The following is a 55,323-nucleotide window of genomic DNA, read 5'->3' as shown; positions in this document are numbered from 1 at the left end:
CCGCTCGTGGCCGTCACCGATGGCGTCTTTCTTGGCCGCTTTCCGACGGCGCGCGAAGCCAACAGCTTCGGCACAGTCATCGATCTCGCCGCCGAACTCGAAAAACCGGCGGGAGCGAATTGCCGTTGGATCAGCTTGCCGATGATCGATTTGTTGCCGCCGCCAGTGACGATACAGCAGCAGACCGCCAGCGCGCTGGAGAGCGCGCGCCGCGACGGCACCGTGCTGGTGTGCTGCGCGCTCGGCTTCCAACGCAGCGCCGGCGTTGTCGCCGAATGGCTGGTGGCGACAGGCAGGGCCAGGACGCCGGTGCTTGCCCGCGAAATGCTCATCGCCGCCGGCCGGCCGATTCATCTTGCCAAGGAGCGGGCGGCGTCATGACGGACAATGGCTGCCGGGAACGCGCCAATCGCTTCGCCCGCATGCTGATGCAGCAGGCCGCGTGGCCGGCTGCGGTTGTCGTGGCCGCAAATATCCTCACGCCCTTGGCTGCTTCGGCGCGTGGCGCCTTCGAGACCTGGCCCGCAGCCGTCGCCCTTTCGGTCGCCGCCGCGAGCGCTGTCGCCGTGCTGGCGCTTTCGACGCTGCTGGCATTCGATGCGCTGCTGTTCCGGTTGATGGCCAGCCACGACGACGACGAGGCTTCCAGCGGTGCCGCGGTGGATGACATGCTGGCGCGCATGCGCCTGAAGCCCATCCCGTCGGCCACACGCCAGTTCGATGACCGCGTTGCCGGCACGCGCCGGTTGCTCACCCGGCAACGCCTCGCCCTCGGTCTGTTTGTGGCGATGCTTTTCGCGGCGGGATTTTGGGCGCCGCGATGAGCAAGATTTCGCTCAAGACCTTCACCATGCTGCAGACGGCGACCTCCGTTGGCCTCTCGGCGCTGGCCTGGGTGGTGACCGGCGTGCGTCCGATCTGGAATGGCAGCTTGCCGTCGGACCGGCAGCGAATCTATTTCGCCAATCATACCAGCCATGGTGACTTCATCCTGCTGTCGGCCTGCCTGAGCGAAAAGGAGCGCGCTATCACCCATGCCGTGGCTGCCGGCGAATATTGGGGGAAGTCGCGGCTGCGCCGCTTCATCGCCGAAGACATGCTGTCGTCCGTGCTCATCAACCGTCAATGGACCAAGCCGGAGGAAAACCCGATCGAGATCATGCTGTCGGTTCTCGACCAGGGCCACTCGCTGATCCTGTTTCCCGAAGGCACCCGCAACATGACCGACCAGCCGCTGCTGGCCTTCCGCTCCGGACTGTACAATCTGTCGATGGCGCGGCCGCAGGTCGAACTGATCCCGTGCTGGATCGAGAACATGTCGCGTGTGCTGCCCAAGGGCCAGTTCCTCCCGGTGCCGCTGCTTTGCCGTGTCGTCTTCGGCGCACCGGTGACGGTGGCCCCCGGCGAAGAACGCCGCGCCTTTCTCGACCGCGCCCACGCCACGCTTCTGGCGCTCAACCCGCGCCCCGAGCGAGACGATTGATGCGCCACGACATCTCCATTCTGATCATCGGCCTGCTCGCGGTGCTGACGACCGCCAGCATCGTCGCCGCCATACTTTGCGCGCGGGCGCCGAAGCCGCTCAGTTCGACGCTGGTCAATCTCACCCAGCGCATCAACGCGTGGTGGGTGATGGTGGCGCTGATGACGGTCGCCTTCTTCTTCGGTCGCTACGGCATGACCATCCTGTTCGCGCTGATTTCCTTCGCCGCCCTCCGCGAATTCGTGACGCTGACGCATACAAGCCGCAGCGACCATTGGGTGCTTCTTGGCATGTTCGGCATCATCATACCGTTTCAATACTGGCTGGTATGGACCGCCTGGTACGGACTCTTCGTCATCTTCATCCCGGTCTACTGCTTCCTGTTGATGCCGGCCATCACCGCGCTGCATGGCGACACTGAACGCTTTCTCGAGCGGATCGCCGCGCAGCAATGGGCGGTGATGATCTCGGTCTATTGCGTCAGCCATGTGCCCGCCCTGTTGACGCTCGATGTGCCAGGCTTCGAAGGCCGCAACCTGTTGCTGATCGCGTTCCTGATCATCGTGGTACAAGGCAGCGACGTGCTGCAGTACATCTTCGGAAAGCTTTTCGGAAAGCATCGTTTTTCGCCAACCGTGTCGCCGTCTAAAACCTGGGAGGGCTTGGTCGGCGGACTGGTGTCGGCGAGCCTGCTCGGCGCCCTATTGTCATTCGTGACGCCCTTCTCGCCACTGCAGGCGGCATGTGTGGCCTTCGTCGCCTGCTCGATGGGATTTTTGGGCGGGCTGGTCGCCTCCGCCATCAAGCGCGACCAGGGGGTCAAGGATTGGGGCCATCTCATCGAAGGCCATGGCGGCATGATGGACCGTACCGACAGCCTGGTCTTCGCTGCCCCGATCTTCTTTCACATCGTGCGCTATTTCTGGACGGTCTGAGCCGGCGAACTCTTGCCCACCGCGCAACTGGGGGGAAAATACCGTATGTCGGCATGGTTGACCTGCCGACTTTCATGGGAACACATAGCGGGTTGTTCGAGACTATCAGAAGCACTGGGGTCGAGCTTCATGGCGAAAGGCTCGCGCGAAATGACTGATATTTGCAGGTTCCGGAGCTCGTCGGGTCGTTGAAACGGCAAGCGAGCGAGGGGCTGGTTTTCCGCATCGGGCGTTGGATTGACGCCAGATCGTCCTCGTCGGTCGCGCCGGCAGCCAGAGCCGTGTTTACCGCAACGGACATGTCCACGGCGGGTCTCGCGTTCGACCGTCCGACAGCGCCCTGCGTTTCAATCATCATCAGTGCCTTCGGTGGCCTCGCCCAGACGCTGCACTGCCTGCGGTCGATCGCGGCAAATCCTCCTTCGGTTCCAATCGAGATCATTGTCGTCGAGGATGCTTCTGGCGATCCCGAGATGGCAGTGATGGCCGGAATTCCCGGCTTGAGATTTCATGACACCGGAGAAAATGTCGGTTATCTCCGCGCCTGCAATCTCGGTGCGACGCTGGCGAGCGGAGAATTCCTGCATTTTCTCAACAATGATACAGCCGTTTCGTCAGGCTGGCTGGACGCAATGCTGGAGTTGTTCAACCGCTATCCGCAATGCGGTGCTGTCGGATCGAAGCTGCTCAATGCCGACGGCAGCCTGCAGGAAGCCGGGGGCGTCATCTGGCGCGACGGATCCGCCTGGAATTACGGCCGCTCGGACCATGCCATGCTCAGCGACTACAACTATGTTCGCGAGGTCGATTACTGCTCGGCCGCATCGTTGCTGATCCGACGCGGCACATTTGCCGAGCTTCATGGTTTCGACGAAGCCTTTGCACCTGCCTACTACGAGGACACCGACCTTGCCTTCCGCCTGCGGGAGAAAGGACTGCGAACTTTCTACCAACCACGGTCGGTCGTCTATCATCTGGAAGGCTTTTCGCATGGCAAGGATCCCAAGGTCGGCATCAAGTCCTTCCTGCGGGTCAACCAGCGAAAGTTCGTTGAGCGATGGGCGCATGTTCTGTCGCGTGAACATTTCATCACAGGCGAATTCAGGCTGCTGGCGAGCCAGCACGCGGCGCTACGCAAAATCGTTCTTGTCGTCGCCCGGCCAGGGGCCCGCCTGAATGGGGGCTCTGGTTCAGACCGGATCCTGCGGATCATCGAGGCTCTCGTCGATCATGGGCTGGTGGTGAAATTCTGGCCTCAGGGCGCCGGGCTCGAGCAGCATCATGTCGAGGCGCTTGAGCAACAAGGCGTTGAGATCTTCCAGGGCTGGCGCTATCGGAGCCACCTTGCGAAGTGGTTACGCGTGAACGGGCGCTGTGTCGATTTCGCCCTGCTCTTCGGCGCGGCAGCGTCGCCATCGCTGGTGGCGACAATCAGGTCGACGAGCCCTGCCCGGATTCTTAGCCTCGGTGAGCAGAGGGACCAGAAGTTGCCTAGCGAGGGCAGCGGCGCCGAGGTCCTGGCGGCCGCCGACTGCTCGCCGGCGCAGCTTTGGCAGGTGCTGTCGCGCAGCATCAACGACCGACCGCACCGTTCTCTGGCCGAGCGTTTCGGCCCGGAACGGATGGGCAATCTTGGTGCGCAGCCGAATACGGATCTGGTGCATGCACCTCCAGAGGTGCCGGCTGCCATGCGTGGCGATCCGGCCGAATGAGCGAGCCGACGGCGGCAATTTGTATGCTTGCGGTGGGCAAGCCTGGCTATGCGCTGGCGGCACGCGAAGCGCTGACGTCCTTTCTCAGACACACCGACTTCGAGATCTATGTGACCGCCGATTCGGCGGTGGCGCCCTTCTTGCCCCAGTCGCCGCGCATCCATCTCAACCTCATCAGTCTGTCGTCCCCGGAACATCGATCCAGCTATTTCCGCGCCAAGTTCGATGCACTGGCGTGGTGCCTGGATCAGGCCCGCGCAGCGATCATTCTCCAGGTCGATGTCGATGCGGTCCTGTTGCGTCCGCTTGCAGCGGCAGAGATGATGGCGGCGCTGGGTGATCGTCGGATGGGCATGGTCGAGCAAACCGGCATTTCCGGATCTGAAATGAACGGCGACGATTTTTTCGAGCACTATCGCGGCCAGTCGCTGGCCTTTATCGATGCCTCGGCGGAGCCGCCACCCCGACACGCCTTCCACTACTTCAACAGTGGCGTCGTGCTTGCCTACGGGGACGAACTGCGACGGTTCCTCGACTGGGCGGACGAGAGACAGCGCGTCTTGCCCGCGGACCATATGGCCGGGGGCTACATGCTCGGCGACCAGGCCTATTTCCAGATCTGGGCGAACACCGTCGCGCCCGACAGATGCCGCGCTTTGCCCTGGCAGTGGAACCATTGCAGCCACTGGGATGAGGGTTTCCCGCGCAAGGACGCGCTGATCGCCCATTTCAGCAATTTCCGCAACGGTCCAGAATTCGAGACCGTCATGGCCATGCACGCACTTGTCGGCGACGGCCCAACCGATCCCGAGCTGGAGCAAACGTCGACGGGACGGGCTGCCGAACTGGCTTTCATCATCATCACCTACAACTCCTCCAGGGTCATCGGTTACTGCCTCGACGCCCTGGCGGACCGAAAGCATGAGATCATCGTCATCGACAATGCCTCGACCGATGGGACGCTCGATCACGTGACGCGCGAGGGCGTGACAATCATCAGGAACACGCGCAATGAAGGTTTCGCCGCCGCAGCCAATCGGGCCGCGGCAGCCACCAGCGCCATGCATCTGTGCTTTCTCAATCCGGACTGTCTTATGACACCGGCGGCGGTCGAGGCTGCTCTCACCACACTTCGCCAAAGACCCGATGCGATGGTCGTGCCTGACTATGTCGACTGGCACGGCAATCCGACAGCCGGCCGCCAGCCCGGTTACTCCAGGCTCAAGCTGATGGCCGACATTCTTGACAACAACGGCATGGCCAAACTTGCCAGGCGGCTGAAGCGCTTACCCGGCTATGACCTCGAAAGCTGGAGCTGGCCACTCGCCGCTGCTCTGTTCGTCAGACGCGGTACGTTCCACGCCGTTGGCGGTTTCGATGAGCGCTACTTCTGCTACATGGAAGACGTTGCCATCGGCTATGAAATGGCGCGACGCGGGTTCGAGATCATAAGGCTTGATCAGGTCTTGCCGCATTTTGGCCAGCACGGCGCGGATATCCCCTCCTCCGGCAGGATCCGCTTGATCGACGCCGCGCGGCTCAAATTTGCTCGACTGCACTACGGTCGAGCTGTTGCCGCGGCACTCGCGGTCATGCACTGGGTCCTGCTCCGTCGCCTCGCAATCAAGGGCGCCTGGCGTCGCCAGCGGCGCCGCGGGATGGGAAGCAGATGAACTATTACGTTCTGCCCGGCATCGGCATCCATGGCGACATCAAGGTCGGCTTCCAGTTCGCGCAACTGTTGTCGGAGGCCGGCGTGCCGATCGCGGCTGCTACCCCTGGGGGTGTTGCACCGTCGTGGTTCCGGTGCGCCCAGCCGGTGGTAGACAGGCAATACGTTCTTGCCAATGCAGGCCCGAGCGACACGCTCGTTTTTTCGCTGCCGCACGACTATCCGGTGGTGAAGGCAACCGGTGCGCGGCTGATCTTCCACTGCCAGGGCGCCGGCCCTCTGATAGACCCGGTACTACACGACCGGGATGTGACCATTCTATCTTGCTGGGAACAGGCTGCACGCTATGCGAGGACCGTGGCCGGCCGCGAAGCCATCGACGTCGGCATCTCGATCGCCGATATCTTTTTCTACGACGGCGCGGCCAAGGACCCATACCTGGTGGCCTTCATGCCACGCCAGGGCGCCATGATCGCCGAAAGGGCGATGAAACAGGCACACCATCTGCGCTACGTGCCAATCGACAACGAGACCGAAGAGGTCTGCGCTGCAACTCTGAAGCGCAGTGGGTTCTTCCTGGCGATGGCGGCGGGAGAATGGTCCGGACTGCCGGCACTGGAGGCAATGGCTGCCGGTTGCGTCGTGGTGTCGGTCCCGGTGGTCGCCATGGAACACCTCAGGGATGGCGACACCGCATGCGTTGTGGAGCCTGCACGCTTGCCGATGGTGCTTGACGACATCAGCGGGGAAGGCGCCGGTTTGCGGCGCGCCGCACTGCGTGATCGCGGCGCTGCGATGGCATCCCGCTATCGCACTGCCTTGCATAGGAGGAAATTGGAAGGCGCCATGCAGGCTGGTTTGAAAGACGCCTTGTCATGGAACTGAGCGGCGTTGAGCTGAGCGTCGTCATACCGTCCTACGGGCTGACCGCGCTGCTGCGGACCTGCGTCCTGCACGTCCAGTCAGGTCTGACCCGAGCATTGCCCGGACGCACGGCGATCGTCGTCGTCGACAACGGTTCCGCCATGCCCTACCAGGCTGACGATCTGGCAACGCCGGATGTCCGCATCCTACGGCTCGACCGCCGGCATTCCTTCTCCGCGGCGTGCAATCGCGGCGCCAGTGCCGTGCCGGCGGCGCGCTACCTGTTCCTCAACAACGACGTCTTCCTGCATCCAAACGCAATGGCCGAGATGCTCGAGATAGCAAGGCATGAAACGGTCGGCATCCTGGGCACCAGGCTGGTCCTGCCGGATAACACGATTCAGCACTGCGGCGTGCGTTTCGACGCCGGTGAGCGCGGCCCCTATCACCATGCCCATGGCAGGCCAAGCTCATCGGTCAGCCGCGCCACGACGTTTCCGCAGGCTGTAACGGGTGCGGCATTGATGATCGATCATGGAACCTTTACCGCCCTGCGCGGGTTCGACGAGACCTTTCCCTTTGGTTATGAGGATGTGGATCTGTGCCTGCGCGCGCGGCAGATGGGAGTGCGCATCGGCTGCGGCCAGAAATGGGATTCCCTACACCTGGAATCGACCACCGATCGACGGCCTGATCGCCACAGGGCATCGCGCAGGCTGTTCTTTGAACGCTGGCGCGGGCGCTATTCCATCGATGGAGACGAAGGCGCATGAGGCAAGACATCGCCATCTCGCTGATCGTTCATACGCGCAATTCAGCCGCGACTTTGCCACGGCTACTCGAAACCACAGGCTGGGCGGCCGAGCGCATCGTCATCGACATGCAAAGCAGCGATGCAACGGCCGAGATCGCGCGCACCGCCGGCTGCCGGGTGCTGTCTTGCGCCATCGTCGATGCCGTCGACAATATCCGCAACCAGTATCTTGCGGAAGCGCGGCATGACTGGGTCCTCGTTCTGGATTCCGACGAATACCTTGCCGTCGATGCCTACGAAGCCATGCAGCGGCTCGTCGACGACCATGGCGACAAGATCGATGCCTTTGCCTTGCCAAGGTGGAATTCGGTAGCCGGCCAGATCATGCGTGGCTCGGGCCTTTACCCGGACCAGCAGATCAGGTTCTTTCGAAAGGGAACAGTGGCATGGCAGCCTGGCAATCACCGTGTGCCGCAAGTGCTGACTGGCGCCAGGCGCCTGTGCGTCCTCCAGCCACCGAATTGCATTCACATCCACCACGAAAATTACACCGACATCGTATCGTTCATCACGCGACAACTGCGTTATGCACTGACCGATTCTTACGACCCTGATCCTGTCCATTTCGACTTCAGTGTCTACATTGCCGAGGCCTATGCCGAGTTCGCGCGGCGCCACGAGCCGAGTGAAGACGGCGACTTGTCGACCGCCGTGGCAACAGTGCTGGCATGGGACCGTATCATGCGAGGCCTGATCCATTGGGAGCGGCTGGGGCGGCAACAGCCGCTCAACGCCGCCTTCTCCTTGCCGATCGTTCCCATCCTGCCTGCGCCCGGCAAACCCGCGCGTGTTCGGGATTCGGACGGCTGGCAAAAAACCTCGTTTCGCCATCTGCCGCGTGAGATCGGTCGCTGGCTTCGCCGGCTCTTCCAGCCCGGGCGGCGCTAAGCGGTGCCATTTTTGCGCTATGCGCAATTTCGATCAGGCCGGGGTAGAGATGGTTTGCCCGGCTCGTCAAGGAGCTGGATCCTGGGCTCCCGTGCGATGGCGCGTCAGTTGGGCGCGCTGGTGCTCGCCGCCGAACATCGAACCGATGGGGGGCGGTCAAGCAGCGGCAGCACGGCGGTCAACAAATGGTCAGCCAGCCCCAAGCCTGTCGATGCAGCCGACGACTGGGAACCGCTCGCGAAAGGACCCACAGCGGGTTCGTGTGAACTCCGCCATGGGTCCAAGATGCCGGCAGCCAGGGTCTACTTGCCCATCAGCTGCTTTGCGTTCTCGGCGGTGATTGCCGTGGTCTCGACGGTGACGACGGGCTCGACCGAAGAGGCACAATCGAGCAGGATCTTCTTCGACATCTCGATCGCTTCCTTGGCGCCGGTCGGATAGGTGAAGGTCGCCGCCCAGTCGCCCTTGGCTACCGCCTCGATGCCGCCGGCCGGTCCGGGCAAGCCATCGGTGCCGATGATCTTGACGTCCTTGCCGGCGCCCTTGGCGGCGAGCAGTGCGCCAGCCGCCATCATGTCATTTGAGGCATAGAGCACCTTGATGTCGGGATGCGCCTGCAGCATCGCCGAGAACGCGGTCTGGGCTTTGTCCGGCACCCAGTCCGCCGCCTGCTCGGCGACGACCTGGATCTTGGCATTCTCCTTGACCCCGTCCTTGAAGCCGTTCAGCCGCTCCACTGCCGGCGTCGAGCTCGGCAGACCTTCCAGCACCGCGGCCTCGCCGCCTTCAGGCAGCAAGGTCTTGGCGGTGTATTTGCCGGCCTCGAGCGCGATCTTGTAATTGTCGCCACCGATGAAGGCGGTGTAGTCCTTGCCGGGATCGCCGACCGTCTTGCGGTCGAGTTCGATGACCGGAATGCCGGCATCCATGGCGCGCTTCACCGCCGGCGTCAGCGGTGCCGCCTCGAAGGGCGAGATCAAGAGCAGATCGACCTTCTGGGTGATGAAGTTGTCGACCTGCGACGTCTGCGTGTTGACGTTGCCGGCGCCATCGGCGATCTGCAGCGTGAAGCCCGGCACTTCCTTGGCCGCCGCCGTCAGCTCGTCATTGACGTGCTGGCGATAGGGTTCGGCATTGTTGGCTTGCGAAAAGCCGATGATGAACTGGCCGTCCTTCGCACAGGCCTTGACCATCGGGTCGGCGGCTTGCGCAACGCCTGCCATGCACATACACGTCCCGGCGAGCAGGCCAGCCTGCCAGCTCAGACGCCACGATCCTCTTCGAATGGTTTTCATAACTCACTCTCCTCCTCGTCGGGCCTCAGCAGCCAGACCTTGGTTTCACAGTCTTCCACTTGCGTGCCGCCGACCTCCCTAACGACCCAAACCCTCGCGGCGGCGAACGAGGGATTGGAGTACTGCCGCCAGCACGATGATCGCGGCGGTCGCGAGCAGTTGCAGGGCTGGCGTGATGTTGTTGAGCTGCAGAATGTTGGCCAGCGCTCCCAGCATGATCGTGCCGGCGACGGTGCCGACCATCGAGCCGGCGCCGCCGAACAGGCTGGTGCCGCCGATGACCACGGCGGCGATCGCGGTCAGTTCGTATCCCATGCCGTCATTGGCGCTGCCGAAATTGAACTGCCCGGCATGCACGATGCCGGCGAGCGCGGCGGCAAAGCCGGTGATCGCGTAGACGCTGATCTTGACCATCGACACCGGCACGCCCGAAATGCGTGCCGCCCGCTCGTTGCCGCCGACGGCAAAGACATAGCGGCCGAAGCGCGTGGTGTTGAGCACGATCGTTGCAATCGCGGCAAAGACGATGAAGACGATGGTGGCGACCGGTACGGTGTTGTTGAACAGCCGCTCGCCGAGGATCGCAAACACCGGCGGTGCCAGACCCGGTCCGTCTCCATAGGAAATGTTGATGTACTGGTTGCCCGAGACGACCAGCGCCAGGCCGCGCGCCGCCTGCAGGCCGGCCAGCGTGACGATGAACGGTTCCAGCCGGAAACGGCTGGAGATGGTGCCCTGGATCGTGCCGAAGACGATGCCCATGACGAGCACGGCAAGGATGGTAGGGATAAGCCCGAAGCCGCCGGAGATCATCATCGTCGCGGTGACGACGCTGGACAGCCCCAGCACCGCGCCAACGGAAAGGTCGATGCCGGCGGTGATGATGACGAAGGTCATGCCGATGGCGATGATGCCGGTCTCCGACACCGCGCGCACGATGTTGGCAATGTTGTCGGGGTCGAGGAACAGGATCTCTCCGTGACGGCGCGGAGAGAAGATGACACCGCCGATCGCCACCAGCACCAGGCCGATCAGGCTCTGGAAGCGCACGATCAGCGCCAGCGGATCGCGATGCACCGGTGCGGCGGCCACCGGGCCGCTTGCCTCCGAAATCTTCTGTTCAGACATCAGGCCTCCCTGCCATTTGCCGCGTCAAGCACCGTGTGCTCGTCGACGCCGCCGATGAATTCCGCAACATTGCGCCCCTGGCGCAGCACCACGATCCGGTCGCACAGGCCGATCAGCTCCGGCATCTCGCTGGAGGCGACCAGTATGCCGAGCCCCTGCGCCGCCAGCGCCCGCAGGCGTGCGTAGATCTCGCCCTTGGCGCCGACATCGACGCCGCGCGTCGGCTCGTCGAGCAGCAGCAGCCGGGGATTGCCGAGGATCTCCTTGGCCAGCACCACCTTCTGCTGGTTGCCGCCCGAAAGCGCGCCGACGGCGATGTCTGGATTCTTCGGCCTGATGTCGAACTGGCCGAAGGACTGCTTGACCGCTTCCGCTTGCCGCCACGCCGACATCAGCCCGAAAGGTGAGATGCGAGAGATGACCGACATGACCAGGTTGAGGCCGAGCGCCATGCGCAGCATCAGGCCGCTGCCGCGGCGGTCATCCGTGACGAAGGCAATGCCGGCGGCTCGCGCCGCCTTGATCGAATCCAGCTTGACCGGGCGGCCATCGATGGCGACCTCGCCTTGCCAGCGGCCGGACAGGCCGGTGCCGTAGAGCGCGCTGAGCAGCTCGGTGCGCCCTGCCCCCATGATGCCTGCGAGGCCGACGATCTCGCCCTCATGCACATCGAGCGACACGCCTGTCGGGGCCTGCCATCCGGCGCTTTCGCGCGACAGGTGGAAGGTGGCGTCACGCAAATGCAGCAGCGCCCGGCCGGTTGCTTTGGCGCGCGCTGGAAAGAGCTCGTTGAGCGGACGCCCGACCAGCAGCCTGACCAGTTCGGCCTGCGGCGCGTGCGGCTCGGTGATACCCGCCACCCGCCCATCGCGCATGACCGTCACCCGGTCGGCGATCTGCGGCACCTCCTCCAGGCGATGCGAGATATAGACAATGCCGACGCCGCTGGCGGCGAGCTTGCGCATGACATCGAACAGCCTTTCGACTTCGGCCACCGTCAGCGCTGCCGTCGGCTCGTCCATGATCAGCACACGCGATGCGTAGGACAGCGCCTTGACTATCGCCACCACCTGGCGCTGGCCGATCGACAGGTCGGCTACCAGCCTGGCGGGATCGATGGCGAGTTCGATGGCTTCGAGCCGCTTGCGCGCCTCGCTGCGCATGGCCGGCACATCGAGGAAGCCGCCCGGCCGCATCAGCTCCCGGCCAAGGAAGAGGTTGGCCGCCACGTCGAGCGTCGGCACCAGGTCGAGCTCCTGGAAGATGGTCGCGATGCCGGCAGCTTGCGCCTCACGCGGATTGTTGAAGGCTACCTGTTTGCCGTCGATCTGGATGGTGCCTTCGTCGGGCGTGTAGACGCCCGACAAAAGGTTCATCAACGTCGACTTGCCGGCGCCGTTCTCGCCAAGCAGCGCGTGGATCTCGCCCGCCCTGAGGTCGAAATCGACGCCACGCAGCGCCTGCACGCCGCCGAAGCGCTTGACGGCGCCGGTAACCGAAAGCAGCGGCGCGCTCATGCCGGTCTCCCGCAGGATTCACGGGCATGCAGCGTCGCCTGCAGCCGCACCGCTTGCGGCTTCAGACCACTGGAGGCAATGCGGGCAGACAGCAGTGCCGCGGCCTGCCGGCCGATCTCGGTGCAAGGTTGTGCGACAAGGGTCAGCCGCGGCTCGAAACAATCGGCCCATTCGAAGTCGTCGAAGCCGGCGAGCGAGATGTCCCCCGGTATCGAGAGGCCCCTTTCGCGGATCGCCCGCACCGCTCCGATCGTCGTCATGTTGTTGCCGGTAACCAATGCCGTGGGCGGCGAAGGCAATGACAGAATGGCATGGGTCGATGCCGTTGCGCTCGCCGTGTCGACGTTCTCGGGCGACACATAGTGCGGCAATAAAGCAAGTCCATTGGCCGCCAGCGACGACTGGAACGCCTCGATGCGTTCGCGCGTCGTCGCCAGCCCCGGCTGGCCGACGATGTAGCCGATGCGTTTGTGGCCGAAGGAGGCGACGTGATCGATGAGGGCCCGCATCGACGACTGGTTCTCGACGCCGATCTGGTCGAAGCGATCGTCGGCGAAGCGGTCGATCAGCACGCAGGGCAGCTTCTTCTCGGCCAGATAGTCGATGGCTCGCTGCGGCGCGCCCGATGGCGCCAGAATGACGCCGTCGACCCGCCGCTGATGGAAGGCGCGCACCACCGAAAGCTCGCGGTCTGGATCCTCCTGCGTGTCAGAGAGGAACACCATGAGGCCGAGGCGCGCGCATTCCGCTTCCACCGCGCAGATGATGTCGGTGAAATAGGGATTGGAAATCGCCGAGATCGCCAGGCCAACGCTGTTGGTCGACGCCACTTTCAGCGACCGCGCCAGCTCGTTGGGCTGATAGCCCATCGCTGCAATCGCGTCGTTGACGACCCTGGCCTTGGCAGGCGAGACAAAACGCGTTCGGTTGATGACGTGAGAAACAGTCGACACCGACACTCCAGCGCGGCGTGCGACTTCAGCCATGGTCGGCATTACAACCCGATCGGAGCCCAACGCGCACGCGCTTCTCCCTGTCTTGAGTGTTTCCATTGCGCTCTGTTGATGGCGCATTGGAAGCCACCCTATGGCCATCGAAACGTTTGCGCAATCGCTTCGATGGCTATTTTCGACTGATTTCTTGTCTCAGGCGCCGTTGAGGAGATTCGGATGCGAGGCCCATCGGCGGCGCGAACCGTGATCGCGCGGCCATGCAGCGAGATCGGCTGGCGACAGCTTCGTTTCGATTTGCGAGAGGCGCAATTTCGATCAAACTGACCTCGCAGAAAGGCGGCACCATGGTCTTGCCAACGCGAAGAGCTGCCGGTTCGAAAATTGGGCCAATCAAGAGGAGGCACATGAACCCGACAGAGAAAGCTTTGTGGTTCGTCGAGAGCCATCTGCCGGAGGCGATCTCGCTCGACGACGTCGCCCAAAGCAGCGGCGTGTCGCGGTTTCATGTGACGCGGGCTTTCGGTGCCGCCACCGGTCGTTCGGTGATGGGCTACATGCGCGCGCGCCGGCTGACCGAAGCGGCCCGCAAGCTGGCCGCCGGGGCGCCCGACATCCTGCGCGTCGCGCTCGATGCCGGCTACAACTCGCATGAGGCTTTCACCCGCGCCTTCCGCGATCAGTTCGGCACCACGCCGGAGCTGGTGCGCGCGCAAGGCACGCTCAACAATCTCGACCTCGTGGAGCCGATCCTGATGGACCAGTCCTTTCTTGCCAAGCTCGAACCGCCGCGCTTCGAGACCAGCCGGCCGTTCCTGATCGCCGGCCTCGGCGAACGCTACAGTTGCGAAACCAGCGCCGCCATTCCGATGCAATGGCAGCGCTTTGGCCCCTATATCGGCAACATACCGGGTGAGACCGGCGACGTCGCTTACGGCGTCTGCGTCAACGGCGACGATACCGGCAATTTCGATTACATCGCCGGTGTCGAGGTGATCGACTTTTCCGATCTTCCCAAGGAATTCAGCCGCGTGCGGGTACCGGCGCAGAAATATGCCGTGTTCGCCCATCGCGAGCACATCTCGACCATCCGCCGCACGGTCAACACCATCTGGAACAAATGGCTGCCGGCCTCCGGGCACGAGATAACAGACGCCCCTGAATTCGAACGCTACGGACCCGAATTCGATCCGCGCAGCGGCGATGGCGGGCTGGAGATCTGGATACCGGTCAAGTCATAGATACCGGAACGGATCATGGATACCGAAGCGGATCATGGATACCGGAACGGACCGTGCTTTGGCGTGAGAGCCAAGACACGGTCCGTCACATTACCTACTCCACGGTGAGAGCGACTTCGTACAGGCCAGGATGGGCTTGCCCCAACACCTTGTTGCGATCGAGAAAACCGTTCGCCTGCAGATGCTCTAAGACGCGCCGCATGGCAGCCTGATCCCGCGCCTGCGCGTAGTTGACGACACGCGTCCCGTCGAGACTTCGGTGCAGGCTGGCGGACATCCACCCGGGAATGCCACGGCAACTCGTCGCTGCTTCCCCCAGCAGATCAATCAACGCCTGATGACCGCCCTCGGGCACGGTGAAGACATTGATCTGGGTGATGACGCCGGTATTGGCGCGATGATGGGCATTTTTCTTCTCCTTCGTTGGCGCCTGGCGAACGAAGGGATGCCGAATGGCGAAGACCCCGCACGCCAAGCCGGGCGTGAAGCACGCCCTGGGCTTGCCGTGGGTTCCCATATTGGATGAGAACGGAGCTTCCATCCGGCGGAAGGGAGCGGGCTTACCGTTTGCCGCTCCAAGGTCCTTTTCGACCTTTGTTTCATAACATTGCTCGGGGTGGCCAACAATCACCGCTCATCACGCGCCGCGGCCGATCTGTCGATCACGCCATCGGCAGTGCCGGCCAACGATCGGCGATCCTGCCGCCGGAGAACACGGCGATCGACCCGAACTGCTGCAGCACGGCCTCGCTCTGTGTCGGCCGCAGGAATGCGTAGTCGCCCGGCCTTGCGGTCGCATCCGCCGGCAGGCCCATGAATTGCTGGTTGGAAGACAGGCCGAGCAGGCTGTTCGTCTTCATGCCTGCGGGAAACACCGGCTCGGCCATCCATTTACCGCCGTAGAGGTAGCAGCCCTTGCGCGGAAACCGGCCGAGCGCCTGCAGCAGGCGGGAGACGGCGGGCGGGCCAGGCAGCGTCGGCTCGACCACTTTCAGGATCGGCGTTGCGACGAAGGCCGCCGGCACGAAGCCTTCGAGGCCGGGCGTATCGAAATCGCCGGGCAGCACGAAGGCCGAGCCCATCGACACCTCGTTGGCAACGTCACCGTGGTGAAGCAGCGCGGTCTTGCTGCCGCCGATGTTCAAGATGCGGCGCTGATCGGCGCCAAGGCAGGCAACGAAGGCGGCGGCACGTTTGGACGCTTCAGCCAACGCCTTGGCCGGCCCGCCGAACAGGCCGGGAATGTGCGGCGCATGCGCTTCATAGGCCATGACGCCGTCGCAATGCACCCGTTTGTGGGCCGACAGCGTGCTCAACGCCTTCGACAAGGCCTCCGGTTGCGCGAACCCGCCGCGATGCAGCCCGACATCGATCTCGAAAGCGATGCGCAACTCGATGTCGAGTTCGGCTGCCAGAGCGCCATATTCCGCCAGCCTCTCCTCGCTGTCGATCAGCCAGCAGACGCGCGACCAGTCGGCCGCGCTGTTTGAAAGCACGGCCCTCGCCGCGCCGACAGGCATCGGCTTGCCGTACAGAATGTCCGCGTCGGGAAACGCCTTCAACACGGCTTGCGTGACGGGTGGATGGAAAGTCATGAAGCGGACGGTGCCTAGAGCTTCGCCGATATGCGAAAGCAGGGGCAGGCAGGCGAGCGACTTGTCGACCAGCCGCACGGCAAGATCTGGGTCAAGCCTTGCTTTCACCAGGGTGATGTTGCTGTCCAGCCGGTCGAGATCGAGCAGCAGGCAAGGTTGGAAGATGCCGGCATCCTTCAGCGCATGCGAAAGAGTGGCGAAATACGCGCTCATTGTTCGATGCCGAACAGGCCGGCCATGTAGGGCGATACGAAGCGGTTTCGTGGATCGATGTCGCGGCGCACCGCCATGGCGTCATCCCAGCGCGGATAGAGCTTTTTCAGATCCGCCGCCTTGAGGCTGTGCATCTTGCCCCAGTGCGGCCTGCCGCCATACTTGCGGAAGATCGGCTCGGCCGCGCGCATGAACGGCTGCGGGTCGCTCGCCGCATCGTGGTGGATGGCGATCGAACAGGTGAGTCTTTTGTAGAACGGCGAGAGCCAGAATTCGTCGGGCGCGACGGTGCGCACCTCCATCGGGAAATAGACCTCGGGAAAGTGCCTCTCGGTCAATGCGATGATTTCGGCCAACACCTTCGGCCCTTCCTCGTAGGGCAAGTGATATTCCATCTCGTTGAATTTTGTCTGCCGGTCGCTGGCATAGACGTTGAGCCAGTCCTGCACATAATCCTCGGCCGGCAATTTGGCGATGGCGCCCAGGATCAGCCGGCGGCGCAGCGCCGGCAGCCAGGCAAGCACGGTGCGCAGCCGGCGCAGCGTCCTCAGGCCCGCCTCGTCTTCCTCCGGCGGCCGCGCGGTGGGTGCGGCGTCGCTCAAATCGCTGGCGATGAACTGCGCATAACCGGAGAACGGAATGTAGTAGAATTCGGCCGAGCGATGCGCGGCCATCATCGTTTCGAATTCGCGCAGCATGTCGGCGATCGGCAGCACCCATTTGCGGCGGCGCAGCCGGTAGGTAGCAATGTTGTTCAGAGCCACTTCGCCGAGAATGCCGAAGGCCCCGAGGGCGACGCCGGTGGCGTGGATCATGTCCTGATCCCCTGCCTTGGTGAATTCGCGCAATTTGCCAAGCCCATCGACGATCTGCACCGTCTCCAGTTGCGTGTGATAAGCGCCGAGCGTCGGTCCCGAGCCGTGCGTGGCGGTGCCCAGCGCGCCACCGATCGCCTGGCGGTCGATATCACCCATATTGGGCAGACCCTGGCCAAGGCCTTGCAGGATGTGCATGAGCGGGCCGAGCCGCGTCCCTGCCCGCACGCGCGCTTGATGCTGCCCGGTATCGTGCGACACCAACCCCTCGAATTTCTCCAGCGACAGGATCGTGCCTTCGGATTTGACCAGCGGCGTGAAGGAATGGCCGGCACCGACGACGCGCACGGGGCCGGGTGCATTGCGAATGAGATCACCGAGTTCGCCGGCGTCAGTGGGGCTGGCGATCAGCCGGGGCTTGGCAGTGACATAGCCGGACCAGTTGCTCCAGTTGTTCGGCATGGTGCTCCCCGATCAGGCAACGACGCGGCGACGCCGCGACATGAGAATGAACAGGCCGAGCAGCGCCACGCTGGCGACCGCGCTGGCGGCGGCGAATTCCGGCACCGGCCGGAAATCCTTGCCGTCGATGAGCAGCGACGCGGCGATCGGCCCGATCGCCAGGCCAAAAAGCTGCGCGGCCGGCACCAAAAGCACGGCGGTGCGAGTCTCATCGGCGGTGATCGCCAGTCGGATCTGGTAGGGCACGATGAACAAGAGAATGAAGCCCATGACCAAGGCGGCGACCCAGAATGTCGTGAGACTAGGTCCGCTGGCGAGAATCACGGAGCAGACAAGCGCCACGGCACCGATCGCGGCGATGGCCAGACGATAATCGATGCGCGCCTCGAACACGGTCGCCGTCATCGCGCCCAGAACCTGTGCCGCGAGGCTGGCCGAGACGATCAGGCCGACGGTGCGGCCATCAATACCGAATTGCGCGCCAAGCGGCTCCAGAAACGCCCAGACCGCGCCAAAGAACATGAAGTAGCAGAAGACCGACAGCAAAGCGGTGATCGAAGGAACCGTCACCACATTGGCGAGATTCTCGTCCTTCGGCAGGTCGGCATAGTCAGCGGGAACGATGAAGGCGACCGCCAGCGACGCGACGCAGACAATGGCGAGAACGATGAAACCACCCGCCGATCCGGCGGCGGGGATAACATAGAGTGCCAGCAACAGGGCGAGAGCGCATTGCGCAAGGGTCTGCATGGTGACGAAATAACCGCCGATGCGTTCGGCGCGCCGCGAACGAGCAATCAGCTCGGTGGCGACCGCGACAAGGCCACCCTCGGCAAGGCCGGCCAAGGCGCGTGCCGCCATCAGCGTATTGGCGCCGGCAGCATAGGCCGTCCAGACGTTCGCCAGTGCCAGCAGAAGCAGCAGGGCCGCACTTTTCCAGCGCATCTTGTGGGCCGAGAGCAGCATCGCAACAATCGCCGAGCCGATCGCGATGGCGATCATTTCGGCGGTGGCGACCAACGCCAACTCATCGCCGCTGACATGGCCCTCGGTGTAAAGGGCGCCGAGCAAGACGGGTTGCAGACCGAGAATGAGCAGGCCGACCGACCCGATCCACAGCGCCGAGGCAAGCTGCCCGCTGGTCGGGCTGCCGACCAGCCAATCGCCATCGCCGGTGGATCCGGCATTTGTCGAAGTCAAAGGCGCCTCCCAACGTCCTTGCCGCGCGGCAAAAAAACTGACAATCTGTCAGCATTCTAGAAACTGATACTTGATCATATTTATTGTCAATCAGAATTTGCAATCTCGCGAGAGAACGGGCGCATGGAAGAAGCAAGGCGAACGGCCACCGAACCCCGACGCAGACCCAAGCAGGAGCGCAGCCGCGAGCGCATCGACGCCATCCTGTCGATGACGATGCGGCTGATCGGCGAGAAGGGTATCGACGCCGTCACCATGAAGGAGGTGGGCATGCTGGCGGGCGGGCCGATCGCCACCGTCTATCACTACTTCCCCAACAAGTCGGCGATCCTGGCAATGCTCTATGAGCGGTTTTCAGAGGTCAGCCGCGCGCGATTGACAGCGATCATCGCCGACGTTCGCGAAGCGAAGGACGTGATCGCCGCCGCCGACCGGCTGCTTGACGACTACCACAGCCGGGTCGCCGGCGATCCGGCCATCCAGGATCTGCAGAACGCCATTCAGGCCGACAAGGCGCTCAAGAATCTCGACATCGCCGAAACGCGGCATCAAGCCAAGATGTTCTGCGACCATGTCATCGCCTTGCTGGAACCGGAGAAGCACGAGCAGTTCGAACGCATGGTTCTGCTGATCTTCCAGCTCGCCGGTGCAGTGGTGCGCCTGGCGCTTGCGGAGGGCGAAGCGGCAAGCCGCCGGACCATCGAGGATTACCGGTCGATCATCCACACCCAGTTGCGGCTGTTTCTTTAGAGTATCAGAGTATCCGGCTATCCGGCCCGCCTGATCAGGCCCTCGAAACCGTCCGCCAGATTGGCGGTGCCGGCTGCGACGATCTTCGACAGGTTCCTGGCGCGGCCGGGCGTCTTGTTGGCATCGAGCAACACCGCCCTGCCCCCATGCATGACAAAGTCGAACTTGCCGTAGTCGAAGCCAAGCCGATGGCGCAAGGCGCGCAATTCTTCGGGTACGGGAACAGCCTCTCGGCGGATCGTGTCGTCGCCTTTTACGAGGCGCTGCGGCGAGACATAACGAGTGCAGCGCTCACGATCGCCACAGAATATCCAGAACCGCGCCGCAAAACCGTCAGGCGCCGGTTCGGGAATGAACTTCTCCACGACCAGGTCGGTACGCATAAGCATCTCCGGCGGAACTTCGGCCAAGGAAGCGTGGACTTGGTATTGATCGAATATCCGCACGCCCGGAAAAGGCGCGGCCTTGCCGGCGCGCTCGGCTTGCCGATTGAGCTGCTGCTCGGGTGTCCCCCAATGGTTGAGATTGCTCTTGACGATGACGGGGCCGTCCCAATGGTCACCGTCGTTGAGAACCGCGCCGCTGATCCGACGCTTGGAAATGTCGGCCGCACCAAGATTGAGGCAGAACGGAAACCCGCGCGCATACTCCACATAGTCGGCCGGTGTCACCGTCGCATCGACATGCAGCACCGCGATATCGGCATCATGCCTTGACGAAGGCCCGCGCAGAATCTGTGTCGAGTGGCCACGTCTCTTCAACTCGGCCAGAAGGTCGAACAGCATGTAGGGGCTGTCCTGGCGCAATAGAACGCCTCGCCGGCTCTGGAACCGGTCATACTCATGCGTTATCACGGCAATGCGAGCCATGGCCTCTCCATGCCCATCAGGCAACCAACAGTTTCGAAGGAACCATGCCCCCACATCCCCCAAGCCGTTTTGCATGACAAATCATTGGGATGCAATTCGCCGCCATTGGCAGCTTCTCGGACCACCGCTCTGCCCGCCGCCGGAAGCGGTCGCTACCTATGAGCGCGAGCTCGGTCTGCGATCGCTCGACGTGGTGCTGCTCGGGGTCACGCCGGAACTTGCCGGTCTCGGCAGGACGATGCTGGCGGTCGATGAATCCCCCGCCATGATCTCCGGCATCTGGCCAGGCGACACCGCCACACGCAAGGCTGTGGCCGGCAACTGGCTGGACATGCCGGTTGCAGGAGCAAGCATGGATGCGGTGATCGGCGATGGCTGCCTGTCGGCACTCGGCCTTTCGGTCGCGCGGCGGGCGTTGTTCGCGGAGATCGCGCGCGTGCTCAGGCCTGACGGCCGCGCAGGTCTCCGGCTCTATGCCAGCCCGGAAACGCCGGATGATCCGCGGGCGGTGCGGACGCTTGCCCTTTCAGGCGGCGTCTCGACCTTCCACGCACTCAAATGGCTTGTCGCAATGACAGCCACGGGTGGCGCGCCCGACCACGGCATTCCGGTGCAGGCAATCCTCGGGAGGTTCGACGAATTGTTTCCCGACCGCGACGAGCTTTGCGCGCACACGGGCTGGAACATGCCGACCATCGGCACCATTGACGTCTACAGGAATTCGCCGGCCATCTACAGCTTCGCTCCGGTTGCGACGCTGGTGCATGAAGCAGAGACCTTCTTCGGCGACGTTCGCATCGTGGCGACCGGCACCTATGGACTCGCCGAGCGATGCCCTCTGCTGGTGCTGCGGTCACCCCGGCGCCGATAGAATCCGAATGATGGACAAAATTCCTCGTCGCTCCCAAGCGGCAACCGACGCATTTTGCAACCCGTCACCTGCGCGAACAAAATTTCGCGCGATCGCGCCCTCTCGCGCGCCTTGACTCTCGCAGGCCAGCGGCCTATCTCAGCGCCACGTTAGCACTCGCCCTCGGTGAGTGCTAACCATGTGTCCGGCGCCGCCGGACGGAGGAACTGTTCTCACCGTTCTCATCGAGGAAGAAAAAATGGCAAAGTCGAAGTTCCGCCCGCTTCATGACCGCGTGGTCGTTCGCCGGGTCGAATCCGAATCCAAGACCGCCGGCGGGATCATCATCCCGGATACGGCAAAGGAAAAGCCGCAGGAAGGCGAGATCATCGCTGTCGGTTCCGGCGCTCGTGACGAAGCTGGCAAGCTCGTCCCGCTGGACGTCAAGGCTGGCGACCGCATCCTGTTCGGCAAGTGGTCGGGCACCGAAGTCAAGCTCAATGGCGAAGACCTTCTGATCATGAAGGAATCCGACATCATGGGCATCATCGGCTGATAATCGGCCTCACCGTCAACTGAATTCCGGGCTTACCCCAAGCCCCTGCCAGGAGCTAAAAATGGCTGCTAAAGACGTAAAATTCTCCCGCGACGCCCGTGAGCGCATGCTGCGCGGTGTCAACATCCTCGCCGACGCGGTGAAGGTCACGCTCGGCCCCAAGGGCCGCAACGTCGTCATCGACAAGTCGTTCGGCGCCCCGCGCATCACCAAGGACGGCGTCACCGTCGCCAAGGAAATCGAGCTTGAGGACAAGTTCGAGAACATGGGCGCGCAGATGGTCCGCGAAGTTGCTTCGAAGACCAACGACATCGCCGGCGACGGCACCACGACCGCGACCGTTCTGGCGCAGTCGATCGTCCAGGAAGGCCACAAGGCGGTTGCCGCCGGCATGAACCCGATGGACCTGAAGCGCGGCATCGATCTGGCCGTGACCGAAGTCGTCGCGGCGCTCGGCAAGGCTGCCAAGAAGATCAAGACCTCCGAGGAAGTTGCCCAGGTCGGCACGATCTCGGCCAATGGCGACGAGTCGGTCGGCAAGATGATCGCGGAAGCGATGCAGAAGGTCGGCAACGAAGGCGTCATCACGGTTGAGGAAGCCAAGACCGCCGAGACCGAACTCGAAGTCGTCGAAGGCATGCAGTTCGACCGTGGCTACCTCTCGCCCTACTTCGTCACCAACGCCGACAAGATGGTTGCCGAGCTCGAGGACGTCTACATCCTCCTGCACGAGAAGAAGCTCTCAAACCTGCAGGCCATGTTGCCGGTCCTCGAAGCCGTCGTGCAGACCTCGAAGCCGCTGCTCATCATCTCGGAAGACGTCGAAGGCGAGGCCCTGGCCACGCTGGTCGTCAACAAGCTGCGTGGCGGCCTGAAGATCGCCGCCGTCAAGGCGCCGGGCTTCGGTGATCGCCGCAAGGCCATGCTGGAAGACATCGCCATCCTCACCGGTGGCCAGGTCATCTCGGAAGACCTCGGCATCAAGCTCGAGAACGTCGGCCTCAACATGCTCGGCCGTGCCAAGAAGGTGTCGATCTCCAAGGAGAACACCACCATCGTCGACGGCGCCGGCAAGAAGGCCGAGATCCAGGGCCGCGTTGCCCAGATCAAGCAGCAGATCGAAGAGACCACCTCGGACTACGACAAGGAGAAGCTGCAGGAACGTCTCGCCAAGCTGGCGGGCGGCGTTGCGGTGATCCGCGTCGGCGGTGCGACGGAAGTCGAAGTCAAGGAAAAGAAGGACCGCGTCGATGACGCCCTCAACGCGACCCGCGCGGCCGTGGAAGAAGGCATCGTTGCTGGCGGCGGCGTCGCGCTGCTGCGCGCTTCGGCCAACATCAAGGCCACCGGCGCCAATGCCGACCAGGCTGCTGGCATCAACATCGTGCGCCGCGCGCTGCAGGCTCCGGCCCGCCAGATCGCGTCGAACGCCGGTGCGGAAGCATCGATCGTTGCCGGCAAGATCCTTGAGAACAAGGGCGCGACCTTCGGCTACAACGCCCAGACCGGCGACTATGGTGACATGATCGCCATGGGTATCGTCGATCCGGTCAAGGTTGTCCGCACAGCTCTCCAGGACGCGGCCTCGGTCGCCGGCCTGCTGGTCACCACCGAAGCCATGATCGCGGAGGCTCCGAAGAAGGAGTCGGCTGGCGGCGGCATGCCTGGCGGCATGGGCGGCGGCGGCATGGGCGGCATGGGCGGCATGGACTTCTAAGAAGTCCATAAAGCACGCCCATGAATCCAGGTTGCTCAAGCCCGCAAGCGGGCTTGAGTGGCGGTATGGATTTCTAATCCAGCCTATCTGGCTTATGCATATGAAAGGGCGGCAGAAATGCCGCCCTTTTTCATTGATCAGATGCCGAACGACTCAACGATCAGATCACGCACCTGCATCACCGTTGGCGTGCGGACGGTGTCGAAACGCCAGCTGACGCCGAAGGCGTAGCGTGGAAACTGCAAGGGACAGGCTGCCATCTCAAAAGGGCCCTGGCCGCACAGTGCGCGCGCGGCATGGCTCGGGATCGTCGCCAGTGCATCGCTATTCCACAAGAGAAAAGACAGGGCGGAGAAATGCGTGGTCGCCGCAAGGACCCTGCGCCGCAGCCCATGTTCGGCAAGCACGTCGTCGGTGACGCCGCTCAGGCCGGAATAGGAAACCAGGATATGATCTCGTGAAAGGTATTCTTCCACGGTGAACGGTTCTCGCCCGGGTCTGGAGCGAGGATCATAGACGATCATGTAGTCCGAGCTCCCAACCGAGATGTGTTTCAGCCGGCTGTCGGTGATGCCACCCGAGGTGATGGCGAGGTCGATTTCCTTGTCGTTCAGCGCTTGCGCCGCCACGAAGCTGTTGGTCTGGCGCAGGATAATCCTGACATTGGGCATTCTCTGCTTGGTCAGTTTGATGATGCCGGCGCCGAACGCCATTTCGAAATCGTCGGAAAGGCCAACCCTGACAACAACGACCTTCGCCCGATCTTCCGCCTGCGGGCTCGTGCTATCCAGCGTTCCACTGATGATCCCCAGCGCCTCCTCGATCAGTGGTCGCAGGATCACAGCGCGCGGCGTCGGCAGCAGGCCGCGCTGTGTGCGCGTGAACAGCGGATCGCCATAGAGCGCCCGCAGCCGCCTCAACGATGCGCTGACCGCGGCCTGACTAAGCCCGAGCCGTGCGGCGGCTCTCGTTGCGCTCAACTCGCTCATGAGCATCTGGAACACCACGAGCAGATTGAGATCGACAGGCCTATTTTCCATTCTGTTTATATCTGCATTCCAGTTGCATTGTTTCAGTTATGTCATGTAGCGCGATATTCTCCCGGGATGGAAGACGAATAATCGTCACCGGCATCCTCTGCATGGGACCGCGAAATCATGAGACCTCGGCATATGCTTCTGGCACTGTTGGTGGCGGCGATATGGGGGATAAACTTCACCGTCATCAGCATTGGTCTCGGCAGCTTCCCGCCGCTGCTGCTTGCAGCGCTGCGATTTGTCGTCGCCTCGCTGCCGGCGCTGTTCCTGCCTCGCCCACATGTGCCGTGGCCCCGCTTGCTCTGGATTGGCGCAACCTTGTTCCTCGGCCAGTTCGCCCTGCTTTTCACGGGAATGGCACTTGGGCTGCCCGCAGGGCTCGCATCGGTGACGCTGCAGTCGCAGGCTTTTCTGACCATCCTGATCGCCTCCGTGGTGCTGCGGGAAAAGCCGACGGCCCGTCAGGTCTCCGGATGCCTGGTTGCATCTGTCGGTCTGGGCGTAATCGGGCTCACTGTCGGAGGCGACTTCTCCACGGCCGGTCTTGGTCTGTGCCTCGCTTCGGCGCTGTGCTGGGCAGCCGGCAACGTGTTGCTGCGTGGCGCCGGTGAGGTCGACATGCTTGCAATGGTGGTCTGGCTGAGCCTGATCCCGCCCGTTCCACTTTTCGCGCTGTCAATGCTGCTCGACGGACCGACGACGATCGCCCACGCCCTATCGGCGATGGGCTGGAGCGGCGCGGGCGCGGTCATCTACATATCGGTGCTCTCGACCATTCTATGCTATGCTATCTGGGGTCACTTGCTGAAGCTATATCCGGCCGGAACCGTCGCGCCATTTTCGCTTCTGGTACCGATCTTCGGAGCACTGTCTGCCAGGATGGTGCTGGGCGAGCAGTTTGAAGCGACCCGCATCCTAGGAATGATGCTGATCCTTGCCGGCTTGGTGGTCGTTGTGGCGCCGCTGAGGCGGACAATGCTGGTGCAGAGGCACGCCTGATCCAGTCGCACGCATCGCTATCTCAGGATCCTTGCGACGGTATTTCGGCCGTGAGAATCGCCGCGTCGCGGTTGCGGCCTCCTCCGGCCAGCACGGCACCTTCGATCAATGCCGCTACTTCATCGGCCACCGCCCACAGCGGGGCGCGGTCGCGGGTGGCGCGGGCGATCACCATCAATCCTTCCAGTGACGATTCGACCAGCAGCGCCAAAGCGTGGGCGCGGCGCTCGGGCACCCCTGCCCTGACGAAGGCCTCCCGCAGCAAGCCGATCCACTGCTCGAAGGCCGAGCGGCACAAATCCGCCAGTTCCGGTACGTCTGTCGGCGAGTCCAGCACGACAGGCGCGATCGGACATCCGAGCGAAAACTGGTTGTCCTCCAGCATGCGCGCCACCGACTGGTAGATATGATGGACGGCCACGGCCGGATCCTTTTCGGTGGCCAGCGCCTCGCCCAGCCTCTCCGTCACCCTGGCGACGCTGTCACGCGTCACCTCGATGACCAGTTGGTCCTTGCCGCCGGGAAAATGGAAATAGAGCGAGCCACGCGGCGCGCCGCTGGCGCTCAATATGTCGTTGAGCGAGGTGCCATGGTAGCCGCGCTGCCTGAGCAGCAGTCCAGTCGTCTCGAGTATGCGGGTGCGGGTGTCGTTCGCCATGTCAACCTCTGTCAGCAGCCATCACTATAGGCCTTGTGCTGAATATGACAATCGGTCTACATAATATGTAGATCAGTCTACATATTCGAGGAAGCTGACATGTACGCCTATCGTCTTGAAGGGTCCGGTAGGACCGAATGCCTGGTGATGCGCGAGGAGGCGCGGCCGCAGCCGAAACCGCACGAGATCGTGGTCCGCATTCGCGCCACCTCGCTCAACCGGCGCGACACGATGATCCTCAACGGCACCTATCCACTAACGCCGCGCCTCGGCGTCGTTCCACTGAGCGATGGGGCGGGCGAAATTGTCGCCATCGGCAATGCCGTCACGCGCTTCGCGGTCGGCGATCGCGTGACCGGCAGCTATTTCGCGCGCTGGATCGACGGGCGCATCAATGCCGGGCTCATCGATCAGCTCGGCTGCACGCTGGACGGCATGCTGGCCGAATACGCCGTTCTCGATGAGCAATGGGCGGTACGCTTGCCCGATCATCTCGACTGGCATGAAGCGGCAACGCTGACCTGCGCCGGCCTGACCGCCTGGAATGCGGTGACGGGGGCCGGAATTCCCAAGCCCGGCCAATGGGTTCTGGTCATCGGCTCGGGCGGCGTCGCGCTCTTTGCACTGCAGTTCGCAAAGCTGCTCGGCTGCCGCGTCGTCGCCGTCACCTCACGTGGCGGGAAGGCCGACAGGCTGCGAATGATTGGCGCCGACCTCGTGATCTCGACATCGGACATGCCCGAATGGGGTGCGACCGTCCGCGACCAGACCGGCGGTGTCGATCTCGTCGTCGAGACCGGTGGCCCGGCGACCTTCGCGCAGTCGCTGATCGCCAGCACGCTTTACGGGCACATCGTGCTGCTCACGCTGCAGGATGCGAAAGGCGGATCGATCCAGATGCCGGCAGCGCTCTACCAGCGCAGCCTCGCCACCATCAGCCGCCTCTTCGTCGGCAACCGGACCAATCTCGAAGCCATGCTGCGCGCTGTCTCGCAGCACCGCCTGCGGCCCGTCATCGACAAGGTCTTTGCCTTCACCGAGGCGGGCGATGCCTACCGCTATTTCCAGCAGGGCGATGTCTTCGGGAAAGTGGTCGTCGACGGCGCCTGACCCATCGATTTCCCCAAGATCAAAGGAGAACGGACAATGACAATTCGTGAAGCCTCGGCTGAGTGGCAAGGCACGCTGCGGGAAGGTTCAGGTCGACTACGGCTCGGCAGCGGCGTTTTCGAAGGCGCCTATTCCTTCCCGTCGCGTTTCGAGAATGGCCCCAGCACCAATCCGGAGGAACTGATCGCGGCAGCGCATGCCGGCTGCTTCTCGATGGCTCTGAGCGCGATCCTCGGCGGCGAAGGCCACACACCCGGCAGCATCCATACGATCGCCAAGGTCCATCTCGGCGCCACTGCGGCCGGACCGACCATAACCCGCATCGAACTGGAGACGGAAGCAAGCGTCGCCGGGCTCGCCGTCGACGATTTCGAGCGACTGGCGCAGACGGCCAAGGCAGGCTGCCTTGTCTCACGGGCGCTATCGGGTGTCGCCACCATCACGCTGAAGGCGAGCCTCGTCGGCGCCGCCATCGATCGCTGAATGAAGGAGCCCATCCAATGACCCGAGAACTCATCATCGACATCGCCGCAACAAATCGCTCCCGTGAAACAGCTGAAATCATGCGGCGCTACAATGACGTGTTCCAGCGCCACGATCCCTCCGCTCTGAACGGCCTGGTGGCGGAGGACTGCGTGATCGAGAACACCACGCCGGCACCGGATGGCGCCCGTCATGCCGGCCGGGAGGCCTGCGTCCAGCTGTGGTCGGCGATCGCCACCCAGCCGGGCACGCGTTTCGACCTCGAAGAAACATATGTGGCCGACGACCGGGCGACGATCCGCTGGCGCTTCTGGATGGCCGATGGCAGTTCGCTGCGCGGCGTCAACCTAATGCGCGTCGAGGACGGACACATTGTTGAAGCGATGGGTTATGTGAAGGGATAGCACCAAAGGCACTAGCGATCCGCCAGCGCCAGCTTGGCACCGAGCTTGATGAGGGCGGTGGGAAGGATGGCCGGAAGGCATTTAAACAGAACGCCATGAAAATTGAAGGAAAACCAAAAGATTCTTATACTACAAAAAGAATATTTATGCTACACTTCTGATAGGTTTTATATTCCAAACGAGATTTTGAATCATTCGCTCCTGTGGGGGATCGAAATGTCAGGTCGAAAAATCATTGCAGCTGCCCAAAAATTTGGTAGCTCGGCACTTGCGGTTAGTTGGTTTGTTCTGCTCTTCCTCGCCACGATCTTTATTGCCTCAGTGACTCTTTCAGCGAGCCAGCTACAAAGCAGGCTGCTTTCGTTGTCGCGCGCCGACATTCCCTATTCAGTGTGGCAGATCGAGCGCATTCGTAAACAGATGAATGCGCAGCAGGCTATAATCAGCCAACAAGCTGACAAAGTCGCAAAACTTGGCGATTTATTGAGCGCGAAAGAGATAGAAACACAGAACGCGAAAGACAAATACCTAATATTGTATAACATATACTATAAATATAGGGACGACATTATACACAAACTCACGCTTTATATGCCACTTTCATTTGAGTCCGCAAACATAGACGCAATGAGAAAGGATGACATCAGATCCCTAATTGAAAAGACAATAAACGATCTCGGAAATCTTCTTCCGCCAACCAAGGCGACAGTCGATGATCTGTACAAGCGATATATCGACGCGATGCGCAACGAAGAGGATGGAGAGCAGGCCGGTATTATCGCCAGCCACGCCGCCGAGAATGCAAAGGCCTCGCTTCAACAGGAGCAGTCCACTCTCAGCGCTGACGAAGCCCAGCTAAATCGCATCTTGGATCCTGATGGGAGTATGAAACCTGCTGATTTGTCACGCCTATACGATATGATGTCGGAATTCGCCTTTATCGAGCAATTCGCGCTTGGCGCTTTGTATAAATTTGCGATCCTACCAAATGACTTCCTAATAATCGTTCTTGTCGTGGCGATGGGCGTTCTCGGCAGTACCCTGCAGCTCACCTATGATTATTATCGTTCTGGTGGGATCCAGCAGCCGAGCTTGTTCTTCTTGCGACCAATGTTAGGTGCGATCACCGCGCTGGTCGTCTTCATCCTTCTAAAGGCTGGCGTGCTGGTCGTGACAGATTCAGCAAAACTTGGAGAGCCAGCTCCGCTTAGTCCATTTTTCATCGCCTTTGTGGGTATCGTGTCCGGGCTGTTGTCAGATAATGCCCTTGAAACGGTACGCAGCGTCGGCACCTCATGGCTTCGCGGGTCAAATGCCGATCCCACATCGCGATGGGCTAGCGGAGTAAAGGCGCTTCTCACCAAACAAAAAACATTGACCGATCTGGCGGCGAAAACCGGGCTTGCGTTGGACCAGTTGACCAGTTGGGTCGACGAGGAAGAACCTGTTCCCGCCGACATGCAGAAGCTCTTGGCGGCTTGGCTTGACAGGGATGTCCGCACTTTGTTCACGGATATGCCGCCAGCCGAAGCTTAGTATTGTTACCGGGTCTCGTATCGATGCCTTCATTGGCGGCAGACTCGATCCCGTCCGGCAGATCAAGCTACCGGTCCGCCAGCGCCAGCTTGGCGCCAAGCATGACAAAGGCGCCGGCGAAGGTACGGCGCATCCAGGTCAGCACCATTGGCCGCGACACGACATGGGTGCGGATCGAGGCAGCGAAGATGCCATAGCCGACAAAAACGACGAAGGTCAAAAGCATGAAGACGCCGCTCAGCTCCAGCATCTTTGACAGTGCATGCGGCTCGGTGGTGCTGACGAACTGCGGCAGGAAGGCAAAGAAGAAGATCGACAGTTTCGGATTGAGCACGTTGACGAGGATGCCGGTGGCAATCACCTTGCCAGCCGAACGCGGCGCGACATTGTCCTCGACGCTCAGGCCGCCCTTCTCCTTCAGCGTGTTCCAGGCCATGTAGAGCAGATAGGCGACGCCGATGTACTTCAACGTTTCGAAGGCGACCGCGCTGGTGTGCAGCAGCGCCGCCAGGCCGGTGATGGCGGCCGCCATATGGGGGATGATGCCGAGCGTGCAGCCGAAGGCGGCAATGATGCTGGCGCGGGCGCCGCGCGACAGGCCGGCGCTCAGCGTATAGAGAACGCCGGTGCCGGGCGAGGCCACGACGATCAGCGACGTCAACAGGAATTCGATGCTCAAGGGATGATCCTCCACAGCCCTGCCCTCTTGCAGCGTAGCCAGCAAGGGCTGCGGACACAACCACCGGCAGTCGTTACTGATGCATGTCACCCAAAAGTGCGCAGCGTTCTTGGGGACAGCGACATGCACAAAACAAGGGGTCGAACCGCGTCGACTGATAAACGCGATGCGCCTTAAGCCGTCGGCAATCCATGCGCGCGGCGCGCCATCAGGCAATCATCGTCGCCGGGCATGCAGGCGCGGCAGACATCCGGGCGGACCTCGTAAATGCCGCAAGCGGTCGACTTGCCGACTTCGCCGGACAACGCCGAGCAGCGCACGCCCTCGCAACGCATGCCGGATTCGTTGGCTGCTACGTATTTCGCCGGGATGCGGTCGAGCTGCGCGTCATCCTCGGTGGAAAAACGCGGCCACTCCGCCGAATAGGAACAGCAGGCACCGCAGCTCTGGCAGTCGAAGAGAGGAGCGGTACTCAGTTGCGACGACGAAAAGCCTGCGGCGGCCACCAGGGCGGGCAACGCCGGCACGGCGGGATCAGCGTCTTGCGGCAAGGTGCTATTTCTTCTTGCCCGTCTTGCCCTTGGGCGAATCCACTGGCGACTTGAACAGATCGGTCGCGGCCTCGGCGGCATCAGCGGTTTTCGGTGCGGCAACCGGCTTGGCCGGCTTTGCGGCGACAGCGGGAGCTGCCGGCTGGTGCTTGGCGGAGAATTTTATGGCCATGTCAGTCCTCGTCGACGAAACGCGATGATGGCGCGCGCGGATTGCGCAAGCGGCCGATCAGCGCCGAAACCGCGGTGATGTTCATTTCCTCGGGCGACCAGTTCTTTACCGCCTCGATGTGGTGAGGCGCCAGTTCGCGATGCGTGCTGCCGCTGTAGGCGGCGTCCTGGTGGGTCACCCGCTCATGGGTCTTGGCGTCTTCGCGGACATATTCGATCAGATAGTTCGGGCATTCGGCGCGACCGCGTACACCGAGCCGTACCTGTGCATCGCCATGGGCGCGTTTGCAGCGCTCCAGCTTTTCCAGCACCCGGCGTACATATTCGACCGGCTTGTTGAGGCCTTCGACCACGTCGGCGATCGTCGAGTCGGCGGCGATCATCTTTGGAGGCACGCGCTTGGTGGCCATCAGCGTCTTCCGGCTCGCTTTGGCAAGGCCGCAAGCGCCGCGGCCGCTGCCATCTCGTCAGCCTCCTTCTCCAGGCGCTGTTCGCGCAGGCGCGCGGTCTTGGCTTCCCGTGCCTCGCTGACGGCATCGCGTTCGGAAATGATGCGGTTGAGCGACATCGACTGGGTTCGCGTCTTGCTGAACAGGGACACGGGCTGATCGACGGCTGTCTTTGAACTGGTGGTCAAATTCTTTCTCCTGTCAGGAGTCTGGTGCCGATGGGACGAGACCGGGTTGTCGGTGAGGACCACGCACAAAGAAATACGGCACCGGATTCAGATTGCTGGAGCGTCCCTTAGCACGTTCCGGCCGAGTGCGGCGCACTTTCGGCGACAAGAAACACAAAATGAAAAAGGCCAGGCACCGCCTGACCTTCCGTGGGAGCGCTCGCACCCAGATGGATGCAGAAGGCACGCTCCTCTCATGCGCATGACATGCCGTGGAAACTCAGGTCTCCGCGGCCATGCGCCCGAATTCGCCATTCACCAGTGCCAGTACATCCGTGGTCACCGGGAAGGCTGAATTCTTTTTTCAGGCCGCCTTCAACTGGTCGGCGGACATCTTGCCCGACTTGTTGTCGCGGACCATCTCGTAGCCGAGCTTCTGGCCCTCGACGATGTCGCGCATGCCGGCGCGCTCTACGGCCGAGATGTGGACGAAAACGTCGGCGGAGCCGTCGTCAGGCTGAATAAAACCAAAACCTTTGGTGGCGTTGAACCATTTAACTGTGCCGGTGCTCATGACGAACCCTTTCCATGGCAAATATTCGTTCGCCGTCATGCGGATGCACAACGTCGTTTGTCTCGATTTTTGATGTGGGAAGTTCGTCAAAGGCGCGCTGCAAAGCGCGGATAACAAAAGTCAGTCAAACAAATATCGACAGAGGTCTTTTATGCTCCTAATGCCGCCTTGTCAATTCTTAGTTTGATCCGCCCTTTGCACTCGCATCATCGAAGGCGCCGCATGAAGCGCAGGCTTCAAAAAAATTCGACATGCCGTGGAACCATTTCGAACCACGCACATTTTATGATTGTCGTCGGCAGTTCATGCGAGCAATCGAAGGAAAGGCTAACGGCAAAGACGCCCCCGCACTACAATAGGTGCGAGGGCGTTTTCTTTTGGCGCTCCGAACCTCACATCACAGCCGTCATCATCGGCAGGATTTCGTAGCGAAAGCCCAACCCTGAACGAACCGTCGGGTCGGCGTCGGTGAGCGCCCGGACGGCGGCTTCATCGTTGGCGCGCACGATGCCGAGCCCCCAGGGGCCGGCAGGATCGGCGACCGGCCCGAACAGGATGACGCCTCCCTCGCCCAACTTGCCGCGCAAATAGTCCGAATGCTGTTTCATCAGCGCCTTTTCCGCATCGGTCAAGGTGAAAGCAAAGTCTGGCCGCGGCGGGATCAGCCGGCAGTGGAACACGCTTTGCGGCTTGCCGCCTACCCCATCGGACAGGAAGGTGGCCAGCCAACCGAGCACACGTTCCCAGCCGAAGCCGTGATCGCGGCAGGCGCCTTCGCGAGCGCCGAAGCCCTCGTGGCGTAGTGTCAGCCGCGTTCCGGCATCGACCGCTTCGAGCGTATAGGTGACGGTGGTGACGTTGTCGCCGTCCCATAGCGCTTTCCATGTCAGCACCAGAAGGTGCGGCGGCTCGACCTTGAGGTACTCCCCCTGGACATGAAACTCTCGGCCGTCGACGCCCTTGCCTTCCGATCGCCACGCCCCGCCCGGCCGCACGTCGGCAGTGTGTTTCGTCGTCCGGTAAAGTTCGTCCGAGCCCCACCAGAGCGGTATCTGGTCATCCGCCGTCAACGCGCGAAACACCCGCTCGGGCGGCACCGCGATCGTCACCGTGGCGAGAATCGTACCCGCCGACACGTCGGCGATAGCGCGAGGTCCATCATTGATCGCCATCATTCGTTCTCCAGGTAGGATTTCAGATTGCCGAGGCTCGCTTGCCAGAAATCGCGATAGGGCAAGATCCAGTCGGCCACGTCCTTCAATTCCGCCGGCTCCAGCCGATAGAGCCGCTCGCGGCCATGCCTCTGCTCGGACACGACCCGCAACTCACGCAGAATCCTGAGATGCTTGGAGATAGCGGGCCGGCTCTGCGAAAAGGCCGAGGCCAGTTCGTTGACCGGCGCCGGTCCCTGCCGCAAGCGGTCGAGAATGGCGCGGCGCGTCGGATCGGCAATGGCGCGGAAGACGGAATGGTCGGATTCAGCTTGCGGCATAATACGTATCCATTTGGTTACGTATTATGCCTGTCCCTGGCTTTCGTCAACTCCGAGACAAGCCGGAGCTAGCGCTCCTGGTCGGTCGGCCTGATGACGATCTCGTTGACGTTGACGCGAGCCGGCTGACTGACCGCGTACAGGATGGAGGCGGCAATATCCTCGGCGGTCAGCGCTTCCATGGTGGCGAGGCGCTGATCGAGCCCCGCTTTCGAGTTGGCGTTGGTGATGTGATCGCCAAGCTCGGTGCGCACCAGTCCGGGTTCGATGACGGTGACGCGGACCTTGTCGGCATAGACTTCCCGGCGAAGCGACTCGGAAAAGCCGACGACGCCGAACTTGGTCGCCGCATAACCACTGGCGCCGGGATTGGCGACGCGGCCGGCAACCGACGAGACGTTGACGATATGACCCTTCGCGGCCCTGAGATGCGGCAGCGCCGTCTTGGTGACGCTCATCAGCGCCAGCAGGTTGAGTTCCACCATCTGGCGCCAGTCGTCGAGCGTCGCCTCGGCGGCCGGCGACAGAAGCATCACCCCGGCATTGTTGACGAGAATGTCGAGCCGCTCCCATTCGGCCACCACCTTGCCGATCATGGCGGTGACATCGTCATTGCTGGTGACGTCGGCCTCGATGCGCAGCGCCATGCCGCCGGCCGTTTCAATGCGCGCCGCCAGCGCCTCGAGCCGATCGGCACGGCGAGCGGCGATCGCCACCTTTGCCCCGGCAGCGGCCAGTGCCGCAGCCGTGGCCTCGCCGATACCAGACGAAGCGCCCGTGACGAGGGCGACCTTGCCGGCGAGTGCAGAAGAAACCGTCATTGCGACATCTCCAAAGACGCTGCCCCTATGCCCTCAGATAGGCCGCCCGAGGCCTCCTGGAAGCCCGCTCCGCAGTCAGACCCTATTCGTCGGGGCCAGGCTCGGGCCAGGTTTCCCTGGCAGCCTCGGCGTACCAAAGGCGCATCGCGGGTGTTGAAAGCACGGCATCGACATAGGCACGGGTATCGGGCGCCAGCGCGCCGCCATAGGTGTCGAAGCGAGTGACGACCGGCGCATACATGGCGTCGGCCGCGGTGAAATGACCGAACAGGAACGGGCCGCCCTTGCCGTATTTTTCGCGACATTCGCGCCACAGCGCCTCGATGCGCGCCCGCTGCGCCTCGCCTTCGGCGTCGAGCAGCTTGTGGCCCTTCGGTCGCCGCAAATTCATCGGCCAGCCATAACGCACCTCGCGGAAACCGGAATGCATCTCGGTCGCCGCCGAGCGCGCCAGCGCGCGGGCGCCGATATCGGCCGGCCAGAGATTTTTTTCGGGAAACAGATCGGCTAGATATTCAAGGATGGCAAGGGTTTCCCAGACGATCCTTCCATTGTGATTCAACACAGGCACCTGGCCGGTCGGCGACACCTTTGCCAGGTTGGCGGCCGTCTCAGGCGTACGCAGCCGTACAAGACTTTCCTCGAACGGGATTTCCAGATGTCTCATCGCCACCCATGGCCGGAGCGACCATGACGAAAAGCATTTGTTGCCGATGTAGAGCTTGAATTCTGCCAAGATGGTCTCCCCCAAATTTCGTTACATCAATCATTTGCGGCCTGTGTCCAGGCATTCCTTCGTGATCGCTCAGTTTGCCTGTGCTGTCGTCATTTGTGCCCCCGGCGAAACACCCGCACGGGCGCGGATGGCGGCGATCGCCCTGGTGAGTTCCGCATTGACCAGGAACGCCTCGCGGCCGGCGGCGATTGTGAGGTCGACCTGTTCGACCGGCAGCTTCAGACGGGTCGGGATCCGGTTCAGTTCGACCTGTGCCGGCTGATCGAGGTCGGCGAATGACAGGTGTTGAACCACGATCTGGACGTCGCGGCAGTTCCAGCCGCCAGCCGAGCCGCGATAGGCAGCCACGGTCGAGGCCGGGAGACTGCAGCGATAGCGCACCAGTTCGCCTTGCCATTGCGAGACGGCGAGCGTCAGCGCATCGAATTCATCGCGCACCGAGGCCGACAGCGTCGTGCCCGTCACCGCGTCTAACAGCTCGGTAAGCTTCGGCCCGTGGATGGACTTGGCCCAGTCCACGTCATTGTCGCTGCCGGCGTCGGCGACAATGAAGAGCAATGTTTTCAAGCGAACGGCGGCGGCCGGTGACAGGGGGCCATAGGGCGTGCCAGCAGCGGAACGTTCGAGCGTGAAGCCGGTGACGCCAATATTGTCGGTCAGGCCACCGTCGAGCAGTTTCACATAGTCGAGCGGATCGGCGTTCTGATAGGAATCGAGCGCGCTGGCGTAGGCTCGGAGCCTGATCGAGGCGTTCCGATCGGCCAATGCGCGTCCCAGCCATTGCGGTCTCCGGTAGCCGCAATGCGGGCTGGTGGCGGAGACGACGATCGGCGCAAAGACGACGGGAACCGCTGCGGAGGCCGCGACGGCATCGGCGAGCCGTACCTTGTCGAGGTCGCTGCACAGCGCCGCGAAGGTGTCGTAGCTGAACAGGAACGGCGTGCGGTTGTAGATGTCGGACGCATTGATCCAGACGATGGGCCGGTCCGGCTTGCGGAAAGCCTGGAATGTCGCGCCATCGAAGAGATGGTCGTTCAGCCATTTGGCAAAGCCGCTGCGGTCATTGACGCCGCCATTATAAGCGCGCACGAGATTGAGCGGCGACAGCGATGTCCTGAGATCGGCTTCCGCATCCTGGATCAGGAAGCGCTCGCGAAAATCCCGGTAGTCATCCTTGCCCCTGTAGCCGAAATAGGCGGCGGTGACGGCGCCGCCGGAGGCGCCGGAAATCATCCTCACGTCGTCAACCAGCGTGCGCCGACGTGGCTGCTCGTCGATGACGATGTCGTCCAGCGCTCGCAGCACGCCATAGGAAAAGGCAGCGGCCCTTGTGCCGCCGCCGGAGAAGGCGAGGCCGACGACGGTCGAGCCATCGTCGCCTGGATCGGGAATGAAGGTCGGCGAAGGGTGCCCTGCCTCTGATGTCAAAACATTGATCGGCCCGACATCGTCGGCGACACAACCGGCCGCCAGCAGAGAGACCGCGATCGCAAAGGCAAGATGAAAACGCATCGAATACCCCGGGCAGCCCGCACATCCGGCCCGCGCGGAACCTAGCCGGATCGCTCTGCCTTAGGCAACCAGTCGCGCGGCGGCAAATTACAAGTGTTCGGAACCTAACAGGGTCAGGCCCGTTCTTGTCGGCGAATGAAAATCCCGGGAGATGCGCAAAATGGTGAATAAGGATCAGGTCGCGGGCGTGGCCAAGCAGGTCAAGGGCTCGGTCAAGCAGGCCGCGGGCAAGGCGACCGGCAACAGGCAGACCCAGGCCGAAGGTGCGGCCGACAAGATCGCCGGCAAGGTGCAGAAGGCCTATGGCGACGTGAAGGAAAAGGGCAAGAAGGCGCTCTGAGCCCCAGCGAGGACTGCTTTCTTCCAAAGGGAAAGGCGGCCGCCAAGGTCGCCTTTTTCACGTGCTCCAGCCCTTGCTGAAAGCATTGGTGAAGACGATCTCGCCGTGGTCACCAGTCGCCTCGCCCAGCGCCACGTCCATGCCGTCGCTGGTCACCCTGGCCACCGCGAACCCACCCATATAGGCAGCCTTCGGCTTGAACAGGTCGAGCCCGTCACTGCGGTAGATCAGCGGCGTGTCGTGCTGGTGGCCGTGGAAGATGCCGGCGATGTTGTAACCCTTCAGAACCGCCAGCAGCGCCTGCCGGTCGGCCTCGCTCCACCAGTGCGGCACACCGGCGCCGTCATCGTCGTAGACCCTTTTGGCGGCATCCCACCGTTCTATCGAGAACTTGTCCCAGCCATAGTGCTGGAACAGGATCACCGGGCGCCCATCCGCCGCATAGGTCGCCAGATCCTGCTTCAGCCACGGCAGGCTCGAGTCGGCGCCATGGCCGGTATCCCCGGCGAAACGATGCATCTGGACGAGATGCAGGCCGCCCCAGTCCCATGAATAGCAATCGGTGTCGACGTCGTAGTCTGTGGCAGGCACCGGCGGCTTGAAGAACACACCGGCGCGATGATTGACCTCGACATAGTCGCGCAGTTCACGCCGGTACCAGTCGACATGATGGGGCGGTCCGTTCTGGTCGAGATCATGATTGCCAAGCCCGATATAGACCGGCATGTGCACGCGATCGGGGCCGACGCCTTGCTGATAGCGCTGGCTGAACTGGAGAAGCTGCGTGCCCTCACTCGGCAGGGTGATCTGGCCGCCACCGTCGTCGGTCATGTCGCCGCCGACGACAAGGCCGAGCGGCGCGCCGATCCGGCTGCCAGCCGAACGCAGGCCGGTGGCGACGCCGCCAATCTCGACCGGCCAATCCTTGTCGCCGAGGCCGTTGAGCGCCGCAACATTGCGCAGCAATGCGGCGTCGGTCTTGCCTTCCTGCTGGCAATTGGGGCTCAGGCCGCTTGCCATGCGGCAGGCATGGACATCGGCGATGAACAGGAAGGTGGCGTCGATGGGCTGAACGCGCTGCCCGGTCTGGCCGAGCGCCGGGCGCGAAAGCGCACCAGTGACGGCCAAACCCGCAGCCTGCGCCAGAAAGCTGCGTCGGGAAATCAATCCGGTAGGACGGCGATTCATCATCGGTGAATTTCAGCATGGAGAGCGGCCGGCCGTCCAGCGCGTCTCATCGCCGCCGTCCATCGACATAGTGCCTCGGGTTTGGCTATGTCTAGCCAAAGCGGCTTGGACGGAAGTTCGCAAGCAGCGGATGTTCACTACCGCTGGCGATCTCGCCGGCAAGCAGTTCACCCGCGATCAGGCCAAGCGTTGCGCCGCTGTGGCTGAAGGCGACGTAGTATCCCTTGATGTCCTTCAACTGGCCGAATACCGGCTCGCCGTCTCCGGGAATCGGCTTGGGGCCTACACCGTAACTTTCCAATTCCAGCTTCGGATGGCCCTCGAGAACCTTCGAGGCTTCGTCGAGAAGCCCCTGAACGGTCGAATCCTTCACGCCATAGGTACCGTCCGGATTGACGACCACCTCTTCTTCCGACCAGGCGGAATCGAGCGCGAGGGCGCCGTCCGGCGTCGGGCGGATGGCAACGCGCGGCGTGTTGAGCACGGCCCGAAGAGGCAAGCTCACCGGCTTGGTCCTGACCAGCAGCGCGATCGGCGTCCCATCAGCGATATGCTGGCCGGAGTCCGCAACCATTCGCGGCACATCACCGCCGGTCGCCACGAGTACCGCGTCGGCAGCAAAGCTGATGCCGCTTGTCGTGGTGACGCCGGTGGCACGACCGTCGACGACCGTGACCGCGGCGCTTCCGGCATCGGTGACCAGTTGTCCGCCACGCTCCGCGAATTCCGCAATCAATATCTCGATCAGCCGCGGCAGGTCGACCCAGCCTTCGCCCGGATTGAAGATCGCGCCCTGATGCGTGACGGCGCTTGCAGCGATACCCGGCGTGGCTGAAGCTATCGCGCCTGCGGGCAGATAGCGCGCATCATAGCCGAGGGCTTTTTCATGGGCGAAGACGTCCGCGATCTCGTTCGAGGCGTCGTCCGCATCCCATGTCAGGCCGCCGTCGAAACGCAACCAGTCGGCATCCGGATATCTCGCCGACAGCGTCCGGTAGCGGTCGATGCCGATCATGCGCAGGCGATGATACTCAGCCGACCGCCTGCGCGCGGAATTGAGCCAGGCGAGCGAGCGCCCTGAAGCTCCCTTGGCGAGCGGTCCATCATTGACCAGCACGGTTTCGATACCGAGCCTTGCAAGATGAACGGCCGAGGAGACACCGAAAATGCCGCCTCCGACAACAACGACCTTTGAGACCGAAGGTAATGTAGCCATGGGATATTCTTTCACTGTGTGGAGGTTGATTGGGCGGCCGGGCGTCTTGGTTTCCATGCGTCTCGGGGGGCCATGCGATGCTGCGATCAGAGCACTTCGGCAAGGAAGTGCTTCAGACGCGGGCTTTTCGGAGTGTCGAAGATCGCTGCAGGCGTGCCGGCCTCGATGACGCGGCCTTCGTCCATGAAGACGACCTGATCGGCGACCTTGCGGGCAAAGCCCATTTCATGGGTCACGACGACCATTGTCATGCCGCGCCGGCCGAGATCCGCCATCAGGTTGAGAACGCCCTTCACCAATTCTGGATCGAGAGCGCTCGTCACCTCGTCGAAAAGGATGACCTCCGGGTCCATTGCCAGTGCACGAGCGATCGCCACACGCTGCTGCTGGCCACCGGATAGGCTTCCTGGACGATGGTTCTTGCGGGCAGCCAAGCCGACATCGGCAAGGCGCGCCTCGGCGATGCGCTCGGCCTCCTGCATCGGCATGCCCTTGACCTTGGTCAGCGACAGCATGACGTTTTCCAGAGCCGTGTGATCGGGAAACAGGTTGAATTGCTGGAAAACCATGCCGACACGGCGGCGCAGTTTTTCAGGCTTCATCGCCAGGATGCTCGCGCCATCGAGCAACACGTCACCGCCCTTGGGCTCGACCAGGCGGTTGAGGCAGCGCAACAGGGTCGACTTGCCCGAACCTGATGGACCAATGACGCAAGTGACCGTGCCAGGCTTGACCGCCAGGCTGACGCCTTTGAGAACATCGAGATCGCCGTAGGCCATGTCGAGATCGGTGACGGCAAGACTGCCGCCCTTGAACCGCTGAAGCGCCGAGCTGCCTTCAGGGCTGGTCTCCGAAGGTGGACTGCCGGTGGCGCTTTCCAGTTCGCTTACCTCGGCAAGGCCGCTGGTGACGAGGCCGGCCTTTTGCTTGCCGACCCGCAGCGAGTTATCGATGTAATTGACCACATGGGTCAACGGCACGGTGATGATGAGATAGAACACGCCGGCCAGAAGCAAGGGCGAGAGGTTTCCGGTGACCACCGCCTGGTCCTGACCGACGCGGAAAATCTCGCGCTCCGACGCGAGCAGACCAAGGAAATAGACAAGGCTCGAATCCTTGACGTTGCCGATGAACTGGTTGACCAGGGCCGGCAAGACGCGGCGGATGCCTTGCGGTATCACGATCAGGCGCATGCCCTGCCCGTAGCTCATGCTGAGCGCCCTGCAGGCCTCCATCTGCCCACGCTCGACGCTCTGAATTCCCGAACGGAAGATTTCGCCGATGTAGGCGCCGGCGATCAGGCTGAGGGCGAGAATGCCGAGCGGATAGGGCGAAGGCCCGAAGATTTCACGGCCGATGCGGGCGAAGCCCTGGCCAATCAGCAGAATCGTGACAATCGCCGGAAGGCCACGGAAAATATCGGTGTAGACCCGAGCCGGAATGCGCAGCCAGCGCGATTGCGAGATGCCCATGACCGCAAGGATCATGCCGAGAACAACGCCAAGCACCGTGGACGTGGCGGCGAGGATCAAGGTGTTCTTCAATCCGACGGTGATCATGCTCGGCAGCACGTCGGCCATGGCCTGCCAGTCGAGGAAACTGCGGCGCAGGTTTTCAAGCCAGTTCATTCGGTCCCCTTTTCCATCGCGCTATTCGTGCCCTCCGAAAATCAGGCGCAACAGCGTGTCGTCCTGCCGCCGGCCATCAAGGCCGGCGGCAGGCGCGGTTACTTCTTGGGGAGATATTGGTCAGGCATCGGCGAGCCGGGGAACCACTTCTCGTAGAGCGTCTTCCAGGTGCCGTCCTGCATCGCCGCATGCAGGGCAGTGTTCAGCGCGTCGCGAAGCTTGTCGTTGCCCTTGCGCACGACGAAGCCTGCTGGCGCGTCGAAGGAAGGGATGTTAACTGCGATCTTCAGGTCCGGATAACGAACCCCATAGTCCTTGGCTGCCTCATAGTCGAGGAAATGTGCGTCCACCGTGCCATTGTTGAGCGCCGAGACGGCCGAATTGTTGTCAGGAAATTTGACGAGATCCGTCCCGACAAAATTCTTCGCTGCATAGATTTCCTGCAGCGTACCCTGCACGACGCCAAGGCGCTTGCCCTTGAGCCCGTCCGCCGAAGTTATCGCCTTGTCGGCTGTAAGCACCGACAGGTAGCCTGCGAGATAGCCGTCGGAAAAGTCGACCGTCTTCTTGCGCGCATCTGTCGTGCCGATCGCCGCGACCGCCACGTCGAAGCGCTCATTGGCAACCGAAGGCATCAGGGCCGAGAACTCCTGACCGGTGAAGATCACCTGATCCGGTTTGAATCCAAGGCGGCTGGCGACGTTCCGAAAGAGTTCAATATCGAACCCCGTGAAGGTGCCATCCGCCTGCGTGAAAGCGTAGGGTTTCGCGTCTCCCATGGTCCCGACGCTGATAATTTTCGCATCGATAAGGCCATAGGGATTGTCATCCGCCGCGGCAGCCCGTGAAACCAAACCTGCTCCTATGCACACAACCATAAGAGCCATTGCGCCGGCCTGGACCGGCGACATCAACGACTTGAGAATTCCAATCCTGCTCATGTCTTCTCTCCACTCTGAAGGTTGTTCTTCTTGGCATTTGCGTTGAGCCCGCAATTTCACGCCTCACATCGTTGGTCGCCGCGACAGCGGCTCGCACGGCAGGCTCCCATCACGCCTCTTGGCTCACGCACTTTTTTGAAAGAGACCGGTCTCTTGTTGTGTGAGACCGGTCTCTTTGATAATCGTTATCGCCAGATTGACCTTCCGTCAACAACTCTTGTAGTCGTTCGTCCGATGAAAAAAAACGCGCCCAAAACCCGGTCGATAACGGTCAGCGACGTCGCCCGCGCGGCGAACGTGTCGAAAGCGACGGCCGCGCGCGTGCTCGGCGGATACGGCGTCGTCAGCGATATGATCCGCGCGGACGTCATGGCCGCGGCCAAGGCACTGGACTACCGTCCGAACGAGTTGGCCCGCAGCATGACGACCGGCCGGTCCGGCATCATCGGGGTGGTTGTCGGCGACATCGAGAACCCGTTCTTCAGTCTCGCGGTACGCGGCATCAGCGATGCGGCAAGGGCAGCCGGTTTCAACGTCATTCTGGCCAATTCCGGCGAGAGGATCGAGGTTGAAAAGGCAGCCGTGCGGCTGTTGATCGGCAAGCGCGTCGACGGACTGATCGTCACGCCATCGGAATCGCGTGACATCTCGCACCTGCGCGACATCCATCGTTCGGGCCGGCCGCTTGCCCTGCTTGACCGGGCGCTGCCCGATCTGGACGTCGATACGGTCACGGTCGACGATCGCGGCATCGCCATGCGGGCGACCCGCATTCTTGCGGATGCCGGCCACCGCAACATCGCCTATGTGACCGCGGTCGACGCCGAAGGGCATGAATACCGCGATCTCGGGCAAATCTACACCTCGTCGGTTCGCGAGCGTATCGACGGTTTCCTCACCGTGTGCCGAGATGCCGGAATTGATAGGCCGGAAAAATATGTTCGCCTTGGTGCAACAAGCCCCGCAGAAACACGCAGGGTTGCCGACAAATTGCTGTCCGGGCCGGATCGGCCGACGGCGATCCTCGCCTCCGACAGCGTCATCGCGCTGGAGATCTTCAGGGTGATCCGCCAGCGCGGCCTGCGGATTCCCGAGGACATTTCGCTGATCACCTTCCATGATGCTGACTGGACGAGCGTGACAACCCCGCCCATTACCGTCATCGACCAGCCCGTCTATGCGCTTGGCAAGAGTGTCGCGGAATTGCTCATCCGCCGGTTGAAGGGAGATCCGCGCCCGGCAGAAAGGCTCATTCTGCCAACATCGATCGTCGAGCGCGGGTCTGTCGGCCCACCCTCGAACAGGGAGTTGTAGATGCCATCGTCAAGCGCGAGCAGCGCGGCCGCGATCTAGGTTTCACCCAGCGCCGCCAGGCAGTCGCGCAGGACTGTGGCGTCCTGCGCCGTCTTGGCCATCGACATGGCGCCGGAATAAGTGGCCACAACGAGCGCTGCGAAGCGCTGCGGGTCGGTGCCTTGCTCCCGGCCCGCCCGCTGGTCGGCGCTGATCTTGTCGGCGATGGCCTGGCGCCACGCCGAAAAGATACCGGCAAGGGCAGCACGAAAATCCGGATCGGCCAGCGACAGTTCATGCGCCAGGTTGTTGAGTGGGCAGCCGTGCACGAAGCCCTGCTGCTCCAGTTGCGCCGCCACGGCCTCGAACACCGCTCGCACGCCCTCGCGCGCCGAAGCTGCCGCCAGCACCGGCGCGATCCATGTCTCCTCGACCGCCGCCGCCACGCGCTCGTCGATCACCGCCAGCGCCAGCGCCTTCTTGGCCGGGAAATGATGATGCAGCGCGCCCCCGCTGACACCTGCCGCCGCCATCAGATCGCCGAGGCTGGAGGCATGATAGCCGCGTGCCTGAAACGACTCCTCGGCAACATCGAGCACTTTCTTGCGCATGCCTTCGGGGTCGTTGACGCGTTTGCGTGCTCGAAGTCTTGGTTGAGCGGCAATCTCTGCTGACATTGCCGAACAATAGCATGTTGACAAAACAGGACAACCGGTCTGTTTATAAACAGGATGATCATCCTGTTTTGGAGACTGCCGATGGACCTACCTCGGAAAGCCACGCTGGAACTCGCAATGCTCGCCTCGCCCGTGGTCGAGCTGAGGCAGTACACGTTGAAGCCCGGCATGCGCGAGACACTCATCGACATCTTCGACGGCAAGCTGATCTACGGCCAGGAAGAGGCCGGGATGACCATCATCGGCCAGTTCCGGGATCTCGATCGCCCGGACATGTTCGTCTGGCTGCGAGGCTTCGAAGGCATGGATGCGCGCAGGGATGCGCTCGCCGCCTTTTATGGCGGGCCGGTCTGGGCGGCACACAGCAATGCGGCCAACGCAACGATGATCGATTCCGACGATGTGCTGCTGCTGAAGCCCGCGTGGTTGGGCCGCGGCTTCGACCTCTCTGGTGCATCGCGGGCCGGCTTTTCTGCCCGCGAAAAACCAAGCCCGAACAAAGCTGTGGCTGGCATCGTTGTGATCCAGATTCATCACTTGCGGCGCGGCACCGAAATCGGTTTCGCCAGTCGCTTCGAGGTCGAGATGGCGCCGCTGATGACGGCACCCGCTATACGCCACCTCGCCACTTTCATTACGGAGCATGCCGATAACAGCTTTCCGCGCCTGCCGATACGGGCGGGCGAGAACGTCTTCATTTCCGTCACCGGCTTCGACAGCGCCGAGGGGCATGCCAGCCATGAAGCCGCCCTCGCCGCCTCGCCGGAATGGCAGGCCTTTTGGCAGGCTGCGCGGCCTGACCTGACCAAACCAACGGAGACCTTGCGGCTATCGCCCACTTCGCAATCGTTGGTCGGGTGGAACTCTTAGCCTTCAAAGGCTTCGATGACGGCCTTGGCGACAAGGGCCGGATCTTCCCAATGCGGGTTGTGGCCACAGTTCTCGGCTTGGACGAGGATGGCTTCGGGAAGAGCGCCCAGTAATACCTGCTGATGCGCATTGCCGAACAGCGGATCGCGCGCGCCGGCGATGATCAGCGTTCGGGCCTCCACCGCTTGTGCCGCACCGGTCAGGTCGGCCTGACGGATTTCCTCCAGGATCGCGCGCCAGCGCGCCGCGGGCATTGCCGAGGCGTCTTTCGCCAGACCAGCGAGAAAGGCCTGGGGCACGACAGGCAGGCAGGCATGCCACCAGGCGTAGAACGGATCGGCCGGAGATATCGGATCGCGCAGGGCCTGAACGCCCGCGACCAGCGGATGATCCCGCGCGAAATCGGGCTTCAACGTGCCGGCCATCACCACCAGGCCACCGATGAGCTCCTTGTGCCGCGCGGCCAACGCGATGGCCACCATGGCGCCCAGCGAATGCCCGACGACGACCGGCCGGTCGAGCTGCAGATGCCGGATCAGCTCGGCAAGATCGCCGGCGAAGTGGGCGACGCCACAGCCCCTGCCCGCTTGCGAGGCGCCGTGGCCACGCAGATCCGGCATGATCAGCCGGCGGCCCGCCAGATGCGTCGCCAAGAGCGAAAAGCTGCGGCTGGTGTCGGTGAAACCATGCACCAACAGCAGTGCCGGCTCGGCGCCTGCGACCTCGACATAGGCGATGTCGAGATCGCCAATGTTGACGAATTGCTTGCGGCCGGCCCAGGCGTCCTGTTCCGCCCAGGCATTCGGCAAGGCATCCAGCACGGCTGGTCTCACAGGCCGAGCTTTTCCTTGACCGCGGCAAGGCCGGGCTTGCCGTCGAATGTGGTGACGCCGGCGAGCCAGGCATCGAGGCGGCTCTTGTTCAGCGTGATTGCTTTCAGCGCCCCGTCCTCCGGCTTCATGCCGTCATTGATCAGATAGCCCATGCCGACATTCTCGAAATCGATGTCGAAGGCGAGGTTCTGCAAGAATTTCCCGACGTTCGGACATTGCTGCAGATAACCCTTGCGCACTTGCGTCGTCACCGTCGCGGCACCGAAGTTCGGACCGAAGAACTTGTCGCCGCCGGTCAGGTACTTGAAGTCGTACATGGTGTTCATCGGATGCGGCGCCCAGCCCTGGAAGACGATGAACTGCTTTTCCTTGATCTCATAGCCGACCTCCGACAGCATGCCGGCTTCGCTCGACTCGACCACATGCCAGCCGTCTAGGCCGAAGGCGGGATCGGCGATGGCGTCCATCATCAGCTGGTTGGAGCCGGGCTCGATGCCGTACATCTTCTTGCCGAATTTGTCGGCGAACTTGTGCAGGTCGGAGACGTCCTTGACGCCCGCCTCCCAGACATAGGTCGGCACGGCGAAGGTGTATTTGGCACCTTCGAGATTGAGGCGCACATTCTCGACCGAGCCGTCCTTCTTGTAGGGCTCGTAATAGGTGACCATTGCCGGGTCCCAGTAGCCCAGGAACAGGTCGAGATCCCGGTTCTTCATGCCCTCGTAGATGACGTTGATGCCAAGCACCTCGCTTTGCGGCTGATAGCCGAGCGCTTGCAACACGACATTGGCCACCCCGGTGGTGAAGGCAAGGTCGTTCCAGCCAGGCTCGGCCATGCGGACTGTCTTGCATTGCTCGGCCTCGGCCGCTTGAGCCGCGTGAGAGGCCAGTGCCAGGGCAGCGAGACAAACGCCATTTGCAAGGAAGCGGAACATTTCGGTTCTCCTCATAATCGTTAAATTGACCGTCTGGTCTTTTTATTGTCCCATTGGTCAATTGTTGATCTGGGCGGACAGAAATGTCAACGTGGATTCGCATGCATGGATCGATCCCGTGAAACTCAAGCGTCTCGGTGACATACGCCGCAAGGAGCTGCGCCAGGCGGCCTTCGCGGTGCTGGAGCGCGAAGGCATTGCCGGCGCAACTCTGGAAAAGGTGGCCGCCCAGGCTGGCGCCTCCAAGGGCATCGTGCTGCACTATTTCCGCAACAAGCAGGAATTGTTCGAGCACGCGATGCGGGAGGCCAATGCCGTCCTGTGTAACGCGGTGGTGGCTCGGCTTCGTCAGGCGCGGACGCCGATGGAGCGCCTGGATGCGGTGATCGAGGGCAATTTCGAGGAGCATCTGTTCCAGCCTCCTCTCTGCCATGCCTGGCTATCGCTGTGCGCCGAGGTGCCGCGCGACGAGAAACTGGCCCGTATCCAGAAGGTGATCCACGCGCGCATGCGCTCGAACCTGTTGTCCGGCCTGCACGGCCTTGCCTCGCCGAGGGATGCCGACGACATCGCACTTGGCGTCACCGCGCTGATCGACGGGCTTTGGCTGCGGCTCGGCCTGCAGCCGGGCAGCGTCTCGCGCGAACAGGCGATCCTCCAGGTCAAGAACTATGTCGCAGGGCGGCTGGCCACGAGGGAGCCCGTGACCGTCGGCGCGTAATCAGCCTCGGCTGACCGGCCGGCCGAATTTGATACCGTGTAACAGGCGCCCCATCACGCCGGCCAACCAGTCGCAGGCTTGCGCCGCTGAAGACCGGACTTCAGATTGCCGCCGGCAGCCATATGGCTTTCGAGCAGACGGGCCCATGCCGCCACCGCCGCCGAGCGCGTCAGGTGGGTTTGCGCGAAGCGCTGCGCTTCTCCCGCTATTTCGGCCTCCATCTTCGGGTTGGCACGCAACCATTCGATGCGCTCGACCAGATCGGACATGTCGCGCGCCACGGGGACATAGTGACGAAACGGCTCGATACTGTCGAAGAACCATTCCCGCCAGGGCCGGTCCTGCAACAGCACGACCCGTTTCGTGTGCAGCAGCATCTTGAAGCGGCCGCTGTAGCCGGCACCCTCGACATCGATCATGTATCGGTAGGCGGCAACCTGGTCTTCCATCGTCCTGAACGTTGCCGAATACCGATTGATGGCAACGTCGTAGTTTGGCTCGGTGTTGTACGCCTCCAAGAGATCGGGTCGGGCCGATGCGATCTCGACGATCCTTCTGCGGGCGCCGTTCATGCAGCGCCCTGCCCAGAACAGCCTGTTATCGCGCGGCGGCCCGTCCGACGCAGCCGCCATCGCTCGCGTCTTTTGATCGTAGTCGTCGAACTTTGCGTCCGGCCAACCATCGAAAATGAAATCCGGCGCGGCCACTTCGCCATAGCCGTCCGCCTGTGAGAATGCGAAGCGAGTGCGGAAATAGCGATGCCTTCTACGGGACGGCGTATCGCCGAGGAGCATGTGGAACGGCGGTACGCTGCGGACGCCAAGGGACGCCAAGGCCTCGGCAATGAGGGTCAATACCTGCCTGTGCCTTTCAAGCCAGGCGGCGCGAGAGCGCACCGAGAGCTTTCCGTTGTCGAATCGGCAGTAGATCTCGCCTCGATTAAGCCCGGGCAGCAGGCGCCTCTCAACTTCGACAACATCGACCGGCAAGGGAAGCTTCCGGGTTCCCGTCTCAAGAGGTACCATTTTCAACAATGCTCTTGCAGAAAGTATTTCGATCGGAAGCCCGCGTTGCCTGACTTAAACTTGCGCGGCCCCTCGATCAAGGCGGCTATCCTGTTCGCGCCCCAGATGCAAGCTGCTTCATCTGGCAATTCAACACACCAGAAGGTGGCAAGGGCCGAAGTTCATACCGTGGGATAGGTCAATGGCTTGACCGCGACCGTGAGTCTGCGGTGCTCTCGAGGTGACCAAAGCGGTCCCGGAGCGTCCAATGAGACTCAACAACAAACGCGCGCTGATTACCGGCGGGTCGGACGGCATTGGCCTTGCAATCGCCGAAGCTTTCTCGCGTGAAGGCGCCGACGTCACGATCGTCGGTCGCGACGCCGGGAAACTCGACGGCGCTCGCGAAAAACTGACGGCTTCTGGCTCGGTTGGCGCCGTGGAGACATGGTCGGCCGATCTTGCCACCGGCGCCGGCATCGCTGCCGTCATCGAGCTGGTGAAAAGGTCCGGCCGACCTCTCGACATTCTTGTCAACAATGCGGGGGTGGCTTTCCTGGTGCCGTTTGCCGATGTCAGCGAGGTTCAGTTCCAGCAATCCTTCGCTCTCAACGTGACGGCGGTGTTCTTCCTCACCCAGGGGCTGCTGCCACATCTCGCAACCGGCGCATCGGTGATCAACATTTCCTCCTATTTCGCCAACAAGATGATCCCGAATCGGCCGTCGAGCCTCTATTCGCTGTCGAAAGGCGCGTTGAACTCACTGACCAAATCGCTGGCCTTCGAGCTCGGCCCACGTGGCATCCGCGTCAACGCCATAGCGCCTGGCACAGTCGATACCGCCATGCGGCGCAGGACAGTCGACAATCTGCCTGCCGAGGCGAAGACGGAGCTGAAGGCCTATGTCGAGCGCAGCTATCCGCTGGGCCGCATCGGTCGTCCCGATGATCTCGCCGGCATGGCGGTTTATCTGGCCAGCGACGAGGCCGCGTGGACCAGCGGCGGCATCTTCGCCATCGATGGCGGCTATACCGCCGGGTGACTGTGCGGATCAGCCCCTTGCGTCCGCCTCGGACAAGCCAAGGCGCTTGACCTGACTTCCCATCCCGCGTCTGTCACCGCTATAGATCCGTGGCGTAGTTCAGACATTCGTGGTGCCATGTCGTCAAACGATCCGCTGATCCTTTTCTACACGACGTTCTTCGGTAAGCTTGTCGACACCGCGTCCATCCATTGTGAAGGGCGGTGGACGCTGGACAAGCGCCGGCTTTCCGAGGCGGCGGCGGTCGTCTTTCATATTCCGGACTTTCGCGAATTCGGCGACGCGCACAAATACCCCGGCCAATATTGGGTGGCCTGGTCGATGGAGAGCCGCCAGAACTACAAACGCGTCACCAATCCGGATGTCATGAGGCATTTCGACATCACGATGACGCACGAAACATGTTCCGATGTCTGGATGCCCTATCTTCCCCGGGCTCGCGGATGGCAAGAGATGGTTGCCAGACCGATCGCCGCGAAGACGGAAGAGGCGCCTGTCGCGCTGTTCCAGTCAGCGCCCGTCAACCGCAGCGGCCGCATCGATTTCACGGCCGAGCTGTCGCGGCATATCAAGATCGATTCTTACGGCCGGCACTTTCACAATCGAGCGATCAGCGGCCCGGATCTTGGGCGGGAATCCAAGATTGAAACCATTGCGCGGCACAGGTTCTGCCTGGCGCTGGAAAACTCGATCGAGCCCGACTACGTCACCGAGAAGATCTACGATGCATTCGACGCCGGCACAGTACCGATCTACCTTGGTGCACCGAACGTGGATGAATTCGTGCCTGCCAATTCGTACATCGACGCCAGCGCCTTCCCCAGCGCCAAGGACCTGGCGGCCTATCTCCAGCACCTGATCGAAACGCCTGAGGACTACGAGGCCTATTTCGCCTGGCGCTCGAAGCCGCTGCCCGACAGCATCGTGAAACGTCTTCCGGGACTTGAAACCCCTACCTTCTGCCGATTGATGAACCTCGTGCGTCAACGCCTGGAAGCGCGCCCGCATCCGCCATCCGGACGGCCAACTCTTCCTTTCGGCAGCGTCTCATTCCTGCGCACGCGGTTGCGCCGCTGGAAGAAAAAGATCCCGAGCTGACGATCGAGGCATAAGGGGTGAAGGCCTATGTCGAGCGGAACTTTCCGCTGGGCCGCATCGGCCGTCCCGATGGCCTCGCCGGTATAGCGATCCCGTGGCCAGCGATGACGCCGCGTGGATCAGTGGTGGCATCTCCGCCATCGACGGCGGCCACACGGCGACGTGAACCGTCCGGCCGCTAGAGCCTGTTCCATCCCGATGGAATCGGGATGGGGCTCTATCTTTTTGTTTGAGCATGATCTTTCCCGAAAACCGGATTCCACTTTTCGGGATCATGCTCTAGGCGCCGGCAATTTCAGTGGTGGCACTTTCCACAAATCCAAGAGCGCCGACCGCCTCCAGGATCTGATTGCGAACCCAGCGATGAGGTGGCTCGTCGTCGTGGCGCGCGTGCCAGTACATCCTGATTTCAGGAACAGCAATGGGAAGCGGTGGTTCGAAGGTGACGAGCGGAAGGGTCCTCGCGGCCCAAACGGCGAACTGCCTGGGAACCGCGGCGAGGTAGTTTCCGTTTGCCACTGCCAACGCGACAGCCTGAAAGTGCGGCAGTGCCAGGCTCACACGGCGCGTTCGTCCGAGCTTGGCGAGCGCCTCGTCGGTGGAACCCGACATCGAGCCGTCGATAGAACGAAGAACATGGGGCAGTTCGCAGAAAAGCTCGATCGGCAGAGGTGCGCCGTCCGCGATCCCCGCCTGTCTGATCGCAGCATTGTCGCCCGCGGCAATGATGACGAATGGTGAATGGAACAGAGGCGTGCTGGAGACCCAGTCGGAGACCTCCAGCGGACGCTCGAGCGCTGCGTCGACTTCATCCTCCTGGAGCAGCCGCGAAACGTCGCCGCGCGCGCTATCGAGAAACCGCAACGACACAAGCGGCGCGGTACCCGCGATGCGCGCCGCCAGCGTCGGCATCAGCAGCATGGAAAAGAAATCCGCCCCCATCAGCGTGAAGGTTCGCTCGAGTTCCGCCGGATCGAAGTTTTTCGTCGACTGGAAGACACGTTCGATTTCCCGCAGGGCCACGCGCAACGGCTCCGCCAGGCTCTCGGCGCGCGGCGTCGGCATCATCTCGTTGCCGTGCCGCACGAACAGCTGGTCGTTGAGGGCATGCCGCAAGCGATTGAGCGCGGCGCTGACAGCAGGCTGGCTCAGGCCGATCTGTTCGCCGGCACGCGTAACGCTTCTTTCCCGTAAGAGGGCGTCGAACACCCTGACGAGATTGAGGTCGATCGCGTTCAAATTCATCGCATCAATTCGCCCCATACGATCATTCGATTTCCGTCCCGGCATGTCCTTGGTTAGGTCGTCACCGGCGCCGCACAGCCGGCACAGGCAACAACAGGAAACAGGAGCATAGACCCATGACAATGACCCCTGGGACGATCACAGGCAAGGAACTCTTCCGGTTCAACAACACGCTCGTCGCGATCCACATCTCATCGGCCGCGGGAGAGGACGGCATCTGCGTCGTCGAACATCGTATGCCGTATGGCGACTCTCCGCCGTTGCACGTGCATCGCCGCGAAGACGAAGTGTTTCACGTCCTGGAGGGGAGATTGCGCTTTCAGATCGACGGTCACGAACGCATTGCAGACGCCGGCGAAACCGTCATCGCGCCGAAAGGCCTGCCGCACACCTACAGGGTCGAGTCGCGCGAGGGAGCGCGTACCTTGACCGTCACGCGCGGTGCGGATTTTGAAACGCTCCTGCGCCAGGCGGGCCGCCCCGCCGAACAGCCGGAATTGCCGCCGCAAATGGAACCGACGCCGGAAATCATCGCGGCCTTGGTGCAGCTCTGCGCGAGAAATGGCATCGACATTGTTGGCCCACCGCTTGCCTGACTGGCCGTTCAGGACATTCACCTCGGCAAGCCGACACGCCTTCCCTTCTCCCTTGCGGGAGAAGGTGGACGCGTTCAACCGATTTGCATCATTTGCGCCCGAAATCTCCGCTTGAAGCCGTTTGTGCAACGCGATACGCCGTTGCCGACTTCGACAAGGAGAAAGCCGTGAGCACGCCAAAGACCAGAACCGAAACCGATACGTTCGGCCCCATCGAGGTCGCCGCCGACCGCTATTGGGGTGCGCAAGCGCAGCGTTCGCTCGGCAACTTCAAGATTGGCTGGGAAAAGCAGCCGGCATCGATCGTGCGCGCGCTTGGCATTGTCAAGCGGGCGGCGGCGGAAGCCAACATGGAGCTGAAGCGGCTCGACCCGGCAATCGGCAAGGCGATCATCGAGGCGGCGCAAGAGGTGATCGACGGCAAGCTCAACGAGCATTTCCCGCTGGTGGTCTGGCAGACCGGCTCGGGCACGCAGTCCAACATGAATGCCAACGAGGTGATCTCCAACCGGGCGATCGAGATGCTGGGCGGCGTCATGGGATCGAAGAAGCCGGTGCACCCCAACGATCACGTCAATATGAGCCAGTCGTCGAACGACACTTATCCGACGGCCATGCACATCGCCTGCGCCGAGCGCATCGTGCACGACCTCTTGCCGGCGCTGAGGCATCTGCATGCCGCTTTGGAAGCCAAGACCAAGGCGTTCGCCCACATCATCAAGATCGGCCGCACGCACACGCAGGATGCCACCCCCCTCACCCTGGGCCAGGAATTTTCGGGCTATGCCGCGCAGGTCGCCTCATCGATCAAGCGCATCGAGATGACGCTGCCCGGCCTGCAGGAATTGGCGCAGGGCGGCACCGCCGTCGGCACCGGCCTCAATGCACCCGTCGGCTTCGCCGAAAGGGTGGCGGACCGCATCGCCGCCATTACCGGCATCGCCTTCGTCACGGCGCCGAACAAGTTCGAGGCGCTCGCCGCCCACGATTCGATGGTGTTCTCGCACGGCGCCATCAACGCGGCCGCCGCGGCGCTGTTCAAGATCGCCAACGACATCCGCTTCCTCGGCTCCGGCCCGCGTTCGGGCCTCGGCGAACTGTCGCTGCCGGAAAACGAGCCGGGCTCCTCGATCATGCCGGGCAAGGTCAATCCGACCCAGTGCGAGGCGATGACCCAGGTCTGCGTGCAGGTGTTCGGCAACAATGCGGCACTCACCTTCGCCGGCAGCCAAGGCCATTTCGAGCTCAACGTCTACAACCCGCTGATGGCGTACAATTTCCTGCAGTCGGTGCAGTTGCTCTCCGACGCTTCGGTCTCCTTCACCGACAACTGCGTCGTCGGCATCGAGGCGCGTGAGGACAACATCAAGGCGGCACTCGACCGCTCGCTGATGCTGGTGACGGCTCTCGCCCCGACCATCGGCTACGACAACGCCGCCAAGATCGCCAAGACCGCGCACAAGAACGGCACCACGCTGCGCGAGGAAGCGCTGGCAACCGGGCTGGTCAGCGAAGCCGACTACGACCGGCTGGTGCGGCCGGAGGACATGACGCACCCGGGATGATCGCAGCAACGTTACCGACGGTGAACGATGTGTCGCCGCATTCGCGTCTTTGGTGAACAGTCGGCATGGGCTATCTGCAGGGCATCAACCCCATTCGGAGTACCACCCATGTCCCTCAACACTTCCGTCGCCGGTTCCGGCACCGCTTCCAATGCCTCGGCCACGATCCTGGTCGGCCGGGTGCTCCTGTCGATCCTTTTCATCCTGTCGGGCTTCGCCAAGCTGACCGCGATCTCGGCCACCGCCCAGTGGTTCGGCAGCATCGGGCTGCCGCTGCCGACGGTCGCTGCCGTCGGCTCCGGCCTGCTTGAATTTTTCGGCGGCCTCGCCATCCTTGTCGGCTTCCAGACCCGCATCGTGGCGATCGTACTCGCCATCTTCACGCTGGCCGCCACGGCGGTCGCGCACCTCAACTTCGCCGACCAGATGCAGATGTTGATGCTGCAGAAGAACCTCGGCCTCACCGGCGGCTTCCTGCTCCTGGCAGTGCTCGGTGCCGGCGCCTATTCGGTCGACGCCAAGCGCGGCTAATCCCCGGCAAGAGCGCGAAAATCAAAGCGGCGCGGAATTTTCCGCGCCGCTTTTTCGTTGTCGATGCACAGGCCCACGCGTCTCGATCCTCCGGGCGGGATTTGCGACCGCATTGCTGATAGGATCGAGCCGTCGAGGGGAGCAATCGGCCGATGGGCCCCGCCTGATCGACATCGGAGGTGACAAGCATGCCCCGCAACGCCCTGCTTCTGCTTTCCCGGCTGCTGCTCGCCGCCCTTTTCGTGCCTTCCGGCTTCCAGGCGCTTTCCGATATTGCCGGCACGACGGGCTATTTCGCCAGCCTCGGCCTGCCGCTGCCGACGCTCGCCGCATGGGGGACGGGCTTGTTCGAGCTGATCGCCGGGCTGCTCATCCTGGTCGGTTTCCAGACCCGGATCGCGGCGCTGCTGCTCGCCGCCTTCTGCATCGTCGCCGGCTTCATCGGCCATTACGGCCAGGGTGGCGGTGATGCGATGCTCGCCTTCCTGCACTCGCAGATGCTGATGAAGGACATCGCCATATCCGGCGGTTTCCTGGCGCTGGCAATGGCCGGCGCCGGCGCCTGGTCGGCCGACGGGCGCGCTTCGGCGTAAGGCTATTTCACCGAAACGCTCGGCCCACCCTCCACGGCCAGCACCAGACGCCGATTGGTGATCCGCGCCAGTTGCGCCAGCCGGCCGGCCGGCCGCTCGCCG

At 62.5% G+C, this 55,323-nt stretch carries 61 protein-coding genes (2 of these 61 cut by a window edge); 29 read left to right on the top strand and 32 right to left on the bottom strand.

The window, feature by feature from the left end:
- From NR193_RS05150 to NR193_RS05110, 9 genes are all read left to right on the top strand, one after another.
- Window positions 1-381, top strand: the final stretch of a protein-coding gene (locus NR193_RS05150; RefSeq protein WP_256749775.1) for a phosphatase PAP2/dual specificity phosphatase family protein. It extends 939 nt beyond the left edge of the window; the window shows 381 of its 1,320 coding nt (coding positions 940-1,320); its start codon lies beyond the left edge, outside the window; it ends in the stop codon at window positions 379-381.
- The gene (locus NR193_RS05145; protein WP_256749774.1) at window positions 378-824 is read left to right on the top strand and encodes a hypothetical protein; all 447 of its coding nucleotides are present in this window, start codon (window positions 378-380) and stop codon (window positions 822-824) included. The genes NR193_RS05150 and NR193_RS05145 overlap by 4 nt, the downstream gene beginning before the upstream one ends.
- A complete protein-coding gene (locus NR193_RS05140) occupies window positions 821-1,483 on the top strand; it encodes a 1-acyl-sn-glycerol-3-phosphate acyltransferase (protein ID WP_256749773.1) in 663 nt (220 codons plus the stop codon). The genes NR193_RS05145 and NR193_RS05140 overlap by 4 nt, the downstream gene beginning before the upstream one ends.
- Window positions 1,483-2,418: a phosphatidate cytidylyltransferase gene (locus tag NR193_RS05135; protein WP_256749772.1), complete on the top strand. Its 936-nt coding sequence runs from the start codon at window positions 1,483-1,485 to the stop codon at window positions 2,416-2,418. The genes NR193_RS05140 and NR193_RS05135 overlap by 1 nt, the downstream gene beginning before the upstream one ends.
- 299 nt (window positions 2,419-2,717) lie before the next feature.
- Window positions 2,718-4,130, top strand: coding sequence for a glycosyltransferase family 2 protein (locus NR193_RS05130; protein ID WP_256749838.1), 1,413 nt, complete (start codon window positions 2,718-2,720; stop codon window positions 4,128-4,130).
- Window positions 4,127-5,803, top strand: coding sequence for a glycosyltransferase (locus tag NR193_RS05125; protein WP_256749771.1), 1,677 nt, complete (start codon window positions 4,127-4,129; stop codon window positions 5,801-5,803). The genes NR193_RS05130 and NR193_RS05125 overlap by 4 nt, the downstream gene beginning before the upstream one ends.
- Window positions 5,800-6,687 carry a glycosyltransferase gene (locus tag NR193_RS05120; RefSeq protein WP_256749770.1) on the top strand — a complete coding sequence of 296 codons (888 nt, stop codon included), beginning with the start codon at window positions 5,800-5,802 and terminating at the stop codon, window positions 6,685-6,687. Before NR193_RS05125 ends, NR193_RS05120 begins: the two co-directional genes overlap by 4 nt.
- Window positions 6,678-7,439, top strand: coding sequence for a glycosyltransferase (locus NR193_RS05115; protein ID WP_256749769.1), 762 nt, complete (start codon window positions 6,678-6,680; stop codon window positions 7,437-7,439). Before NR193_RS05120 ends, NR193_RS05115 begins: the two co-directional genes overlap by 10 nt.
- A complete protein-coding gene (locus tag NR193_RS05110; protein ID WP_256749768.1) occupies window positions 7,436-8,368 on the top strand; it encodes a glycosyltransferase family 2 protein in 933 nt (310 codons plus the stop codon). The genes NR193_RS05115 and NR193_RS05110 overlap by 4 nt, the downstream gene beginning before the upstream one ends.
- A 302-nt stretch (window positions 8,369-8,670) precedes the next feature.
- On the opposite strand, the gene NR193_RS05105 is transcribed toward NR193_RS05110, so the two are convergent.
- The 4 genes from NR193_RS05105 to NR193_RS05090 all read right to left on the bottom strand — a co-directional run bounded on the left by NR193_RS05105 (window position 8,671) and on the right by NR193_RS05090 (window position 13,303).
- Window positions 8,671-9,663 (bottom strand): substrate-binding domain-containing protein, encoded by a 993-nt coding sequence (locus tag NR193_RS05105; protein ID WP_306279936.1) that lies wholly within the window; start codon window positions 9,661-9,663, stop codon window positions 8,671-8,673.
- 78 nt (window positions 9,664-9,741) lie between these two features.
- Window positions 9,742-10,791: an ABC transporter permease gene (locus NR193_RS05100; protein ID WP_256749766.1), complete on the bottom strand. Its 1,050-nt coding sequence runs from the start codon at window positions 10,789-10,791 to the stop codon at window positions 9,742-9,744.
- Window positions 10,791-12,308: a sugar ABC transporter ATP-binding protein gene (locus tag NR193_RS05095; RefSeq protein WP_256749765.1), complete on the bottom strand. Its 1,518-nt coding sequence runs from the start codon at window positions 12,306-12,308 to the stop codon at window positions 10,791-10,793. Before NR193_RS05095 ends, NR193_RS05100 begins: the two co-directional genes overlap by 1 nt.
- Entirely contained in the window at window positions 12,305-13,303 is a 999-nt protein-coding gene (locus tag NR193_RS05090) for a LacI family DNA-binding transcriptional regulator (protein WP_375162683.1), read from the bottom strand. Before NR193_RS05090 ends, NR193_RS05095 begins: the two co-directional genes overlap by 4 nt.
- A gap of 362 nt (window positions 13,304-13,665) precedes the next feature.
- Here NR193_RS05090 and NR193_RS05085 point away from each other — a divergent pair, with 362 nt between their 5' ends.
- Complete coding sequence (locus NR193_RS05085) at window positions 13,666-14,499, top strand: AraC family transcriptional regulator (RefSeq protein WP_256749763.1); 834 nt, start codon at window positions 13,666-13,668, stop codon at window positions 14,497-14,499.
- Window positions 14,500-14,593: 94 nt separating this feature from the next.
- On the opposite strand, the gene NR193_RS05080 is transcribed toward NR193_RS05085, so the two are convergent.
- From NR193_RS05080 to NR193_RS05065, 4 genes are read right to left on the bottom strand one after another with little or no spacing between them, the layout of a single operon-like run.
- Entirely contained in the window at window positions 14,594-15,130 is a 537-nt protein-coding gene (locus NR193_RS05080; RefSeq protein WP_256749762.1) for an antibiotic biosynthesis monooxygenase family protein, read from the bottom strand.
- Between the two features lie 31 nt (window positions 15,131-15,161).
- On the bottom strand, window positions 15,162-16,307 hold the full coding sequence (locus NR193_RS05075) for an alanine racemase (RefSeq protein WP_256749761.1): 1,146 nt from the start codon (window positions 16,305-16,307) through the stop codon (window positions 15,162-15,164).
- Complete coding sequence (locus NR193_RS05070; protein WP_256749760.1) at window positions 16,304-17,584, bottom strand: D-arabinono-1,4-lactone oxidase; 1,281 nt, start codon at window positions 17,582-17,584, stop codon at window positions 16,304-16,306. Before NR193_RS05070 ends, NR193_RS05075 begins: the two co-directional genes overlap by 4 nt.
- A 12-nt stretch (window positions 17,585-17,596) precedes the next feature.
- On the bottom strand, window positions 17,597-18,784 hold the full coding sequence (locus tag NR193_RS05065; RefSeq protein WP_256749759.1) for an MFS transporter: 1,188 nt from the start codon (window positions 18,782-18,784) through the stop codon (window positions 17,597-17,599).
- Between the two features lie 123 nt (window positions 18,785-18,907).
- On the opposite strand from NR193_RS05065, the gene NR193_RS05060 reads away from it, so the two are divergent.
- Window positions 18,908-19,534: a TetR family transcriptional regulator gene (locus tag NR193_RS05060; RefSeq protein ID WP_256749758.1), complete on the top strand. Its 627-nt coding sequence runs from the start codon at window positions 18,908-18,910 to the stop codon at window positions 19,532-19,534.
- 17 nt (window positions 19,535-19,551) lie between these two features.
- Here NR193_RS05060 and NR193_RS05055 read toward each other — a convergent pair whose 3' ends face one another.
- The gene (locus tag NR193_RS05055) at window positions 19,552-20,403 is read right to left on the bottom strand and encodes a hypothetical protein (RefSeq protein WP_256749757.1); all 852 of its coding nucleotides are present in this window, start codon (window positions 20,401-20,403) and stop codon (window positions 19,552-19,554) included.
- Between the two features lie 73 nt (window positions 20,404-20,476).
- On the opposite strand from NR193_RS05055, the gene NR193_RS05050 reads away from it, so the two are divergent.
- From NR193_RS05050 to groL, 3 genes are all read left to right on the top strand, one after another.
- The gene (locus tag NR193_RS05050) at window positions 20,477-21,274 is read left to right on the top strand and encodes a class I SAM-dependent methyltransferase (RefSeq protein WP_256749756.1); all 798 of its coding nucleotides are present in this window, start codon (window positions 20,477-20,479) and stop codon (window positions 21,272-21,274) included.
- 238 nt (window positions 21,275-21,512) lie between these two features.
- Complete coding sequence (gene groES / locus NR193_RS05045; protein WP_006203049.1) at window positions 21,513-21,809, top strand: co-chaperone GroES; 297 nt, start codon at window positions 21,513-21,515, stop codon at window positions 21,807-21,809.
- A 61-nt stretch (window positions 21,810-21,870) separates the two neighbouring features.
- Window positions 21,871-23,526 (top strand): chaperonin GroEL, encoded by a 1,656-nt coding sequence (gene groL, locus NR193_RS05040; RefSeq protein ID WP_256749755.1) that lies wholly within the window; start codon window positions 21,871-21,873, stop codon window positions 23,524-23,526.
- Between the two features lie 137 nt (window positions 23,527-23,663).
- Here the strand turns inward: groL and NR193_RS05035 are convergent, their stop codons facing one another.
- A complete protein-coding gene (locus tag NR193_RS05035; protein ID WP_256749754.1) occupies window positions 23,664-24,566 on the bottom strand; it encodes a LysR family transcriptional regulator in 903 nt (300 codons plus the stop codon).
- Window positions 24,567-24,683: 117 nt separating this feature from the next.
- Between NR193_RS05035 and NR193_RS05030 the strand changes: the two genes are divergently transcribed.
- Window positions 24,684-25,562 carry an EamA family transporter gene (locus NR193_RS05030; RefSeq protein ID WP_256749753.1) on the top strand — a complete coding sequence of 293 codons (879 nt, stop codon included), beginning with the start codon at window positions 24,684-24,686 and terminating at the stop codon, window positions 25,560-25,562.
- Between the two features lie 22 nt (window positions 25,563-25,584).
- Here the strand turns inward: NR193_RS05030 and NR193_RS05025 are convergent, their stop codons facing one another.
- On the bottom strand, window positions 25,585-26,220 hold the full coding sequence (locus NR193_RS05025) for a TetR/AcrR family transcriptional regulator (protein ID WP_256749752.1): 636 nt from the start codon (window positions 26,218-26,220) through the stop codon (window positions 25,585-25,587).
- Window positions 26,221-26,319: 99 nt separating this feature from the next.
- Here NR193_RS05025 and NR193_RS05020 point away from each other — a divergent pair, with 99 nt between their 5' ends.
- The 4 genes from NR193_RS05020 to NR193_RS05005 all read left to right on the top strand — a co-directional run bounded on the left by NR193_RS05020 (window position 26,320) and on the right by NR193_RS05005 (window position 29,753).
- A complete protein-coding gene (locus NR193_RS05020; protein ID WP_256749751.1) occupies window positions 26,320-27,330 on the top strand; it encodes an NAD(P)-dependent alcohol dehydrogenase in 1,011 nt (336 codons plus the stop codon).
- A 36-nt stretch (window positions 27,331-27,366) separates the two neighbouring features.
- Window positions 27,367-27,813 (top strand): OsmC family protein, encoded by a 447-nt coding sequence (locus NR193_RS05015; protein WP_256749750.1) that lies wholly within the window; start codon window positions 27,367-27,369, stop codon window positions 27,811-27,813.
- A gap of 17 nt (window positions 27,814-27,830) precedes the next feature.
- Complete coding sequence (locus NR193_RS05010; protein WP_256749749.1) at window positions 27,831-28,217, top strand: nuclear transport factor 2 family protein; 387 nt, start codon at window positions 27,831-27,833, stop codon at window positions 28,215-28,217.
- A 102-nt stretch (window positions 28,218-28,319) separates the two neighbouring features.
- Entirely contained in the window at window positions 28,320-29,753 is a 1,434-nt protein-coding gene (locus NR193_RS05005; RefSeq protein WP_256749748.1) for a hypothetical protein, read from the top strand.
- Between the two features lie 67 nt (window positions 29,754-29,820).
- Here the strand turns inward: NR193_RS05005 and NR193_RS05000 are convergent, their stop codons facing one another.
- From NR193_RS05000 to NR193_RS04950, 11 genes are all read right to left on the bottom strand, one after another.
- Complete coding sequence (locus NR193_RS05000) at window positions 29,821-30,432, bottom strand: LysE family translocator (protein ID WP_256749747.1); 612 nt, start codon at window positions 30,430-30,432, stop codon at window positions 29,821-29,823.
- 173 nt (window positions 30,433-30,605) lie between these two features.
- Complete coding sequence (locus tag NR193_RS04995; RefSeq protein ID WP_375162685.1) at window positions 30,606-30,938, bottom strand: YkgJ family cysteine cluster protein; 333 nt, start codon at window positions 30,936-30,938, stop codon at window positions 30,606-30,608.
- Between the two features lie 49 nt (window positions 30,939-30,987).
- On the bottom strand, window positions 30,988-31,155 hold the full coding sequence (locus tag NR193_RS04990) for a hypothetical protein (protein WP_256749746.1): 168 nt from the start codon (window positions 31,153-31,155) through the stop codon (window positions 30,988-30,990).
- Window position 31,156: 1 nt separating this feature from the next.
- Window positions 31,157-31,564 carry a hypothetical protein gene (locus NR193_RS04985; protein WP_091577347.1) on the bottom strand — a complete coding sequence of 136 codons (408 nt, stop codon included), beginning with the start codon at window positions 31,562-31,564 and terminating at the stop codon, window positions 31,157-31,159.
- Complete coding sequence (locus NR193_RS04980; protein WP_256749745.1) at window positions 31,564-31,791, bottom strand: hypothetical protein; 228 nt, start codon at window positions 31,789-31,791, stop codon at window positions 31,564-31,566. Before NR193_RS04980 ends, NR193_RS04985 begins: the two co-directional genes overlap by 1 nt.
- Window positions 31,792-32,134: 343 nt before the next feature.
- Window positions 32,135-32,344, bottom strand: a complete 210-nt coding sequence (locus NR193_RS04975) for a cold-shock protein (protein ID WP_010915421.1) — start codon at window positions 32,342-32,344, stop codon at window positions 32,135-32,137.
- Window positions 32,345-32,736: 392 nt separating this feature from the next.
- Complete coding sequence (locus NR193_RS04970; RefSeq protein WP_256749744.1) at window positions 32,737-33,516, bottom strand: SRPBCC domain-containing protein; 780 nt, start codon at window positions 33,514-33,516, stop codon at window positions 32,737-32,739.
- The gene (locus NR193_RS04965) at window positions 33,516-33,836 is read right to left on the bottom strand and encodes a helix-turn-helix transcriptional regulator (RefSeq protein WP_256749743.1); all 321 of its coding nucleotides are present in this window, start codon (window positions 33,834-33,836) and stop codon (window positions 33,516-33,518) included. Before NR193_RS04965 ends, NR193_RS04970 begins: the two co-directional genes overlap by 1 nt.
- A gap of 68 nt (window positions 33,837-33,904) precedes the next feature.
- Window positions 33,905-34,657, bottom strand: coding sequence for an SDR family NAD(P)-dependent oxidoreductase (locus NR193_RS04960; protein ID WP_256749742.1), 753 nt, complete (start codon window positions 34,655-34,657; stop codon window positions 33,905-33,907).
- Window positions 34,658-34,739: 82 nt separating this feature from the next.
- Complete coding sequence (locus NR193_RS04955) at window positions 34,740-35,393, bottom strand: glutathione S-transferase family protein (protein ID WP_256749741.1); 654 nt, start codon at window positions 35,391-35,393, stop codon at window positions 34,740-34,742.
- Between the two features lie 69 nt (window positions 35,394-35,462).
- Window positions 35,463-36,905: a patatin-like phospholipase family protein gene (locus NR193_RS04950; RefSeq protein ID WP_256749740.1), complete on the bottom strand. Its 1,443-nt coding sequence runs from the start codon at window positions 36,903-36,905 to the stop codon at window positions 35,463-35,465.
- Window positions 36,906-37,056: 151 nt separating this feature from the next.
- On the opposite strand from NR193_RS04950, the gene NR193_RS04945 reads away from it, so the two are divergent.
- Window positions 37,057-37,245 (top strand): CsbD family protein, encoded by a 189-nt coding sequence (locus tag NR193_RS04945; RefSeq protein WP_256749739.1) that lies wholly within the window; start codon window positions 37,057-37,059, stop codon window positions 37,243-37,245.
- A gap of 57 nt (window positions 37,246-37,302) precedes the next feature.
- Here NR193_RS04945 and NR193_RS04940 read toward each other — a convergent pair whose 3' ends face one another.
- From NR193_RS04940 to NR193_RS04920, 4 genes are all read right to left on the bottom strand, one after another.
- Entirely contained in the window at window positions 37,303-38,436 is a 1,134-nt protein-coding gene (locus NR193_RS04940; RefSeq protein ID WP_256749738.1) for a metallophosphoesterase, read from the bottom strand.
- Window positions 38,437-38,524: 88 nt separating this feature from the next.
- The gene (locus NR193_RS04935; RefSeq protein WP_256749737.1) at window positions 38,525-39,649 is read right to left on the bottom strand and encodes an FAD-binding oxidoreductase; all 1,125 of its coding nucleotides are present in this window, start codon (window positions 39,647-39,649) and stop codon (window positions 38,525-38,527) included.
- A gap of 86 nt (window positions 39,650-39,735) precedes the next feature.
- The gene (locus NR193_RS33445) at window positions 39,736-41,277 is read right to left on the bottom strand and encodes an amino acid ABC transporter permease/ATP-binding protein (protein ID WP_306279935.1); all 1,542 of its coding nucleotides are present in this window, start codon (window positions 41,275-41,277) and stop codon (window positions 39,736-39,738) included.
- A 98-nt stretch (window positions 41,278-41,375) separates the two neighbouring features.
- Window positions 41,376-42,218 (bottom strand): ABC transporter substrate-binding protein, encoded by an 843-nt coding sequence (locus NR193_RS04920; protein ID WP_256749835.1) that lies wholly within the window; start codon window positions 42,216-42,218, stop codon window positions 41,376-41,378.
- A gap of 234 nt (window positions 42,219-42,452) precedes the next feature.
- Between NR193_RS04920 and NR193_RS04915 the strand changes: the two genes are divergently transcribed.
- Window positions 42,453-43,532, top strand: a complete 1,080-nt coding sequence (locus NR193_RS04915) for a LacI family DNA-binding transcriptional regulator (protein WP_256749834.1) — start codon at window positions 42,453-42,455, stop codon at window positions 43,530-43,532.
- 35 nt (window positions 43,533-43,567) lie between these two features.
- Here NR193_RS04915 and NR193_RS04910 read toward each other — a convergent pair whose 3' ends face one another.
- Complete coding sequence (locus NR193_RS04910; protein ID WP_256749736.1) at window positions 43,568-44,122, bottom strand: TetR/AcrR family transcriptional regulator; 555 nt, start codon at window positions 44,120-44,122, stop codon at window positions 43,568-43,570.
- 147 nt (window positions 44,123-44,269) lie between these two features.
- On the opposite strand from NR193_RS04910, the gene NR193_RS04905 reads away from it, so the two are divergent.
- Entirely contained in the window at window positions 44,270-45,058 is a 789-nt protein-coding gene (locus tag NR193_RS04905; protein ID WP_256749735.1) for an NIPSNAP family protein, read from the top strand.
- On the opposite strand, the gene NR193_RS04900 is transcribed toward NR193_RS04905, so the two are convergent.
- A complete protein-coding gene (locus tag NR193_RS04900) occupies window positions 45,055-45,891 on the bottom strand; it encodes an alpha/beta fold hydrolase (RefSeq protein WP_256749734.1) in 837 nt (278 codons plus the stop codon). The two genes, NR193_RS04905 and NR193_RS04900, sit on opposite strands and share 4 nt — an antisense overlap.
- The gene (gene choX / locus NR193_RS04895) at window positions 45,888-46,826 is read right to left on the bottom strand and encodes a choline ABC transporter substrate-binding protein (RefSeq protein ID WP_256749733.1); all 939 of its coding nucleotides are present in this window, start codon (window positions 46,824-46,826) and stop codon (window positions 45,888-45,890) included. The genes NR193_RS04900 and choX overlap by 4 nt, the downstream gene beginning before the upstream one ends.
- Before the next feature lie 118 nt (window positions 46,827-46,944).
- Here choX and betI point away from each other — a divergent pair, with 118 nt between their 5' ends.
- Window positions 46,945-47,547, top strand: a complete 603-nt coding sequence (gene betI / locus NR193_RS04890) for a choline-responsive transcriptional repressor BetI (RefSeq protein ID WP_256749732.1) — start codon at window positions 46,945-46,947, stop codon at window positions 47,545-47,547.
- 53 nt (window positions 47,548-47,600) lie between these two features.
- Here the strand turns inward: betI and NR193_RS04885 are convergent, their stop codons facing one another.
- Window positions 47,601-48,401, bottom strand: a complete 801-nt coding sequence (locus NR193_RS04885) for a glycosyl transferase family 90 (protein ID WP_256749731.1) — start codon at window positions 48,399-48,401, stop codon at window positions 47,601-47,603.
- Window positions 48,402-48,819: 418 nt separating this feature from the next.
- Between NR193_RS04885 and NR193_RS04880 the strand changes: the two genes are divergently transcribed.
- Together NR193_RS04880 and NR193_RS04875 are read left to right on the top strand one after the other, a co-directional pair.
- Window positions 48,820-49,593 (top strand): SDR family NAD(P)-dependent oxidoreductase, encoded by a 774-nt coding sequence (locus tag NR193_RS04880; RefSeq protein ID WP_256749730.1) that lies wholly within the window; start codon window positions 48,820-48,822, stop codon window positions 49,591-49,593.
- A gap of 117 nt (window positions 49,594-49,710) precedes the next feature.
- A complete protein-coding gene (locus NR193_RS04875; protein WP_256749729.1) occupies window positions 49,711-50,691 on the top strand; it encodes a glycosyltransferase family 10 domain-containing protein in 981 nt (326 codons plus the stop codon).
- Between the two features lie 279 nt (window positions 50,692-50,970).
- On the opposite strand, the gene NR193_RS04870 is transcribed toward NR193_RS04875, so the two are convergent.
- Window positions 50,971-51,954, bottom strand: coding sequence for a LysR family transcriptional regulator (locus tag NR193_RS04870; protein WP_256749728.1), 984 nt, complete (start codon window positions 51,952-51,954; stop codon window positions 50,971-50,973).
- Window positions 51,955-52,052: 98 nt separating this feature from the next.
- Between NR193_RS04870 and NR193_RS04865 the strand changes: the two genes are divergently transcribed.
- The 4 genes from NR193_RS04865 to NR193_RS04850 all read left to right on the top strand — a co-directional run bounded on the left by NR193_RS04865 (window position 52,053) and on the right by NR193_RS04850 (window position 55,221).
- A complete protein-coding gene (locus tag NR193_RS04865) occupies window positions 52,053-52,532 on the top strand; it encodes a cupin domain-containing protein (protein WP_256749727.1) in 480 nt (159 codons plus the stop codon).
- A gap of 167 nt (window positions 52,533-52,699) precedes the next feature.
- Complete coding sequence (gene fumC / locus NR193_RS04860) at window positions 52,700-54,097, top strand: class II fumarate hydratase (RefSeq protein WP_256749726.1); 1,398 nt, start codon at window positions 52,700-52,702, stop codon at window positions 54,095-54,097.
- A 108-nt stretch (window positions 54,098-54,205) separates the two neighbouring features.
- Complete coding sequence (locus NR193_RS04855) at window positions 54,206-54,628, top strand: DoxX family protein (RefSeq protein WP_256749725.1); 423 nt, start codon at window positions 54,206-54,208, stop codon at window positions 54,626-54,628.
- Between the two features lie 188 nt (window positions 54,629-54,816).
- Window positions 54,817-55,221 (top strand): DoxX family protein, encoded by a 405-nt coding sequence (locus NR193_RS04850; protein ID WP_256749724.1) that lies wholly within the window; start codon window positions 54,817-54,819, stop codon window positions 55,219-55,221.
- 2 nt (window positions 55,222-55,223) lie between these two features.
- On the opposite strand, the gene ppx is transcribed toward NR193_RS04850, so the two are convergent.
- Window positions 55,224-55,323, bottom strand: the 3' portion of a protein-coding gene (ppx, locus tag NR193_RS04845) for an exopolyphosphatase (protein ID WP_256749723.1). 1,436 nt of this gene lie beyond the right edge of the window; the window shows 100 of its 1,536 coding nt (coding positions 1,437-1,536); its start codon lies beyond the right edge, outside the window; it ends in the stop codon at window positions 55,224-55,226.

The sequence above is a fragment of the Mesorhizobium sp. Mes31 genome (genome assembly GCF_024519675.1).
Classification (GTDB): Bacteria; Pseudomonadota; Alphaproteobacteria; order Rhizobiales; family Rhizobiaceae; genus Mesorhizobium.
Note: the sequence above shows the minus strand (reverse complement) of the source record. Positions and strands in the feature narration are given on the sequence as shown.

Bases quoted from the DNA above. Each gene is read 5' to 3' on its own strand.
- NR193_RS05145 (WP_256749774.1), top strand. From the start codon at position 378: ATGACGGACAATGGCTGCCGGGAACGCGCCAATCGCTTCGCCCGCATG.
- NR193_RS05140 (WP_256749773.1), top strand. From the start codon at position 821: ATGAGCAAGATTTCGCTCAAGACCTTCACCATGCTGCAGACGGCGACC.
- NR193_RS05135 (WP_256749772.1), top strand. From the start codon at position 1,483: ATGCGCCACGACATCTCCATTCTGATCATCGGCCTGCTCGCGGTGCTG.
- NR193_RS05130 (WP_256749838.1), top strand. From the start codon at position 2,718: ATGTCCACGGCGGGTCTCGCGTTCGACCGTCCGACAGCGCCCTGCGTT.
- NR193_RS05125 (WP_256749771.1), top strand. From the start codon at position 4,127: ATGAGCGAGCCGACGGCGGCAATTTGTATGCTTGCGGTGGGCAAGCCT.
- NR193_RS05120 (WP_256749770.1), top strand. From the start codon at position 5,800: ATGAACTATTACGTTCTGCCCGGCATCGGCATCCATGGCGACATCAAG.
- NR193_RS05115 (WP_256749769.1), top strand. From the start codon at position 6,678: ATGGAACTGAGCGGCGTTGAGCTGAGCGTCGTCATACCGTCCTACGGG.
- NR193_RS05110 (WP_256749768.1), top strand. From the start codon at position 7,436: ATGAGGCAAGACATCGCCATCTCGCTGATCGTTCATACGCGCAATTCA.
- NR193_RS05105 (WP_306279936.1), bottom strand. From the start codon at position 9,663: ATGAAAACCATTCGAAGAGGATCGTGGCGTCTGAGCTGGCAGGCTGGC.
- NR193_RS05100 (WP_256749766.1), bottom strand. From the start codon at position 10,791: ATGTCTGAACAGAAGATTTCGGAGGCAAGCGGCCCGGTGGCCGCCGCA.
- NR193_RS05095 (WP_256749765.1), bottom strand. From the start codon at position 12,308: ATGAGCGCGCCGCTGCTTTCGGTTACCGGCGCCGTCAAGCGCTTCGGC.
- NR193_RS05090 (WP_375162683.1), bottom strand. From the start codon at position 13,303: ATGCCGACCATGGCTGAAGTCGCACGCCGCGCTGGAGTGTCGGTGTCG.
- NR193_RS05085 (WP_256749763.1), top strand. From the start codon at position 13,666: ATGAACCCGACAGAGAAAGCTTTGTGGTTCGTCGAGAGCCATCTGCCG.
- NR193_RS05075 (WP_256749761.1), bottom strand. From the start codon at position 16,307: ATGAGCGCGTATTTCGCCACTCTTTCGCATGCGCTGAAGGATGCCGGC.
- NR193_RS05070 (WP_256749760.1), bottom strand. From the start codon at position 17,584: ATGCCGAACAACTGGAGCAACTGGTCCGGCTATGTCACTGCCAAGCCC.
- NR193_RS05060 (WP_256749758.1), top strand. From the start codon at position 18,908: ATGGAAGAAGCAAGGCGAACGGCCACCGAACCCCGACGCAGACCCAAG.
- NR193_RS05055 (WP_256749757.1), bottom strand. From the start codon at position 20,403: ATGGCTCGCATTGCCGTGATAACGCATGAGTATGACCGGTTCCAGAGC.
- NR193_RS05050 (WP_256749756.1), top strand. From the start codon at position 20,477: ATGACAAATCATTGGGATGCAATTCGCCGCCATTGGCAGCTTCTCGGA.
- groES (WP_006203049.1), top strand. From the start codon at position 21,513: ATGGCAAAGTCGAAGTTCCGCCCGCTTCATGACCGCGTGGTCGTTCGC.
- groL (WP_256749755.1), top strand. From the start codon at position 21,871: ATGGCTGCTAAAGACGTAAAATTCTCCCGCGACGCCCGTGAGCGCATG.
- NR193_RS05035 (WP_256749754.1), bottom strand. From the start codon at position 24,566: ATGGAAAATAGGCCTGTCGATCTCAATCTGCTCGTGGTGTTCCAGATG.
- NR193_RS05030 (WP_256749753.1), top strand. From the start codon at position 24,684: ATGAGACCTCGGCATATGCTTCTGGCACTGTTGGTGGCGGCGATATGG.
- NR193_RS05025 (WP_256749752.1), bottom strand. From the start codon at position 26,220: ATGGCGAACGACACCCGCACCCGCATACTCGAGACGACTGGACTGCTG.
- NR193_RS05020 (WP_256749751.1), top strand. From the start codon at position 26,320: ATGTACGCCTATCGTCTTGAAGGGTCCGGTAGGACCGAATGCCTGGTG.
- NR193_RS05015 (WP_256749750.1), top strand. From the start codon at position 27,367: ATGACAATTCGTGAAGCCTCGGCTGAGTGGCAAGGCACGCTGCGGGAA.
- NR193_RS05010 (WP_256749749.1), top strand. From the start codon at position 27,831: ATGACCCGAGAACTCATCATCGACATCGCCGCAACAAATCGCTCCCGT.
- NR193_RS04990 (WP_256749746.1), bottom strand. From the start codon at position 31,155: ATGGCCATAAAATTCTCCGCCAAGCACCAGCCGGCAGCTCCCGCTGTC.
- NR193_RS04985 (WP_091577347.1), bottom strand. From the start codon at position 31,564: ATGGCCACCAAGCGCGTGCCTCCAAAGATGATCGCCGCCGACTCGACG.
- NR193_RS04975 (WP_010915421.1), bottom strand. From the start codon at position 32,344: ATGAGCACCGGCACAGTTAAATGGTTCAACGCCACCAAAGGTTTTGGT.
- NR193_RS04970 (WP_256749744.1), bottom strand. From the start codon at position 33,516: ATGGCGATCAATGATGGACCTCGCGCTATCGCCGACGTGTCGGCGGGT.
- NR193_RS04965 (WP_256749743.1), bottom strand. From the start codon at position 33,836: ATGCCGCAAGCTGAATCCGACCATTCCGTCTTCCGCGCCATTGCCGAT.
- NR193_RS04960 (WP_256749742.1), bottom strand. From the start codon at position 34,657: ATGACGGTTTCTTCTGCACTCGCCGGCAAGGTCGCCCTCGTCACGGGC.
- NR193_RS04950 (WP_256749740.1), bottom strand. From the start codon at position 36,905: ATGCGTTTTCATCTTGCCTTTGCGATCGCGGTCTCTCTGCTGGCGGCC.
- NR193_RS04945 (WP_256749739.1), top strand. From the start codon at position 37,057: ATGCGCAAAATGGTGAATAAGGATCAGGTCGCGGGCGTGGCCAAGCAG.
- NR193_RS04940 (WP_256749738.1), bottom strand. From the start codon at position 38,436: ATGATGAATCGCCGTCCTACCGGATTGATTTCCCGACGCAGCTTTCTG.
- NR193_RS04935 (WP_256749737.1), bottom strand. From the start codon at position 39,649: ATGGCTACATTACCTTCGGTCTCAAAGGTCGTTGTTGTCGGAGGCGGC.
- NR193_RS33445 (WP_306279935.1), bottom strand. From the start codon at position 41,277: ATGAACTGGCTTGAAAACCTGCGCCGCAGTTTCCTCGACTGGCAGGCC.
- NR193_RS04920 (WP_256749835.1), bottom strand. From the start codon at position 42,218: ATGAGCAGGATTGGAATTCTCAAGTCGTTGATGTCGCCGGTCCAGGCC.
- NR193_RS04915 (WP_256749834.1), top strand. From the start codon at position 42,453: ATGAAAAAAAACGCGCCCAAAACCCGGTCGATAACGGTCAGCGACGTC.
- NR193_RS04910 (WP_256749736.1), bottom strand. From the start codon at position 44,122: ATGCGCAAGAAAGTGCTCGATGTTGCCGAGGAGTCGTTTCAGGCACGC.
- NR193_RS04905 (WP_256749735.1), top strand. From the start codon at position 44,270: ATGGACCTACCTCGGAAAGCCACGCTGGAACTCGCAATGCTCGCCTCG.
- choX (WP_256749733.1), bottom strand. From the start codon at position 46,826: ATGTTCCGCTTCCTTGCAAATGGCGTTTGTCTCGCTGCCCTGGCACTG.
- NR193_RS04880 (WP_256749730.1), top strand. From the start codon at position 48,820: ATGAGACTCAACAACAAACGCGCGCTGATTACCGGCGGGTCGGACGGC.
- NR193_RS04875 (WP_256749729.1), top strand. From the start codon at position 49,711: ATGTCGTCAAACGATCCGCTGATCCTTTTCTACACGACGTTCTTCGGT.
- NR193_RS04870 (WP_256749728.1), bottom strand. From the start codon at position 51,954: ATGGGGCGAATTGATGCGATGAATTTGAACGCGATCGACCTCAATCTC.
- NR193_RS04865 (WP_256749727.1), top strand. From the start codon at position 52,053: ATGACAATGACCCCTGGGACGATCACAGGCAAGGAACTCTTCCGGTTC.
- NR193_RS04855 (WP_256749725.1), top strand. From the start codon at position 54,206: ATGTCCCTCAACACTTCCGTCGCCGGTTCCGGCACCGCTTCCAATGCC.
- NR193_RS04850 (WP_256749724.1), top strand. From the start codon at position 54,817: ATGCCCCGCAACGCCCTGCTTCTGCTTTCCCGGCTGCTGCTCGCCGCC.